General features: G+C 68.6%; 59 protein-coding genes, 1 tRNA gene and 2 pseudogenes (1 of these 62 cut by a window edge). 19 read left to right on the forward strand and 43 right to left on the reverse strand.

Annotation, left to right across the window (positions count from 1 at the left end):
- The 20 genes and pseudogenes from ASF65_RS09155 to ASF65_RS09245 form a co-directional block, all read right to left on the reverse strand.
- On the reverse strand, positions 1-171 hold the 5' portion of the coding sequence (locus tag ASF65_RS09155; protein ID WP_055888153.1) for a cytochrome c-type biogenesis protein. It extends 327 nt beyond the left edge of the window; 171 of the gene's 498 nt are visible here — the first part of the coding sequence; it begins with the start codon at positions 169-171; the stop codon falls past the left edge of the window.
- A 1-nt stretch (position 172) separates the two neighbouring features.
- A complete protein-coding gene (locus ASF65_RS09160; protein WP_055888155.1) occupies positions 173-2,146 on the reverse strand; it encodes a heme lyase CcmF/NrfE family subunit in 1,974 nt (657 codons plus the stop codon).
- Positions 2,143-2,622 carry a cytochrome c maturation protein CcmE gene (ccmE, locus tag ASF65_RS09165; protein WP_055888157.1) on the reverse strand — a complete coding sequence of 160 codons (480 nt, stop codon included), beginning with the start codon at positions 2,620-2,622 and terminating at the stop codon, positions 2,143-2,145. The genes ASF65_RS09160 and ccmE overlap by 4 nt, the downstream gene beginning before the upstream one ends.
- Positions 2,619-3,767, reverse strand: a complete 1,149-nt coding sequence (gene ccmI / locus ASF65_RS09170) for a c-type cytochrome biogenesis protein CcmI (RefSeq protein WP_055888159.1) — start codon at positions 3,765-3,767, stop codon at positions 2,619-2,621. Before ccmI ends, ccmE begins: the two co-directional genes overlap by 4 nt.
- 177 nt (positions 3,768-3,944) lie before the next feature.
- Positions 3,945-4,343, reverse strand: coding sequence for a hypothetical protein (locus ASF65_RS09175; protein ID WP_055888161.1), 399 nt, complete (start codon positions 4,341-4,343; stop codon positions 3,945-3,947).
- A 50-nt stretch (positions 4,344-4,393) separates the two neighbouring features.
- Positions 4,394-5,821 (reverse strand): ATP-binding protein, encoded by a 1,428-nt coding sequence (locus ASF65_RS09180; protein WP_082505348.1) that lies wholly within the window; start codon positions 5,819-5,821, stop codon positions 4,394-4,396.
- The gene (locus ASF65_RS09185; protein WP_055888163.1) at positions 5,821-6,483 is read right to left on the reverse strand and encodes a response regulator transcription factor; all 663 of its coding nucleotides are present in this window, start codon (positions 6,481-6,483) and stop codon (positions 5,821-5,823) included. Before ASF65_RS09185 ends, ASF65_RS09180 begins: the two co-directional genes overlap by 1 nt.
- A 42-nt stretch (positions 6,484-6,525) precedes the next feature.
- Positions 6,526-6,846: a hypothetical protein gene (locus ASF65_RS09190; protein ID WP_055888165.1), complete on the reverse strand. Its 321-nt coding sequence runs from the start codon at positions 6,844-6,846 to the stop codon at positions 6,526-6,528.
- Between the two features lie 91 nt (positions 6,847-6,937).
- The gene (locus ASF65_RS09195; protein WP_055888167.1) at positions 6,938-7,144 is read right to left on the reverse strand and encodes a hypothetical protein; all 207 of its coding nucleotides are present in this window, start codon (positions 7,142-7,144) and stop codon (positions 6,938-6,940) included.
- 25 nt (positions 7,145-7,169) lie between these two features.
- Positions 7,170-11,081 carry a glycoside hydrolase/phage tail family protein gene (locus tag ASF65_RS09200; protein WP_055888169.1) on the reverse strand — a complete coding sequence of 1,304 codons (3,912 nt, stop codon included), beginning with the start codon at positions 11,079-11,081 and terminating at the stop codon, positions 7,170-7,172.
- 3 nt (positions 11,082-11,084) lie between these two features.
- The gene (locus ASF65_RS09205) at positions 11,085-11,528 is read right to left on the reverse strand and encodes an NlpC/P60 family protein (protein WP_055888171.1); all 444 of its coding nucleotides are present in this window, start codon (positions 11,526-11,528) and stop codon (positions 11,085-11,087) included.
- Positions 11,525-11,734: a phage BR0599 family protein gene (locus ASF65_RS22020; protein WP_348271174.1), complete on the reverse strand. Its 210-nt coding sequence runs from the start codon at positions 11,732-11,734 to the stop codon at positions 11,525-11,527. Before ASF65_RS22020 ends, ASF65_RS09205 begins: the two co-directional genes overlap by 4 nt.
- 74 nt (positions 11,735-11,808) lie before the next feature.
- A pseudogene (locus ASF65_RS22330) lies at positions 11,809-12,054 on the reverse strand (DUF1320 domain-containing protein); the annotation flags it as partial.
- Positions 12,051-12,320, reverse strand: a complete 270-nt coding sequence (gene acpP, locus ASF65_RS09215; protein ID WP_055888176.1) for an acyl carrier protein — start codon at positions 12,318-12,320, stop codon at positions 12,051-12,053. The gene acpP and the pseudogene ASF65_RS22330, both read right to left, overlap by 4 nt.
- A gap of 78 nt (positions 12,321-12,398) precedes the next feature.
- Complete coding sequence (locus ASF65_RS09220) at positions 12,399-12,644, reverse strand: hypothetical protein (RefSeq protein ID WP_055888178.1); 246 nt, start codon at positions 12,642-12,644, stop codon at positions 12,399-12,401.
- Positions 12,641-12,820: a hypothetical protein gene (locus ASF65_RS09225; RefSeq protein ID WP_156369232.1), complete on the reverse strand. Its 180-nt coding sequence runs from the start codon at positions 12,818-12,820 to the stop codon at positions 12,641-12,643. The genes ASF65_RS09220 and ASF65_RS09225 overlap by 4 nt, the downstream gene beginning before the upstream one ends.
- A gap of 44 nt (positions 12,821-12,864) precedes the next feature.
- Complete coding sequence (locus ASF65_RS09230) at positions 12,865-13,329, reverse strand: hypothetical protein (protein ID WP_055888182.1); 465 nt, start codon at positions 13,327-13,329, stop codon at positions 12,865-12,867.
- Positions 13,329-14,192, reverse strand: a complete 864-nt coding sequence (locus ASF65_RS09235) for a ParB N-terminal domain-containing protein (protein WP_055888184.1) — start codon at positions 14,190-14,192, stop codon at positions 13,329-13,331. The genes ASF65_RS09230 and ASF65_RS09235 overlap by 1 nt, the downstream gene beginning before the upstream one ends.
- A complete protein-coding gene (locus ASF65_RS09240) occupies positions 14,183-14,431 on the reverse strand; it encodes a hypothetical protein (RefSeq protein WP_055888186.1) in 249 nt (82 codons plus the stop codon). The genes ASF65_RS09235 and ASF65_RS09240 overlap by 10 nt, the downstream gene beginning before the upstream one ends.
- A 146-nt stretch (positions 14,432-14,577) precedes the next feature.
- Positions 14,578-14,859 carry a helix-turn-helix domain-containing protein gene (locus ASF65_RS09245; protein ID WP_055888189.1) on the reverse strand — a complete coding sequence of 94 codons (282 nt, stop codon included), beginning with the start codon at positions 14,857-14,859 and terminating at the stop codon, positions 14,578-14,580.
- 522 nt (positions 14,860-15,381) lie between these two features.
- Between ASF65_RS09245 and ASF65_RS22030 the strand changes: the two genes are divergently transcribed.
- Positions 15,382-15,834, forward strand: a complete 453-nt coding sequence (locus tag ASF65_RS22030) for a S24 family peptidase (RefSeq protein ID WP_244486606.1) — start codon at positions 15,382-15,384, stop codon at positions 15,832-15,834.
- A gap of 54 nt (positions 15,835-15,888) precedes the next feature.
- The gene (locus ASF65_RS09255; protein WP_055888191.1) at positions 15,889-16,473 is read left to right on the forward strand and encodes a hypothetical protein; all 585 of its coding nucleotides are present in this window, start codon (positions 15,889-15,891) and stop codon (positions 16,471-16,473) included.
- A gap of 183 nt (positions 16,474-16,656) precedes the next feature.
- On the opposite strand, the gene ASF65_RS09260 is transcribed toward ASF65_RS09255, so the two are convergent.
- The 4 genes from ASF65_RS09260 to ASF65_RS09275 form a co-directional block, all read right to left on the reverse strand.
- The gene (locus ASF65_RS09260; protein ID WP_244486626.1) at positions 16,657-17,808 is read right to left on the reverse strand and encodes a phage portal protein; all 1,152 of its coding nucleotides are present in this window, start codon (positions 17,806-17,808) and stop codon (positions 16,657-16,659) included.
- Between the two features lie 106 nt (positions 17,809-17,914).
- Positions 17,915-19,135, reverse strand: a complete 1,221-nt coding sequence (locus tag ASF65_RS09265) for a terminase family protein (protein WP_055889061.1) — start codon at positions 19,133-19,135, stop codon at positions 17,915-17,917.
- 71 nt (positions 19,136-19,206) lie between these two features.
- The gene (locus tag ASF65_RS09270) at positions 19,207-19,587 is read right to left on the reverse strand and encodes a hypothetical protein (RefSeq protein ID WP_055888195.1); all 381 of its coding nucleotides are present in this window, start codon (positions 19,585-19,587) and stop codon (positions 19,207-19,209) included.
- 133 nt (positions 19,588-19,720) lie between these two features.
- A complete protein-coding gene (locus tag ASF65_RS09275) occupies positions 19,721-20,209 on the reverse strand; it encodes a YcgN family cysteine cluster protein (RefSeq protein WP_055888197.1) in 489 nt (162 codons plus the stop codon).
- Between the two features lie 223 nt (positions 20,210-20,432).
- Here ASF65_RS09275 and ASF65_RS09280 point away from each other — a divergent pair, with 223 nt between their 5' ends.
- Genes ASF65_RS09280 through ASF65_RS09290 form a run of 3 tightly spaced genes read left to right on the forward strand, consistent with a single transcriptional unit; the run spans position 20,433 to position 23,758 of the window.
- Positions 20,433-22,541 carry a PBP1A family penicillin-binding protein gene (locus tag ASF65_RS09280; RefSeq protein ID WP_082505354.1) on the forward strand — a complete coding sequence of 703 codons (2,109 nt, stop codon included), beginning with the start codon at positions 20,433-20,435 and terminating at the stop codon, positions 22,539-22,541.
- 46 nt (positions 22,542-22,587) lie between these two features.
- Positions 22,588-23,175, forward strand: a complete 588-nt coding sequence (locus tag ASF65_RS09285; protein ID WP_055888201.1) for a DUF1214 domain-containing protein — start codon at positions 22,588-22,590, stop codon at positions 23,173-23,175.
- A complete protein-coding gene (locus tag ASF65_RS09290) occupies positions 23,168-23,758 on the forward strand; it encodes a DUF1254 domain-containing protein (protein WP_055888203.1) in 591 nt (196 codons plus the stop codon). Before ASF65_RS09285 ends, ASF65_RS09290 begins: the two co-directional genes overlap by 8 nt.
- 60 nt (positions 23,759-23,818) lie before the next feature.
- Here ASF65_RS09290 and ASF65_RS09295 read toward each other — a convergent pair whose 3' ends face one another.
- Positions 23,819-24,019: a hypothetical protein gene (locus tag ASF65_RS09295; protein ID WP_055888205.1), complete on the reverse strand. Its 201-nt coding sequence runs from the start codon at positions 24,017-24,019 to the stop codon at positions 23,819-23,821.
- 272 nt (positions 24,020-24,291) lie between these two features.
- On the opposite strand from ASF65_RS09295, the gene ASF65_RS09300 reads away from it, so the two are divergent.
- Positions 24,292-25,335, forward strand: a complete 1,044-nt coding sequence (locus tag ASF65_RS09300; protein WP_055888207.1) for a hypothetical protein — start codon at positions 24,292-24,294, stop codon at positions 25,333-25,335.
- Between the two features lie 4 nt (positions 25,336-25,339).
- Here the strand turns inward: ASF65_RS09300 and ASF65_RS09305 are convergent, their stop codons facing one another.
- Genes ASF65_RS09305 through ASF65_RS09315 form a run of 3 tightly spaced genes read right to left on the reverse strand, consistent with a single transcriptional unit; the run spans position 25,340 to position 28,135 of the window.
- Entirely contained in the window at positions 25,340-25,675 is a 336-nt protein-coding gene (locus ASF65_RS09305) for a DUF1491 family protein (RefSeq protein ID WP_055888209.1), read from the reverse strand.
- Positions 25,676-25,683: 8 nt separating this feature from the next.
- Positions 25,684-26,493: a peptidoglycan-binding protein gene (locus ASF65_RS09310; RefSeq protein WP_055888211.1), complete on the reverse strand. Its 810-nt coding sequence runs from the start codon at positions 26,491-26,493 to the stop codon at positions 25,684-25,686.
- Positions 26,435-28,135, reverse strand: coding sequence for a HAMP domain-containing sensor histidine kinase (locus ASF65_RS09315; protein ID WP_055888213.1), 1,701 nt, complete (start codon positions 28,133-28,135; stop codon positions 26,435-26,437). The genes ASF65_RS09310 and ASF65_RS09315 overlap by 59 nt, the downstream gene beginning before the upstream one ends.
- A gap of 404 nt (positions 28,136-28,539) precedes the next feature.
- Between ASF65_RS09315 and ASF65_RS09320 the strand changes: the two genes are divergently transcribed.
- Together ASF65_RS09320 and ASF65_RS09325 are read left to right on the forward strand one after the other, a co-directional pair.
- The gene (locus tag ASF65_RS09320) at positions 28,540-28,944 is read left to right on the forward strand and encodes a DUF5330 domain-containing protein (protein ID WP_055888215.1); all 405 of its coding nucleotides are present in this window, start codon (positions 28,540-28,542) and stop codon (positions 28,942-28,944) included.
- Positions 28,945-29,019: 75 nt separating this feature from the next.
- The gene (locus ASF65_RS09325) at positions 29,020-29,442 is read left to right on the forward strand and encodes a SufE family protein (RefSeq protein ID WP_055888217.1); all 423 of its coding nucleotides are present in this window, start codon (positions 29,020-29,022) and stop codon (positions 29,440-29,442) included.
- A 61-nt stretch (positions 29,443-29,503) separates the two neighbouring features.
- On the opposite strand, the pseudogene ASF65_RS09330 reads toward ASF65_RS09325, so the two are convergent.
- A pseudogene (locus tag ASF65_RS09330) lies at positions 29,504-29,887 on the reverse strand (DUF6456 domain-containing protein); the annotation flags it as partial.
- Positions 29,888-29,906: 19 nt separating this feature from the next.
- A complete protein-coding gene (locus ASF65_RS09335; RefSeq protein ID WP_055888221.1) occupies positions 29,907-30,311 on the reverse strand; it encodes a helix-turn-helix domain-containing protein in 405 nt (134 codons plus the stop codon).
- A gap of 205 nt (positions 30,312-30,516) precedes the next feature.
- Between ASF65_RS09335 and ASF65_RS09340 the strand changes: the two genes are divergently transcribed.
- Positions 30,517-30,756, forward strand: coding sequence for a hypothetical protein (locus tag ASF65_RS09340; protein ID WP_055888223.1), 240 nt, complete (start codon positions 30,517-30,519; stop codon positions 30,754-30,756).
- A 3-nt stretch (positions 30,757-30,759) separates the two neighbouring features.
- Here the strand turns inward: ASF65_RS09340 and ASF65_RS09345 are convergent, their stop codons facing one another.
- Positions 30,760-31,395, reverse strand: a complete 636-nt coding sequence (locus ASF65_RS09345) for a TetR family transcriptional regulator (protein WP_162239475.1) — start codon at positions 31,393-31,395, stop codon at positions 30,760-30,762.
- A gap of 87 nt (positions 31,396-31,482) precedes the next feature.
- On the opposite strand from ASF65_RS09345, the gene ASF65_RS09350 reads away from it, so the two are divergent.
- Positions 31,483-32,724 (forward strand): efflux RND transporter periplasmic adaptor subunit, encoded by a 1,242-nt coding sequence (locus ASF65_RS09350; RefSeq protein WP_156369234.1) that lies wholly within the window; start codon positions 31,483-31,485, stop codon positions 32,722-32,724.
- On the forward strand, positions 32,721-35,864 hold the full coding sequence (locus ASF65_RS09355) for an efflux RND transporter permease subunit (protein WP_055888227.1): 3,144 nt from the start codon (positions 32,721-32,723) through the stop codon (positions 35,862-35,864). Before ASF65_RS09350 ends, ASF65_RS09355 begins: the two co-directional genes overlap by 4 nt.
- A gap of 45 nt (positions 35,865-35,909) precedes the next feature.
- On the opposite strand, the gene ASF65_RS09360 is transcribed toward ASF65_RS09355, so the two are convergent.
- The 5 genes from ASF65_RS09360 to ASF65_RS09380 all read right to left on the reverse strand — a co-directional run bounded on the left by ASF65_RS09360 (position 35,910) and on the right by ASF65_RS09380 (position 39,151).
- Complete coding sequence (locus ASF65_RS09360) at positions 35,910-36,116, reverse strand: molybdopterin-binding protein (protein WP_055888229.1); 207 nt, start codon at positions 36,114-36,116, stop codon at positions 35,910-35,912.
- A 25-nt stretch (positions 36,117-36,141) separates the two neighbouring features.
- Entirely contained in the window at positions 36,142-37,242 is a 1,101-nt protein-coding gene (gene modC / locus ASF65_RS09365; RefSeq protein ID WP_055888231.1) for a molybdenum ABC transporter ATP-binding protein, read from the reverse strand.
- A complete protein-coding gene (modB, locus tag ASF65_RS09370) occupies positions 37,239-37,919 on the reverse strand; it encodes a molybdate ABC transporter permease subunit (RefSeq protein ID WP_055888233.1) in 681 nt (226 codons plus the stop codon). Before modB ends, modC begins: the two co-directional genes overlap by 4 nt.
- 6 nt (positions 37,920-37,925) lie before the next feature.
- Positions 37,926-38,681: a molybdate ABC transporter substrate-binding protein gene (gene modA, locus ASF65_RS09375; protein ID WP_055888235.1), complete on the reverse strand. Its 756-nt coding sequence runs from the start codon at positions 38,679-38,681 to the stop codon at positions 37,926-37,928.
- Between the two features lie 68 nt (positions 38,682-38,749).
- Entirely contained in the window at positions 38,750-39,151 is a 402-nt protein-coding gene (locus ASF65_RS09380) for a LysR family transcriptional regulator (protein ID WP_055888237.1), read from the reverse strand.
- A gap of 104 nt (positions 39,152-39,255) precedes the next feature.
- On the opposite strand from ASF65_RS09380, the gene ASF65_RS09385 reads away from it, so the two are divergent.
- Both ASF65_RS09385 and ASF65_RS09390 read left to right on the forward strand, forming a co-directional pair.
- On the forward strand, positions 39,256-40,188 hold the full coding sequence (locus ASF65_RS09385) for a ribokinase (protein WP_348271175.1): 933 nt from the start codon (positions 39,256-39,258) through the stop codon (positions 40,186-40,188).
- Positions 40,188-41,147: a sugar kinase gene (locus ASF65_RS09390; protein ID WP_055888239.1), complete on the forward strand. Its 960-nt coding sequence runs from the start codon at positions 40,188-40,190 to the stop codon at positions 41,145-41,147. The genes ASF65_RS09385 and ASF65_RS09390 overlap by 1 nt, the downstream gene beginning before the upstream one ends.
- Before the next feature lie 56 nt (positions 41,148-41,203).
- Here the strand turns inward: ASF65_RS09390 and ASF65_RS09395 are convergent, their stop codons facing one another.
- The 5 genes from ASF65_RS09395 to ASF65_RS09415 all read right to left on the reverse strand — a co-directional run bounded on the left by ASF65_RS09395 (position 41,204) and on the right by ASF65_RS09415 (position 47,119).
- Complete coding sequence (locus ASF65_RS09395; protein ID WP_055888241.1) at positions 41,204-43,447, reverse strand: xanthine dehydrogenase family protein molybdopterin-binding subunit; 2,244 nt, start codon at positions 43,445-43,447, stop codon at positions 41,204-41,206.
- Positions 43,447-44,430, reverse strand: coding sequence for a xanthine dehydrogenase family protein subunit M (locus ASF65_RS09400; RefSeq protein ID WP_055888244.1), 984 nt, complete (start codon positions 44,428-44,430; stop codon positions 43,447-43,449). The genes ASF65_RS09395 and ASF65_RS09400 overlap by 1 nt, the downstream gene beginning before the upstream one ends.
- Complete coding sequence (locus tag ASF65_RS09405; RefSeq protein WP_082505358.1) at positions 44,427-44,930, reverse strand: 2Fe-2S iron-sulfur cluster-binding protein; 504 nt, start codon at positions 44,928-44,930, stop codon at positions 44,427-44,429. Before ASF65_RS09405 ends, ASF65_RS09400 begins: the two co-directional genes overlap by 4 nt.
- Before the next feature lie 93 nt (positions 44,931-45,023).
- Positions 45,024-46,160 carry an anhydro-N-acetylmuramic acid kinase gene (locus tag ASF65_RS09410; protein WP_055888246.1) on the reverse strand — a complete coding sequence of 379 codons (1,137 nt, stop codon included), beginning with the start codon at positions 46,158-46,160 and terminating at the stop codon, positions 45,024-45,026.
- Positions 46,161-46,267: 107 nt separating this feature from the next.
- Positions 46,268-47,119, reverse strand: a complete 852-nt coding sequence (locus ASF65_RS09415) for a DUF2793 domain-containing protein (RefSeq protein WP_082505360.1) — start codon at positions 47,117-47,119, stop codon at positions 46,268-46,270.
- A 326-nt stretch (positions 47,120-47,445) separates the two neighbouring features.
- Between ASF65_RS09415 and ASF65_RS21355 the strand changes: the two genes are divergently transcribed.
- From ASF65_RS21355 to ASF65_RS22035, 5 genes are all read left to right on the forward strand, one after another.
- Positions 47,446-47,901 carry a hypothetical protein gene (locus ASF65_RS21355; RefSeq protein WP_156369235.1) on the forward strand — a complete coding sequence of 152 codons (456 nt, stop codon included), beginning with the start codon at positions 47,446-47,448 and terminating at the stop codon, positions 47,899-47,901.
- Complete coding sequence (locus ASF65_RS09420; protein WP_082505362.1) at positions 47,892-49,004, forward strand: CsgG/HfaB family protein; 1,113 nt, start codon at positions 47,892-47,894, stop codon at positions 49,002-49,004. Before ASF65_RS21355 ends, ASF65_RS09420 begins: the two co-directional genes overlap by 10 nt.
- A 37-nt stretch (positions 49,005-49,041) precedes the next feature.
- On the forward strand, positions 49,042-50,157 hold the full coding sequence (locus tag ASF65_RS09425) for a hypothetical protein (RefSeq protein ID WP_156369236.1): 1,116 nt from the start codon (positions 49,042-49,044) through the stop codon (positions 50,155-50,157).
- A gap of 64 nt (positions 50,158-50,221) precedes the next feature.
- Complete coding sequence (locus tag ASF65_RS09430; protein ID WP_055888260.1) at positions 50,222-50,719, forward strand: hypothetical protein; 498 nt, start codon at positions 50,222-50,224, stop codon at positions 50,717-50,719.
- Positions 50,720-50,785: 66 nt separating this feature from the next.
- Entirely contained in the window at positions 50,786-52,006 is a 1,221-nt protein-coding gene (locus ASF65_RS22035; protein ID WP_055888262.1) for an outer membrane protein, read from the forward strand.
- A gap of 138 nt (positions 52,007-52,144) precedes the next feature.
- Here ASF65_RS22035 and ASF65_RS09440 read toward each other — a convergent pair whose 3' ends face one another.
- Both ASF65_RS09440 and ASF65_RS09445 read right to left on the reverse strand, forming a co-directional pair.
- Positions 52,145-53,101 carry a DMT family transporter gene (locus tag ASF65_RS09440; RefSeq protein ID WP_055888264.1) on the reverse strand — a complete coding sequence of 319 codons (957 nt, stop codon included), beginning with the start codon at positions 53,099-53,101 and terminating at the stop codon, positions 52,145-52,147.
- 83 nt (positions 53,102-53,184) lie between these two features.
- The gene (locus ASF65_RS09445; protein WP_055888265.1) at positions 53,185-53,760 is read right to left on the reverse strand and encodes a DNA-3-methyladenine glycosylase; all 576 of its coding nucleotides are present in this window, start codon (positions 53,758-53,760) and stop codon (positions 53,185-53,187) included.
- Positions 53,761-53,897: 137 nt separating this feature from the next.
- Here ASF65_RS09445 and ASF65_RS09450 point away from each other — a divergent pair.
- Positions 53,898-53,974, forward strand: a tRNA-Met gene (locus ASF65_RS09450).
- The last annotated feature ends 11 nt before the right edge of the window (positions 53,975-53,985 follow it).

The following is a 53,985-nucleotide window of genomic DNA, read 5'->3' on the forward strand; positions in this document are numbered from 1 at the left end:
GATCGACTGGTTCTGGCAGACCATGCAGCGCAGTCCCGCCGACAGGTCGCGGGCACGTTGCTCCTGCCGGGCGTCCGGCAGAACCTCATCGGGCTGGACGGCGAGTGCCGCCGTGCCCCCCAGGGTACTTGCAGCGACGACTGCCGCGAGGAGAGCTGTCCGCAGCGACATGTCAGGCCGGCCTTGCGGCGCGACGTCGCGCCGGCGCGCCCACCCGCAGCCGACGATCGCTCAAGGAGATCGCGCCGCCGATCGCCATCGCCACGGCGCCCAGCCAGATCAGCGTGACGAACGGCTTCCACCAGATACGAACGACGACGGCACCGGCGTTGGCGCCTGCATCGCCGAGCGCGATGTAGATCTGGCTGAAGACGAGCGTGTGGATGCCGGCCTCCGTCGTCGGCATCTGCCGCGCGGGGTAGAAACGCTTGGCGCTTTCGATGGCGGCCGTCTCGTTGCCCTGATCGAGCAAGGTAAAGTGACCGACGTCCTCGCGGTAGTTCGGGCCTTCGCGGAAGGTCTGCCCCTCGTAGCGCAAGTCGAACCCGCCGATAGCGACGACCTGTCCCGGCGTCATGGCTGTCACGGTTTCCGTGTCGAACGTGCTGACGCAGACCACACCGAGAAGCGTCACGCCGACGCCGAAATGGGCGAGCGCCGTGCCGAAGGCCGAGCGCGGCAGCCCGACGAGGCGCGCCGCCGCGACCCGCAGCCCGGCTTTGGGAAGTCCGGCCCGTCCGGCAAGATCGACGAGAGCGCCGACCATCACCCAGACGGCCAGCCCGATGCCGAGCGAGGCCAGGATCTTCGTGCCCTCGTTCACCGCGATCACGATCACTGCGACGACGAGCGCCGCGCCGACCGCCGCATAAAGCCGCTGCGCCGCACCGAGGAGATCGGCCCGCTTCCAGGCGAGGAGCGGCCCGAACGGCAGGGCGAACAGGAGCGGCACCATCAAGGGACCGAAGGTCAGGTCGAAAAACGGCGCCCCAACCGAAATCTTGGTGCCGGTGAAGACCTCGAGAAACAGCGGGTAGAGAGTTCCAACGAGCACCGTCGCAGTGGCGGTCGTCAGGAACAGGTTGTTGAAGACCAGCGCACCCTCGCGCGAGATCGGCGCAAACAGGCCGCCGCTCTCCAGTTCGGAGGCCCGGAAGGCGAAGAGCGCCAGCGATCCGCCGATGAAGAGGCAGAGGATCGCGAGAATGAAGACCCCGCGCTCCGGGTCGACGGCGAAGGCGTGGACCGAGGTGAGGACGCCCGAGCGGACGAGGAAGGTGCCGAGAAGGGAGAGCGAGAAGGTCAGGATCGCCAGAAGCACCGTCCAGACCTTGAGCGCCGATCGCTTCTCCATGACCGCGGCGGAATGAAGCAGCGCGGTGCCGGACAGCCACGGCATGAACGACGCGTTCTCGACCGGGTCCCAGAACCACCAGCCGCCCCAGCCGAGCTCGTAATAGGCCCAGTAGGAACCCATCGCGATGCCGCCGGTCAGAAAGAGCCACGCCAGAAGCGTCCACGGTCTCACCCAGCGCGCCCATGCGGCGTCGATCCGCCCTTCGATCAAGGCGGCGACCGCGAAGGAGAACGCGATCGAGAAGCCGACATAGCCAAGATAGAGCAGCGGCGGATGGATCGCGAGCCCGATGTCCTGAAGGATCGGGTTGAGATCGTTGCCCTCGAAGGGCGCCGGCACGACGCGGGTGAACGGGTTCGACGTCAGGAGGATGAACAGGAGGAACGCCGTCAGGATCCAGCCCTGCACCGACAGCACGGTTGCCTTGAGGCTCGGCGGCAAATCCCGGCCGAAAAGCGCGACCAGCGCGCCGAACAGCGACAGGATCAGCACCCAGAGGAGCATCGACCCCTCGTGGTTCCCCCAGACGCCGGTGATCTTGTAGATCATCGGCTTGGCGGAATGGGAGTTCTCCACGACGTTGAGAACCGAGAAGTCCGACGTGGCGTAGGCCGCGGTTAGAGCCCCGAAGGCGAGCGCCAGGAGCGCCAGCCCGGTGACCGAGGTCGCCGACCCGCTGTCCATCAGCCGGACGTCGCCGATGCGGGCTCCGACCAGCGGCAGGATCGACTGCACGAGCGCCGTGCCGAGCGCCAGCACCAGCGCGAAGTGGCCGAGTTCGACGATCAAAGCCCGGCCCCCGACGGTGCGTCGTCCTTCGCCGAGACAATCGCACCGTCCTTCCAGAGGCCCCGTGCCTTCAAGTCGTCGACGACCTCCTTCGGCATGTAGGTCTCGTCGTGCTTGGCGAGCACCGTATCGGCCACGAAGACGCGATCGCTGCCGAGCCGCCCCTCCGCCACGATCCCCTGCCCTTCGCGGAAGAGGTCCGGCAGCAGCCCGGCATAGACCACGGGCACGCTCTCGACCGTATCGGTGATGCGGAATGTCACGCGCTGCGAGGCGTCGCGATGCACGGTGCCGGTCTCCACGATCCCGCCGAGCCGCAGCCGCTGGCCGTCGTCGGGGGCGCGTGCCGCGATGTCGGTCGGCGAGTTGAAGAAGGCGACACTGTCCGACAGCGCCGTCAGGACGAGCCCCGCCGCGGTTCCGACCACGGCGAGAATGCCGAAAAGGCTGGCAAGGCGCTTCTGCTTGCGCGTCATGGCACTGTCTGATCCGGGTTCAGTCCGAGCCCCCGTGCGAAGCCCAGGATATCTATAAGCTCCGGCGAAGCGGCCGGAAATACGGCTCGCACCTCGTCGAGTGCGGCACGTGCGTCGTCCGCGCGGTCGAGCACGACATAGGACCGGATCAGCCGCTTCCAGCCTTCCGGGTCCTTCGGTTCGGCCTTCAGACGCTCCGCGAGCCCCGACACCATGCCCTGCACCATCGCCTGGCGCTCGCCGTCGCTGAGCTCCGAGGCCGCTTCGACATCGGCCGCCCCCGGCCCGGGCTGGGCCGCCGCCTGCCGCGACGCGGTCCCCGACAGCGCGTCGGCCAGAGCCGCTTCGGCGACAGGGCGCCAGGCTCCGTCCTGCGGGCCTGTCCGCAGAAGCTCGCTCCAAGCGTCGGCCGCTTCGGCCGACCGCCCCTCCTGCGACAGCGCGAGCGCGAGATAGAACCGGGCGGGAATCCAGTTGGCGTCGAGGGTCAGCGCGCGGCGGAACTCGGTCGCGGCCTCCGGCGTCACGCGTCCGTCCGCAGCCTGCACCAGCGCTTCGCCGAGCCCTGCCACGGTCTGCGCCGTCGGCGGGCGAAGGCGAAGGACGTTGCGAAACGCCGCGGCCGCCTTCTGCCCCTCTCCGAGCCGCAGATAGACCGGGGCGACGACGCTCCAGCCCTCCGCATCGTCCGGCCGAGCCGCCAGCCGGCGCTCGATCTCGGCGACGGCCGCGACGAGGTTCGGCGCCTGCGGTTCGGGTTCGCGAAGCGCAAGCGGCTGATCGGGGATATCGGGCGATCCCCAGCGGTCGTAGAAGAGGAAGGCCCCGATCGGCAGAACGAGGGCGACGGCCAGTCCCGCAACGATGCCCGACCGCTCGCGCGGAGTCCGTGCGCTCCCGGCAGTTGCCGCCTCGTGGGCGCGAAGAAGCCGTCGGCCGATCTCGGCGCGCGAGGCCGCTGCCTCCTCGCGCCCGATGACGCCGCGCGTCTCGTCCTCGCGCAACTCGCCCAGCTGCGCGCGATAGACCTCCTCGTCGAACGCCTCCCGCGCCACCGAGCCCCGCGCCGGACGCATGAGAAGCGGCCAGACGATCGCAGCGGTGGTCAGAGCGGCAAAAACGAAGGCGACAAGCCAGAACAGCATCGAGGCTTCCAAGGCCCTCGCCTCACGCAAGGGTCCGATCGTTCGCAGGGGCCGGGAGCACCGCCGAAACAGTCATGCAACTGCACGCGCCCGCCAACGGAAGGGCGCCGGCCCCGGTTCGGAACCGCTCTAACAAGCCGCGTCGCAAATGCCTATTCAAAACCGCATCATCGCGGGTCAGGCGACGGGCGTCCAAAGGTCGGCGCCGGTGCGGCAGGCGCTTCCGACCTGCCGGACCTTCGAGGTCCCGCGCGTGATGACGAGCGTATAGCCGCGGCAATCCTGCGAGCCGATGCGATAGAGCTGCGTCGGCGTGATCTCGCCCTTGAAGCCATCGGACTCCCAGGGGATCGGCTGGCCGACGGTACCGAACTGGAGCGCCTGGTACTGGGCCTGCAGCGCCCGCTGCTCTGCCGTCGCGCTGAGCTTCACGGAGCCGGTCGGCGCGATGCTGCCCCGCAGCGCAGCGGCCCGATCCGACAGAGGTTCAGGCGCCGTGCGTGGCGCGCTGGTCAGGCATCCGGAAAGGATCGGCAGCGCCGCGACGACGAAACAGGTGGTCCAGAATCTCGACATGCGTCCGTTCGCCGCCCGGGCGGCCCATGCTGCCACAACAAAGTGTCATGTCAGGACATCGGCGCGTCGGATGCGCGAGGCAAGATCACCTCCGCGTGCAATCCTCCGATTTCGGAACGCGAGAGGCGAAAAGATCCGCGGTATTGCAAAACGGTATCAGCGACGATCGACAGGCCGAGACCGCTGCCGGTCGCGCGCTCGTCGAAGCGACGCCCGCGCTTGGTCGCTTCCGCCATCTCCGCCTCCGACAATCCCGGCCCGTCGTCCTCGACGGTGATGCCGAAGCTCTCCGCCCCCGCAGGGCGCAGTCGAAGCACCACGCGCCCTCGTCCGTATTTGGCGGCATTCTCCAGAAGGTTGCCGATCGTCTCCTCGAGATCCTGCTGCTCCCCCGCGAAGACGAGGGACGCGGCGTCCCCGTCGACATGATCCTCGAAGGCAATTCCCGGGTTCAGCCGCCGCATCACCTTCAACAGCCGCTCCAGCACAGCCACCACCGGCGCTCGCGCGATGGCGCCATCCGTCGCCGCGACGCGGGCCCGGTCGAGATAGTGCTGCACCTGCCGGCGCATGATCTCGCCCTGCTCGCCGACGATACGTCCCTTCTCGCCGCCGATCGCCGAGGCCTCGTTGAGGAGGACTGCGACCGGTGTCTTCAGCGAATGGGCGAGATTGCCGACCTGCGTGCGGGCGCGCTCCACGATGCGCCGGTTGCTGTCGATCAGGGCATTCATCTCGACGGCGAGCGGTCGGATTTCGGCCGGGAAACTGCCCTTCAGCCGTTCCGAGCGCCCCGTCCGCACGTCGCCGAGCGCCTGCCGCACGCTAGCGAGCGGCCGAAGACCGTAGAGGATGGCCAGCGCGTTGATGACGATGGAGCCGAGCCCGAAGAAGCCGAGATAGAGCGCCATCTTCCGGTCGAAGGCGGCGATATCCGATTGTACGACACTCGCGTTGCCCATCACGCGAAAGCGCGCCGCGTGGTTGTCCTGGTCGAGGACGACCTCGGCCTCCTCGACATAGAGCGTTTCGCCGTCGAGCCCCTCGGTCCGGTAGTCGCGCCGGTACTGCATGTCGAAGGGCGCGAGTTCGGTCGGTTGGGAGTTGATCTTGCGGGGGCCGAGCGAGAACGAGGCGAGCCGCCCTTCCGTGTTGTTGCTCGCCGGGATCACCTCCCAGTACCAGCCGGACAGGGGCTGGGAGTAGCGAAGGTCGCCGAGGTTCGGCACACCCGACAGCGTGCCGGTCTCGTCCACCGTCACCGAATTGATGAGGTTGTAGAGCTGCGCCCGCACCACCGCCTCGAAGCCGGACTGCGCGGTCCGTTCGTAGAGGCCGGAGATCAGGCCGGCGACGACGAGAAACGCCGCGATCACCCAGACGCTCGACAGCGACACGACCCGGAACGTCAGGCTTTCGGTCGTGCGCGGACGCTCGGGCGCCGCCGCCGTCCGTTCCGCCTCCGGCTCGTCCGCCATCATCCGCCGTGCTGCATGCGATAGCCGAGACCGCGCACGGTCTCGATCATGTCCACGCCGATCTTGCGGCGGAGCCGGCCGATGAAGACCTCGATCGTGTTGGAATCACGATCGAAATCCTGGTCGTACATATGCTCGATGAGTTCGGTGCGCGACACGAGCTCGCCCTGGTGGTGCATCAGGTAGGACAGGAGCCGATACTCGTGCGACGTCAGCTTCAGCGGCGTCCCGTCGAGGCTCGCCTTCGAGGACTTCGTGTCGAGCCTCAGGGGCCCGCAGTGGATCTCCGAGGACGCATGCCCGGCGGCGCGGCGGATGAGAGCCCGCACGCGCGCCAGCACCTCCTCCATATGGAAGGGTTTCGCCACATAGTCGTCGGCCCCGGCGTCGATCCCGGCCACCTTGTCGCTCCACCGGTCGCGCGCGGTCAGAAGCAGGACCGGCATCGCCCGCCCTTCCCGCCGCCAGCGCTCCAGAACGCTGATGCCGTCCATCTTCGGCAGGCCGACGTCGAGAATCACCGCGTCATAGGCTTCCGTGTCGCCGAGGAAGTGACCGTCCTCGCCGTCCGAAGCCTGGTCCACGACATAGCCCGCGCTCGTCAGCGCCTCGTTCAGCTGCCGCCGCAGGTTCGCATCGTCTTCGACGATCAGGATACGCATGAAAGGTCCCGTCCCGGAATTCGTGCTGTTAGGCCCGAGGGCTTACTGCTCGATCGTGATCGTCTGGCGGCGCGGTCGGTTGCCGTCGCTCGCCGGAATCAGCACCGTGACGACGCAGACGGTCCGGTCGCCCTGCTGAGAGGCGCGCACCGAAAGCACCTGCCCCCCGGTCTGCGCCGCGGCCTGCGCCGCGGCGGCCGAGCACCCGCCGACTTGCGCGAAAAGCTCTTCCGACCGCTCGTGCGCCGCCGGGATCGAGCCACCCTCGGTCGGACGCTCCGGCATCGCTTCGGCCGCCGTGGCGAAGGCGACGAGACCGAGCAACGAGACGGCGGTGAGACGGCGGAGGAAGGGTCGAAGCATGGCACATCCAGGGTCTGACGTCCGCTAGACTAGGGACTGCGGTCTGAATGTCGAATGAACGGGGCGCCCGTCCGCCGGGCGCCCCGTCCCGTCATCGGATGCGGCTGCGCGCGTCGAAGCGACCGAAGATCGCCACCGCCGCGCCGATCGCACTGGCCGCGGCAGTCAGCGCCGTCACCGCCTCGTCGCTCGAAAGCCCTGCGATCTCGACGCCGAACAACCCCGCCAGCGAGGCTGCGAGCGCCAGCGCCGCACCCCAGACCGTTCGCGACTCGTACCAGTTCTTGCTTTCGTCCATGTCCTTCTCCTCTCGTTGATAGTCATCACATGCCGCCAAGCACCAGCCGTGCCGGAGCGCCGGGGCCGTAGCGCTGACTGATCTGCGCGACCTCGATCTCCAGCCGCACCGGCAACCCGCCGAACCGGATCGCGAGATCGGCCGCCGGAACACGAAGCCCGGCCGTCTCGACCGTCAGTTCCCACATCGGTCCTGCGCCGTCCGACAGCGTCACGCGGTATCGCTCGCGGTCCTCGTCCAGCGGCACGTCGATCCCGTCCCAGGCCGGGTCCGGGGATCGGGTCCGCCGGATCCAGCCGAGGTCGAGACCCTCCGCCCCGAGCCGGCCTTTGAGGTGCACCGGCGACAGCGGTCGCAGGGCCCGCTGGCCGAGGGCCGCGGTCCGGCGGTCCGCCGCCCCGTCGTCCAGCCCCCGTCCCGCGGGGACGGTCAGCCAGTCCACCTCGACGCCCGCTTCTCCCTCGGCGAGATTCAAGCTTTGGGCGGCCCGGTCCAGAAGCACGAACGCGGCCCCGGCGATCGCCCCGATCGCGGCCTCCTCGCCCGTTCCGCCGACGCCGCGTTGAAGTCCCGTCAAGCGGTAGCGCGAGGGGGCGATCTCCTCCGCCCCCCGAAAGCGAACCACCTCCCAGCCATCGCCGACCGCGATCGCCGCCGTGTTCTGCCCGGCGTCGACGAGGCCAGCGCTCGCGGACGCGAGGCTACCGGTTGCCAGATCGACGAGGAGCGCGTGCGTCCGATCGAGGATCTCCTCGCGCCCCGGCGCCAGCGGTGCGGCCAGCCGCCCCGCCGTCGCGGCGCTCGCGACCGTCAGAGCCGCGCGATGTCCGCCCGCCCCCGGCGACGCCATCACGACGTAGGGCATCCATGGCCTTGCCGAGACGGCGATCATCGCGCCGCCGAGCCCGGCGTCGAGCTTCGGAAGGTCGAGGAGCGAAACCGCCGGGCGCGAGGCGAAGACCGGCCCCGCCGTCTCCGGCACCGGTGCGGGCGGCTCGCCGCTGCGCTCCGATGCGCCCCGGCGCACGAGCCGCGCCTCGACGCGCCGCGCCATCCCGTCCTCGATCCGCGTCACCTGCCAGCTTTCCGACCGTCCCTCGATCATGATCCGGTCGCCGGGCCCGACCTCGATCGCGGCCGGCGACAGCGCGAAGCGCGCGATCTCCCGGTCTCCCGCCTCGCGCTCCAGAAGCCCCTCGGCCAGCCGGCGCGCCTCGTCCTCCGTCAGCGAGATCGGCAGTTCCACCGTCGCCTGCCCCGGTTTTGAGCGTCCCGGCAACATCGCTTCCGCCGCCCCGGGGCGATACGACCGCTCGGCATCCCCGAAGCCGACCACGATCTCGCCCGGTGTCTCGCCGTCATCGAAGCGGCGCACCTCGATCGCCGCTTCGTCCGGCGGATCGACCGTCACGATCGGCTCCGGCGACACGCCCCGCCGACCGACCGAGCGGAAACGCAGGACCCCACCCCGCGCGACGGCCTCGATGCCCGTCAGCCGCATCAGCTCTTCCAGTTCGCCGCGCGCCGAACCGGGCCCCGAGACGACGAAGCCGCCGACCACCCCGTCGACCTCCGAGACATCGAACGCATCGAACGCATCGAACGCATCGAACGCATCGAACGCATCGAAGCCGTGATCGCGCAGCAGCGTCGCGATCAACCCGTCCATCGGCGCGCGGCCGAGCCGTCCGTTCAGCCAGTGACCCCGCTGCCAGTTGCCGCCGTCGCGCCAGAGCGTCGCGCGCTCGGGAAAGGCCGGATAAGGTCGGGCGTCCCAGGTCCACAGATGGATAGCGTCCGCCGCCACCATCCGCCCGCCATAGACCGGCGAGACCGGATTGCGAGCCGCGATGAACCCGTCCGCCGTCTCGTCCCAGTGCCGCTGGTGCGCCTCGATGAAGCGTCGCTGGATCAGTTCGTCCCGCGCGCCGGTCGAAAAATGCGGCAGTGCGCTCTCGGCCGACTTCGGATCGACGAAGACGTTCGGCTGCCCCGCGCCCTTGTCGATCGCCGGGCAGCCGAGTTCGGTGAACCAGATCGGCTTCGACATCGGCACCCAGGCCGTCGGCGCCGTGGCTTCCACGCCGGCGCGACGCTCGAAATGCGGCAGGCGCCACCAGGACAGGAGATCCTTCGCCCGGAAGACCCAGGGCTTGTCCAGCCTGTCGGTGATCGCCACCCGGTCTCCCCGGCGGCGCGCGTCGTCGTCCGGGTAGTACCAGTCGGCATACTCGCCGCCCGCGATCCCGGCGACGAGCCCGTCGAGGTCGTAGGGCGACGCCGTCCCGTCGCGCGAGCCCGACTCGCCCCGGTCCCCCTCGTCCGACAGCGGCAGGTAGTTGCCGATGCCGACCGCGCCGATCGCGGGCTCGGCCCAGAGCGGGTCGAGATTGTAGAAGACGTCGCCGCCACCCGGCTGATAGCCGAAATACTCGCTCCAGTCCGCCGCGTAGGTCACGAGCGCCTCCGGCAGGATCGCCTTCACGTCGCGCCCCAGTTCGATCAGCGCCTCCACGAAGGGGAAGCGCCCGGCCTCGTCGCGCAAGCGCGTCAGCCCCCGCATTTCCGAACCGATGACGAACGCATCGACCCCGCCCGCCGAACGGGCGAGCCAGGCCTGATGAAGGATCATCCGCCGGTACGACCATTCCGCGGGCCCCACATAGCGGATGCCGTCGCCGTCCAGCGTGAAATCCGACTCGCGCGCGCGACCGACGAAGCGCGCGATCTCCGCCCGTGCCGCCGCCGTTCCGTCGCTCGAACCGCTCAGCGTTTCCGCGATGTCCAGCGTCATCCGCCCCCGCCACGGAAAAGCCGCCTGCTCGGGCCCACCGTAGGGATCGGGCAACCCGTTGCCGGGTGGAACATCCATCAGCAGAAAGGGATAGAACGTGACCTTCAACCCTTTCCTGCGAAGCGCCGCGATCGCTCGTCGCACGCCCGCGTCCGACGGCGTGCCCCCATAGGCCGGGCCGCCGTCGACGCGGCTGACGACGCGCGCGCCCTCGCGCCCGACCCCGCCCGCGCTCCAGCGCTCCGTCTCGTCGCGCTCCGCCGTCTCGACGCCCGGTCGGCACCTCGCCGACCCCGCGCGCAGGTCGTCGGCGAACCAGGCGACGACCAATGCCGCGCGCTCCAGCGCGGGGCACAGCGCGGTCAGCTCGTCGAGCGACGCCACGAAGTCGCTCCCGCCGTGCAGGACGTTGCGGTTCACCAGCCGGTCCTGTCCCTCGCCGATACGCTCGCGCACGACCACCGGGTCGAGCCCGTGCTCCGTCGCTCCGGGGATGATGGTGATCGCCCGGATACGCTCTTCGAGCGCGCCGACCGGCCGCAACACCTCGCAGGAGATCTGCGGAATGCGGTTGCCCCATCGCTCCAGCGGCAGCCGCTCCAAGACGAGGTAGGCCGTGCCGCGATAGGCAGGCGCCCGCCCCGCGCCCTGCCGTGCCTCGATCAGCGGGTCGGGCGCCTGCGTCTCGGTCCCGTGGTGGAGCCGCCAGGTCACCTCCGCGAGATCGAGTTCCTCCCCGTCCGCCCAGACGCGCCGCACGCAGGCGATCGGCCCCTCGCACAGCGCCACCGCCACGTTGCCGAAATAGCTGTAGACGGTCGTCTCGGTGGCTCCCCGGCTGCCGCCACCCTTCCCGCCCTGCCGGTCGGTGCGGGTCGCCTCCTCGAACCGCGTCGTCCAGATCACCTGCCCCGCGACCCGCGCCGTGCCGTAGACCCGCGCGACGCCGCCGCCCTCGTCGGCCTCCATCACGCGGCTCGCGCGCAGCCGTCCGCTCTCGCGCCGCGCCCCGCGCCCCATCAGCCGGTTGTCGAGCGCGTAGCCGCCGAGCGCCCCGATCGCCCGGCCCGCGACCGCCCCGAACGGGCCGCCGACAAGGCCGCCGAGCGCGCCGCCCGCCGCCTGCAGAAGAATGGTCGCCATGGTTCAGACCTCGTCGGGAAAACGGAAGGTGGCGGCGATGCGCCCCGCCCAGCCGGGCGTCAGCGGCGAGGACAGGACGCTCGCCCCCTGGTAGGCATGGATGAGACGCGCGCCGCTCTCGTCCGGCTCGTCTAGGAGCCCGCAATGCCGGGCCGGCCCTGCATCGCGCCAGCGAAACAGCACCAGATCGCCCGGCAGCCCGTCGCCGGCCGCGACGCTCACGAAATGCCGCCGCGCCGCCTCCAGCAGCGGATCGCCGCGTCCGGTCTCGGCCCAGTCCGGCGAATACGGGCCCGGCGCCTCCGACTCCCGCCCGTAAAGCTCGCGCCAGACACCGCGCACGAGACCGAGGCAATCGCACCCGACCCCGCGCCGGTGCCCCTGGTGCCGGTAGGGCGTCCCGATAAAGGTCCGCGCCACGGCCAGTGCCCGCTCCCGCGCGCTCACGGCACCACCGCCGATCCATCGTGCCGCGCATCGCTCTTCGCTACCGCCAAAGCGGCGTCGGCACCGGGGATGTGCGGGAAGCCCCGGAAGTTCAGCCCGTTGCCGAACCGCTCCCGGCAGGTCGTGAAGCTCCAGTCGCATCCGGCCACGAGTTCCGCCTCGTCGCCCGGGCGCCACCGGGGCGGCACGCTCTCCACAAGTTCCACGACGACGAGGCCATCATCGCCAAACCGCAAAGCCCGAACGCTCCGCGCCGGCAGACCGCGCCGTCCTTCTCCGGCTTCGAATGGAGGTAGAAGCGCGCGATGTCGGCGGCGGTCTTCACCAGGGCCGGCGGGACCGCCGCGAGCGGCAGGGCGTGGACCTTGCCCACGTAGCCGTCGATCAGCGCGTCGGCGTCGGCCAGCGCGCGCCCGACCACAGTCTGGTCGATCACGCTCGCCGGCCGGTTCGTGCGGTCGGTGAGCTGGATCAGCTCCCGGTCGCCGAAGCGGTCGATCAGGTCCTGGAGGGAGGCGTAGCTCACCGGCCGAAATCCCGCGCGCCGATGCGCAGCTCGACGGCGCGCGCGAACTGGCCCACCGTCCGGCTGGTCTCGACCAGCTCGTCGGGGATCTCGACCTCGAACGCTTCCTCCAGGTCCATCGCCAGCTCGACGCGATCGAGGCTGTCGGCGCCGACGTCGTCGAAGAGATCCGTGTCGGCCGAGATCTTGGCGCGGTCGACCCCGTGGCGATCGGCCACGAGAGCGGCGACGCGGTCGAGGATGGGCGTGGTCGTGGCGTCGTTCACGGCAGGCTCCCGGTTGAAAGGGTGCCCGTTCCGAAAGGAGAACGGAGCCGAAGCCCTCGCCGGACCGCGCCGGGACGCCTAGGCGTTCGAGCGGATCGGTTCGATATCGAGATGCGCGAAGAGCCTGTTGATCTCCTTCGCCACGAAATCCGAGCCGTTGTCGGTCTTGATCGCGGTCGGCACGCCGAAGGCGAGGATGCGCGAGCGGAACTCGTCCGCGTTCCAGCCCTCGCGCTCCGCAAGGTCGTTCACGCCTCTCTTGGTCGCCGGCATCTGCGGCAGATTGGCGTCGGCGATCTCCTGTGCAGTCAGCCACTCCTTCATGACGTAGCTCCTGCGACCCTGGCCTTGATCTTGGCCTCGTTCCGTTCGAGCCACCGCAGTGTCGCGATGCCGGCGCGTAGGCGCGCGATGTGCATCTCACCGACGCTCTCGCGCATGGTGCCGCGCTGCACCGCTCGCGTGACCTCGGTCTCGCGAAGGCGGGATGCCAGCTCCATCTCTTGGATCTGAGAAGCGATAGCGATCATCTGACGGCCTTCGCTCATCGACGCCCCCGGACCTTGGCCTGAAGGGCAGACTTGCGGGCGGCGACCTCGCGCTCGTGCTCCTCGATCTCGTGCAGCTCGATCAGATCGACGTAGCGATCGGCGACGACTGCGCACCCGAACATCGCGGGCATGAAGCCGAGGAGGCGAAGGTCGCGGGTGACGTGGACGAGCGCGATGAAGCAGTCGAGATCGATACGGCGGTCGTCCGCCGCCTCGCTGGCCCACTTGTCGATCGTCGCCTTCGCGATCGGCCGATCAAGGTATTCGCCCATCGCCCGCGCGATGTCGTTCCGGTCCATGCCGGCATCCTTGGCGTCGGCCAGGGCCCGCGCCAGAAAGCGCGCGATGCGGCTGGAGAGGTCACCGCGTCCCGTCACTTCCTCGTCGAAGCCGACGCGGACGGTCTGCGCCTCCCAGGCGAGCAGGTCCTTCGTGTGGGGGTCGCGGTGACGGGTCATCAGCCGACCGCCTTCAAAGCCGGGGCGATACGGGTGGAGGCGCGCCTCATGGCGAGCCATTCCTCGAACTCCGCCGCGTTCAACTCGAAGAAGGCGTGTCGCTCAGCCGGCTTCCAGGCGACGAACCGCTCCTGGAAGCGCTCGTAGTTGGCCTTCTCGACGACACCGGCGCCACCGGAGAGCAGCATGATAGCCGTGGAGACGCTGTCGGCGCGCGCAGGCTCTGCAGTGAGCATCTCGACCACGGCGACCTGTCGGGGCTGCGCGAGGTCGGCCAGCATCAGCAGCTCGGATTGCTTTCGGGCGATGGGATGGAGGGCAATGCAACGCGCCGTCTCATCCGGGATCGTCGCGACCTTCAGCGCGAGAAACAGACTGCGTCGGCTGATCTGGAGCGCCTCTTGGGCGGCGTCCGAGAAATTGAGTGCAAACTTTGCACTCAATTCGTCGGCCTCCTGCGGCGTGCGCGGCTTGGGCTTCCGGCCGGGCTTCGCCGGGGCGTGAACGGTCTCGTACACGGCCCGCCATGCGGCGATGTAGCGGGCTCGATCCAGCACGGTCGGCTCGCCGCGCATCATGTCGGCCTTGATCTCGGCAAGACGCGCCGACGCCTCGTCCGGCAGGGCGCCAGCCGGCTTGACCTTGGCCTCGATCTCGTCCCAGGCCAGCAAGGCGGCTGCGGCAAGGCGGCGCGCGCCCGACACGAGCTGGAAGCGATCGCCGCGCTCGACAACGCGGATCGGCTCCTCCTGACCACCGACCGCCATGTCGTCGGCGAGGGTGCGCACCCATGCAGGGTCGAGGACACGCAGGCGGTTGCCGGCGTCGATCATCGCGATCGGGATTTGACGCATCACGGACATGCAGTCGCGCTTTCCATTGCAGTGAAGAGGTCGGGGGTGGTGGCCCACGTCGGCTTGAGCGACAGCCGGGCGGTGGTGACCATGCGGGCGCGGGCGCGCTCACGGGTTCGGCGAAGGTGATGGGCGGGAGCCCTTGGATCGACGGCAAGCTCCGGCTCCGGCATCGCCAGGACCGCCGCCGGATGAAGGCGGGCGAACTGCGTGCAGCGGGACAGGAACTCGTCGACCGTCGGGCTCACTCACCGCATCTCCGGCCGGCAGATCGCAATCAGCCCAATGCCCACCGCGAGCCCGATCAGGGCCGCCGGAGCACCGGAAACGATCATGGTTAAGATTTCCCAGGCGCTCATGCCGAGGCCCGCGTTTCGTCAGTGAGGGTGTCGCGCTATGAGCGGGACTCCGGGACGGGCTTTGCGATAGGTTTCCGCAGGCTTGAACGGCTCTGGATGAAACCGGTCGGGAACAGCTCTTCGAAGGGGATGCCAAGCGCGGCCGCAATCGCGTCGGCACCCCGGCGGCTTAGCCCCAGAAAGGCACGCCGAACGGCGTGCGGGGGAAGGCCCGCCTGACGAGCGATCTTGGCCTGCGTGAGGTTCTGACGGCGGATCTCCGCCTTGATCCCCTCCGCGTCCCATTCGGTGGGTGGCTTGGGTGCCGCCTTGGTCATTCAGCTCTCCGGAGGCTGGCCCGCACGCCAGCTTTTTTCGGGGGTTGTGGTTCGTTTGGTGGTCCGTCCGATGGTTCGGCCGGTGTTCTGTTTGGTGGTACGAAGTTCGGACAGATGTTGCCGGGTATCAAGACAAATCCGTCTTCCCAGATCCTAAATTCGTCCGCGCAGCGGGTTCGTTAGATTATGCCAACGAAATCAATGGGATATGACGGAGACGGTGGCGGCGTGCCATCTGGGAACGAGGTTCCCGCTTCGAAGGCAGGCCTTGCCGACCGGGTTTCCCAGATCGCGCGCGAGCTGGGATCGGACAAATCCGTCCAGGCGACGGGCAAAAGCTGGAAATCGCTGCTTCGATACATGGAAGGGTACGATCCGCCCGTGAGCGTCCTGGTCGGACTGGCGAAGGCGGCCTCTGTCCACATCAATTGGCTGGCAACCGGAGAAGGCCCCCGTGACTCTTCGGAGCCGGTGCGCCAGATACGGGAGAGAACACAACCGGAACAAACGGGAGTGCCTGCCGTGATCCACACCGACCCGATCGACCTCGAGGACGACGCTATGGTGTTAATTCCGCTGCTCGATGTGCAGCCGTCAGCAGGTGCGGGGACGATTGTCGAGGCGGAGCCCGTCGTCGGGCGCGTCGCGTTCGACGCAGCTTGGCTGCGGGCGCGCAGCATCACGCCGCACGCTGCGAAGGTGCTCACCGCACGCGGCGACTCGATGGAGCCGACGATCCGGAGCGGCGACACGCTGATCATCGACACGGCGATCGATCAGGCCGTCGATAACGGCATCTACGTGTTGGTCTACGGGGATGCGCTGCTGGTGAAGCGCCTGCGAATTAAGCTCGATCGCACGGTCGTCATCACCAGCGACAACAAGGATGCCGGCTTCGAGGAGACGGTCACCCCCGACCAGCTGGACATCCTGCGCATCGCCGGCCGCGTCATGTGGTACGGCCGAATGATCTAGGTTCGCAAGGAAACAGCGACTCTAGGTAACGGCTGAAGGTGGAGGTGAGCGTCGATGCGGTCTGAAGAAGAGCAGGCGGTCTTAGAGCAGCAAGCCCACGCGCACATGATGCGTATGCAGGAGGCCGCAGACCGCAGCTTCAGCTATGATGACCGTGGCATGGTTATCTCTTACTGCGCCTACATTGAGGAAACGCTTGAAGAAGTGATCCTGCGCAGGCTCGTCGACTGCAAACAGGCGAGAGACTTGCTTCAAAAGCCTGGGGGCGCAATCAGCGAGTTCTACGCTCGCGCTCGGATGGCTCGCGCTTTAGGGTGCATTGACGACCAGGATCTCGCAGATCTGAAAATCATGGCGAGCATCCGCAACAAGGCTGCGCATTCGTGGCAGCCATTCGACTTTGAAGAGCGACCGATATCCGACATGGCGCGCAATATGAGCCAAGCCCGATATCTCGTGCCCGAAAATAACACCCGTCGCCTACAGTTTGCCAAGCGAGCCACAGAGTTGCTGCTCACAATTGGATTACTCTCCTTCTGGACGGATCGTCCCCTTGGCAACGGGACATTCATGCTCCAACGAATTGACCAGATCGCGTTCGAGGTTCGTTTGGTGCCCAGAGCATCTACTGAAACCTGAATTGGGGCCTTGGCGCTTGGCAATTCTGGCCATCTGATCTTGCGCAGCCCGCTCGGACGGAACGGTGTTTTGCCATTCGATCTTGCGCCTAACGGAACCGGAATCAACGCGAGTTTGATGGCGTAAAGCCCGCAATTGTTGGGTCTGGACCGCTTGTTTCCGGTCAGTCCCGCCAAATCCCGGTTAGTGCCACTCGTTCTTGCGCGTTACAGGTCCGTAGCCCACCGCCTCGCGTTTCTCGTCCTCGTCGAGGAAAGCCGCCGCGCCGACCCGCGCCCACAGCGCCTCGCGCTCGACCGAAAGTCCCTCGATCCGGTCGGCGTCGAAGCCGAGCCGCAGATCCCGCCCGCCCTCGAAGAAGGGGCCGAGCCAGTTGCCGAGCGCGCCGGACAGCCGCGAGACCAGCGGCAGCACGGTCAGCCGCAGGAGCGCCCGGTTGGCCTCGGCATAGTTGGCATAGGTCGCGTCGCCCGGAATGCCGAGCAGCATGGGCGGCACGCCGAAGGCGATCGCCACGTCCCGCGCCGCGCCGTTGCGCGCTTCCATGAAGTCCATGTCGCGGGGGCTGAGCGCCATCGCCTTCCAGTCGAGCCCGCCTTCCAGAAGCATCGGCCGCCCGGCGCGCGCCGCGCCGGAATAGCCGCTTTCCAGCTCCGTCTTCAGCCGCTCGAACTGGTCGCCCGTCAGGTTGCCGCCATCGCCGGGCTGGTAGACCAGCGCGCCGGACGGCCGGGCCGAATTGTCGAGCAGCGCCTTGTTCCAGCGCGTCGCCGCGTTGTGGAGATCGAGCGCTGTCTGCGCCGCGCCGACGGGCGCGAACCCGTCCGCCTCGCTCAACGGGTGGAACAGCCGGATCGCCAGCACCCGCGCCGGTCGCTCGCCGTCGCCCTCCAGCGGGATGCGCCGGACGCGCCCGCCGACCCGCTGCTCCACTGCCTCCGGCCAGCCGTCCGCCGACGATACCGTTCGGATCTGGTCCGGCCGCAGCGCATGAAGCTGCCGGGGCCGCTCGTCGAGAACGCTCGCCTCGACATGCGCCGCGCCCGACAGGAGAAGATGCCCGACCAGCGTCTCGATCAGCGCCGGCCCATCCTGCAATCCGTTCGGCTGGCGCAGGAGATCGAGCAGCGGATGCGCCTCCACCTCGCGCCGCCCCTCGTAGAGAACGAAGGTCACAGCCGCCGTGGTCTCGGCGATCAGCCGCACGCAGCGATAGACCAGCGGATTGCGCATGAACCCGGCGCGCGCCAGCGACCCGTAGGATCGCTCCGTCCAGTCCGCCTCGTCCGCCGCGCCCGCAAACACCAGCGCCCCGCCACCGGCACCCGAGCGCACCTCCGGCGCCCCCGCCGAGACAGGCGCCAGCCCCGCCAAAGCCCTCAGCCTCGTCGTCAAACCCATCTCATGTCTCCGTTGAACGGAATGCGTTAAGCGGCTGACGTCACAGCCGTCGAATGCGCGGCTCGCTGCGCGGTTGGCTGAGCGCCGTCACCGCCCAGACCATCGCGTCCAGCCGGTCCGGCGAGCGGCCGTTCGACAGGCCGTCCGTGCCGAAATCGCAGAGCTCGTCCTCGAGTTCGGCAAAGCTACCCGCATGGCGCACGCGCCCCTGCTCGTAGAGCGCGGCCACGGGCTCGGCCCGCACCCACTTGCCCCGCGTGGCCCGCACGCTCGACACGGGCACGTCGGGCGCCACCGCCCGCAGCACCGCCTCCACCATCTCGCCGCCCTGGTTCACCTCGGCGACGATCCGGTCGGCCTCGAGTTCGCGAAAGAGACCGACCGCCGCGCCCGCCCACTCCGGCGGCTTCAACCCGCGCCGGCTCCGGTCGGCCAGGACATAAATCGTCCCGTCCCCGGCCAGCCCCGCCGCCACGATGCCGCAGGCATCAGACGCCCGGCCCGACGAAGCGGGCGGGTCGATGGCCACCACGATCCGGTTCAGCGCGGGCGCCGCCCGCACCCGCAGCCGGTCGATGGCCACACGGTCGAACAGCGCGTCCTCGCGCGCCTCGATCATCTCGCCGTCGAGTTCCTGGCGCGCCAGCCGCGAGCCGCCGTAGCGGGCGTCCATCGCCGCGACGAAACCGTCGGCGAGATTGCCGGCGTTCTCGGCGGTCCGCATGCGCGTCACCGCCGTTCCCGCCTCCCCCATCAGCCGCTTCAGGATCGGCACCGCGCGCGGCGTCGTGGTCAGCACCATGCGCGGGTTCGCGCCCAGCCGCAGCGCCAGTTGCAGGTTGTCGAAACAGTCCTCGCCATAGGTCCATTTCGCCAGCTCGTCGCCCCAGGCGGCGTCGAACTGGTAGCCGCGCAGCGCGTCGGGATCTTCGGATGAAAACACCTGCGCCACCGCCCCGTTCGCGAAGACAAGCCGCCGGCGCGAGGCCTCGAAGACGGGGCGCGTCTCGTAGTCGAGCGCGCGAAGCCCGCTTTCGCCCTCTACCATCACCTCGCGCGCATCGCCCAGCGTCTCGGCCACCAGCGCGATGCGCCCGTGGACGCACGCGCCGATCGGCGCCTCGCCGAGCGCCATCGCTCGCACCCACTCGGCCCCCGCCCGCGTCTTGCCCGACCCGCGCCCGCCGACCAGCAGCCATTGCCGCCAGTCGCCCGGCGGCGGCAGCTGCGCCGGCCGTGCGCAGGCGGCCCAGGGCGGCATCGCCCCGCGCAGGACATGCGCCGGCTGCCCCGCCAGTTCGCGCTCGACATCGCGCCAGAATGCCGTCGCCATCAGGCCGTGCCCCTTTCATCCGGCACCGACGCCTCGAACAGGCCGGGCGCGCCGCCTCGCCGCGCGTCGATCGCCTTCAGCCGCTTCAGCATCTCGGCGCGCAACGCATCGGCCTGCGCCGTGTCCTCGCGCCGCCCCGTCTCGCGGGACAGAGCTTCCAGCTGGCGAAGCTCCAGAAGCTTCTCCAGGGTGCGCGTCAGCTGCGAGATCGCCTCGACGCGCGCCTTGGCTTCGCCTGCGCGCTCCGACGCGGTCTTCTTCGGCATCGGCTCGCCCGGCGTCTCCGACACCCGCCGCGGCCGTTTCTCCAGCGCCGAGACCTCGGCGGTCAGCGCCGCGAACAGTCGCTCCGACAGAAGCGTCTCGTCCGGCTTCCCCATGCCACCCCGCTTTCCGGAAACGCAGAAGGCGGCCGTCCCCTGCCGGGAAGCGACCGCCTTCGAAACGCACCAATTCGACTATGCCTGAACCCTACACCGGCACCGTCACGTGGTCAATGATAATTTTCCTATTTCAGACGGTTTTCCTATTTCCGGGCTGTTCGCCCTCGCCGGGATCGTCGCCCGGCCACGCGGCGAGGTGGTCCTCGTAGTCCTCCGGCTCCATCCCCTCCTCGCTCACCGTGCGCCCCCGCACCGAGACGCCCGCCTGGTGCACCGTGTCCGGGTCGCCCGACACGAGGTGGTGCCACCAGTAGAGCGGCCGCCCTTCCGCGATCAGCCGGTAGCCGCAGGACGGCGGCAGCCAGGCGATCGAGCGGACGAGATCGGGATCGAGCGTCACGCAGTCCGGCACGCTCGCATGCCGGTTCGCGTAGTCGGCGCAACGGCAGCTCGCACCGTCCAGCATGTGGCAGGCGACGTTGGTCCAGATGATCTCGCCGGTGTCCCAGTCCTCCAGCTTGTTGAGGCAGCACCGGCCGCAGCCGTCGCACAGCTGCTCCCACTCCTCCGCCGTCATTTCGTCGAGCGATTTGCGCGCCCAGAAGGGTGTTTCGTTCATCTTGCTCTGCGATCCGTGGAACCCGTGGGCCGCGCCTCGGAACCGCCCATATACGTCTGCATTGGATGGCCTTTCCGGGCCGACGATGCCGACGGCTGATTGTCTCGCCGACAGGTTCTTGTAAGATGGTTCGACGCGTCGAAGCGGCGCGCCGGGGGATGGGCTGACCGTGCCGAAACTGTTTTCGTCCAAGCCGAAGGGGCGGCGCGCTCCATCCCGACTGATGGAAGTCGATGCTTGGCTGGATACCACGCTCTGGCGGCTTTTCCATGGCTTTTCCGGCGCTTGGGAAAGCGTCACCATCGCCTCGCGCCGCTTTCGCGTGCGCGGCTTCAACCGCGTCGTCGTGGAGCTCTGCTGCGAGACGCTGACGATCGGCCTCGCCGGCTTCATCGTCCTCCTCGTCCTCGCCCAGCCCGCCATGAAGAAGACCGTCGCCGGCCTTCCCCAGCAGGCCGACTATTCCGTCCTCTTCCTTGACCGGCACGGCAACGAGATCGGCCGCCGCGGCATCCTCAAGGCCGACGCGGTTCCCATCGACGAGCTGCCCGACCACTTCGTCAAGGCGGTGCTCGCCACCGAGGACCGGCGCTTCTTCGAGCACTGGGGCATCGACTTCATCGGCCTCGGCCGCGCGCTCGGCCAGAACGCGCGGGCCGGCGGCGTCGTCCAAGGCGGCTCGACGCTCACCCAGCAGCTCGCCAAGAACGTCTTCCTCTCCAACGAGCGCTCGCTGGAGCGCAAGATCAACGAGGCCTTCCTCGCACTTTGGCTCGAAGCCAATCTCACCAAGCGCGAAATCGTCGGCATGTATCTCGACCGTGCCTACATGGGCGGCGGCGCCAACGGCGCGGCGGCGGCGGCCGAGTTCTATTTCGGCAAGAACATCCGCGACGTGAACCTCGCCGAGGCCGCCATGCTCGCCGGTCTCTTCAAGGCGCCGACGCAGTACGCGCCCCACAACAACCTGCCGGCCGCCCGCGCCCGCGCCAACGTCGTCCTCAGCGCGATGGTCGATTCCGGCTTCATGACCGAGGGCCAGGTCGTCGCCGCGCGTCGCCATCCGGCGACCGCGGTCGACCGCTCCGTCATCAAGTCGCCGGACTACTTCCTCGACTTCGCCTTCGACGAGATCCAGCGCATCGCCGCCGACCTGCCGCAGCGCACCTTCGTCGCCCGCACCACGATCGACATGGGCCTCCAGCAGTTGGCCGACGAATCCGTCGATTTCCACCTGCGCCAGTACGGCAAGACCTTCGGCGTCGAGGAAGGCGCGATGGCAGTGATCGCCGACGACGGGGGCGTCGTCGCCATGGTCGGCGGCCGGGACTACGGCCTGTCGCAGTTCAACCGAGCCACCCGAGCGCTCCGCCAGCCGGGCTCCTCGTTCAAGGCCTATGTCTACGCGCTCGCCATGGAGAACGGCCACAAGCCGACCGACATGATCGTCGACGGTCCGGTCAGCGTCGGAAACTGGTCCCCGCAGAACTACGGCCTGAAATACGCCGGCCGTCTGCAGATTCAGGACGCGATGGCCCGCTCGCTCAACACGGTCGCGGTCAAGCTCAGCCAGGAGAAGGGCGCCGGCCCCGGCAAGGTGGCCGAGCTCGCCCGCAACATGGGCGTCGAAACCCCGCTGCGCGGCGACAAGACCATCGCGCTCGGCACCAACGAGGTGACGATCCTCGATCAGGCCACCGGCTATTCCGTCTTTCCCGCCGGCGGCCTGACGTCGAACCGTCACGCTGTCCAGCAGATCACCGATGCCGAGGGCCACGTCCTCTGGGATGCCGAGCGCGACATGCCGCCGCGCCGCCGCGTCCTCTCGGAGCAGGCGACGAAAAGCATGAACCAGATGTTCGTGCGCATTCCGGAGGTCGGCACGGCCCGCCGCGCCCGCCTGTCGATGACGCGCGCCGGCGGCAAGACCGGCACCACGCAGAGCTATCGCGACGCCTGGTTCGTCGGCTTCACCGGCAATTTCACCGCCGCCGTCTGGTTCGGCAACGATAGCTACAAGCCGACCAACAAGCTGACCGGCGGCGGCCTTCCCGCCATGACCTGGCAGCGCTTCATGGAGGCGGCGCATCAGGGCATCGAGCTGCGCCCCATCCCCTATATCGACGACCCGATCCCCGCCCCCGGCTCGATCGACGTGCCCAAGCCCGAGGGCGAGGACGCGCCGCAGATCGCCCGCCCGGCGCTGATCAACAACAACACCCGGCGCGTCCTCTCCGACCTCGAGCTCCTGCTCTCGACGCTTCAGCCGACGACGCCCGAGAAGTTCGCGTCGTCGCGCGCCGACGGTCTCGAACCCAGCGTCAGCCGCTGACGGAACGCCTCTGGCGCGCCGGCCGGATCGGGGTCATACACCGCCCATGCGATTTCTCGTCCTCACCCTCCTCGCCATCGGCGTCGCGCTGGGCCTCGGCACATGGTCGGCCGCGCGCATGCTCGAAAGCTACGAGGGCGCGGACATCCAGGTCGTCGGCCCGTGGCACGCCAACCGCACCGCCGGCTCACCGACCGCGGATCCCTATTCCAAGGCCCGCCTTGCCCGCTCCGGCGACCTGACGCTCGGCCTCGGCGAAGGGGTGGCGTTCCAGGCCCGCGTCGACACGCAGGGGCGCGAGCTTCGCCGCGAGTGCGACTACCGGCTGGAGGGCGCCTACCCGCCCGCCCGCATCGCGACGCTCTCGGCCTTCGACTTCGCGGGCCAGCCGATCCCGGTCACCGAGGGCCGTCCGTCGCATCTCGTGTCGCTGAACTGGATGCGCTCCGACGACAACCGCGCGCTGGTCTCGGTCGGTCCGCGCGCCGAGCCGGGCAACTGGCTGGCGGTCGAGGGCAACGGCGGATACGTCCTCGCCCTCACCTTCTACGACACCCCGATCTCGACGGACATCGGAGCCGCGCCCATCGCCATGCCCTTCATCGTGCGCACGGGCTGCCTCGTCGATGGGTAAGCTCCTTCTCGCCATCCTCGTCGGGCTCGTCGGCGCGGCGATCATCCACATCGCCATCATCTTCTCGATCCCGATGCAGGCGGAGAACGACGCCTGGGCGCGCCTCGCGCGTTTCGGCGACCTGTTCTCCGTGGTGCGGGTCGGCGAGCCGCCGGCCGCCGTGGCCAACCAGCCGGCCGCCGCAGCCTTCGCCTTCATCGATCCGGCCTTCATCGACGTCGCCTGCCGCTTCACGCTGGAGAACGGACCCGTGCGCGTAACGGCCGAGGAGCGGACCGGCTTCTGGACTGCGTCGGTCTACGCCCGCAACGGCGACAATCTCTTCAGCATCAGCGAGCGCGTGGCGCTCGAAGGCGCGCTCGATCTCTTGATCGGCACGCGCGAGCAGCTCGATCTCGCCCGCGTCGAGGGTTCGGAACTGCCGGACCAGACGGTCTCCGTCGAGTTGCCGAACGAGGAAGGCTACATGACCGTCCGCTCGCTGGTCGATTCGGAGAGCGAGCGTCCGTTCGTCGATCGCTTCGCCCGGTCCATCGTCTGCCGGCCGGCCACGCCCGAGGAAGCCGGTCGCCCCGCCGAATAGCCGGCGGCTTCGAGCGTCCCGCTCGATCGGACCCGCTTTCCGCGCGCCCGTCCCTTCGGCTTAGGCCGTCAGGTCCTGCCAGAGCTGGTCGTGGTTCGTCGACGCTGCGACACGCCTCGCTGACGGCGCATCTCGCAGCTCGATCCGCTCGTAGCGGATACAGGGCAGGATCAGCACTTCGCCTGTCCGGGTCAGTGCTTCGCTCGGCGTCCTGCGGGTGTCGTCCCGCTTGGGGACGACGAGCCGGTGCACGTTGTTCATTCCTCGCCTCCTTCCCGAATCCGCGTTTCGGTCGCGGGAAGGCATCGACGAGGCGGCCGGTTCCTTCTCAAACGCCACACGAGGGGCGCCCGTCGTCTTCCCGCCAGAACTGTCGCGCACGCGCCTTGTCCGGCGCTGACCGCCGGTTGTGCGCCCGTGCCTTGCGGGTGCGTCAGGCGGGCGCAGGGTTCGCAGGGTTAACAGGTTGCTAAGGGATTGCGTCTAATCCTGTCGAACGGCCGGACACCACCCGCACATTCGCCTGGAGCCCCATGAAGGACGCCGCACCGCGGATCTTCCGATCCCTCGAACGCCATCCGGCCCAGCAGCAGTTCGACACGGTCGTCACCGCCGCCATCACGGCCTACGGCGCCCTGCGCCATCCGACGCAGCGCCAGGCCGACGACATGGCGCGCCTCGTGGTGCCGCTCTGGGGGCGCATCGGGTCCGAGACGCGGCGCAACGCTGCCGCCGCCCTGTCGCACTCGGCACGCGTGCCACGCTCGCTGGTCGATCTTCTCGTTGCCGAACCGATCGAAGTCTCCGCGCCCTTCCTGATCTCCAGCCCCGTGCTTGAAGAGAGCGACATCGCGCATCTTCGCATGATCGAGGACGACCGCGTCACCCGCCTTCTCGACAACCGCACCCGGCGCGCCGAAGGTCCCGCTCCGGTGCCGGCCGAGCCCGCCCCCGTCTCGCCCGAGGTCGTCTCGATCGAACCCGCCGTGGCCGAGGCGACCTCGCCCCAGCCCGACAGCCCGGCGCTCGCGCCCGAATTTCTCGCCGAGACGCCGCTCCTCGAGCCGACTGCCGCCCAGCGGCGCCAGGGCCCGTCCGTCGACGGTGTGCGCGAGGCGCTGCGTCGCTTGGCGCTGACCGGCCGCACCGCGCCGCAGTCGCAGCCCGTCGACACGGAATCGCTGCTGCTTCTCGCGATGGAGCGGCAGGAAGCCGCGTTCTACGACAGGCTCTCGCAGGCGTTGCCGATCGACGGCCGCACCGTCCTTGAGATCGCTGCCGACCCGACCGGCGAGCGCCTCGCCGTCGCTCTGAAAGCGCTGAAGACCCCGTCGGCCGACGCGATGAGCATCATGATGATGCTGAAGCCCGCGGTCGGGCTCGAGGTCCTGGCCTTCGACCGGCTGGCCCTCTTCTACCGCACCTTGAAGGTCGAGGACTGCCGTTCGATGGTGAACGCGGCGCGTCTCCAGCCGGCCGCGCGCGCCGCCGGCGAAGGCATCCGCTCCTTCGAACCGGGGCGCCGCGAGTTCGGCCGACGCACCGAGCGTCCCGCCCCGCGCGAGGCGCAGGGCTGACGCCTCAGTCCGCGGCCACGATCGTCATGTAGCGATCGGGCCGATCGGTCTCGATCTCCACCACCCAGAAATCCGGGTCGAAGCGGGCTTCGCGCGCAAAGCGCGCGTCGAGCGCCGCCTCGTCGGTCACGGCCTCCGCCACGAAGCGGCGATCGCCCTTTTCGTCGGCCATGGATTGCGGCGCCGGACCGAACAGGCGGATCGCGCCGTCGCGATCGCGCAGCACCACGAACACCGCGCCCGCCGCATCCGCGCCCCGCCGCATGACGGCGGCAAATCCGCCGTCGGCAAAGACGCGGCGCACGAGATACGCCGCGAACATCTCGCTGGTCAGTCGCATGGTGCGTGTCAGTTCGCAGCCGACAGGGAGCGCAGACGGTCCAGAACCTCCTGCGACGGCTCGCCGGTCACGTCGAGGCTCTCGAGGGCCTGGAACGTGCGGATGGCCGCCTTGGTCCGTTCGCCGAGGATGCCGTCCGGCTTCAGGTCCGCCACCTTCGCATCGGCAAGGCCCGCCTGGATCTGGCGCACGAGGTCGCTGCCCCCGCCCGCCGAGGCGTCCGACGCGATCCCGGCGGATTCTAGGCTCGCGACCTGCGTCGGGTCGATTTCTTCGACATGCGCGGCCGCGCGGATCTGCGTCAGGAGCAGCGGCGTCGCCATGCCGTCGACGCGCAGGCCCCGCTCCGCCTGGAAGGCGCGGATCGCCGTGTCGGTCGCCTGTCCGGCCCGCCCGTCGACTTCCGCCTTGTAGTAGCCTTGCTCGGCCAGAAGCGTCTGCACCTCGCGCACCAGCGGGAAGGCGACGATCCTGGGATCGTTGCCGAGCGGCGCGGGTGTCGCCCTGCCGGCCGTCCGGACTGCCGGCTGAGCCGCCGTCGCGGGCGCGGTGTCGCGCGTCACCAGCATCGGGTGGCGGTGCGGGCCGGCCTGCCGATTGAGGGCGTTGTCCGCCACGAGCCCGGCCGAAATCGAGAACACGGCGATGCCGCCGAACAGCGCCGGGCGCGCCGCCACGATGCGCGCGCCCGTCGCCAGTCCGCGCAGCGACGCGCGCAGCGCACCGAGCGCGAGCGTTCCGGCGAGACCGCCGGACGGCTTACGCCGAGCGGCGGGCTTGCGCGTCTTGACGGAAGGAACTGGTTTTCTTGCGGGCATCGGTCAACGCTACGATATTTTCGGAATGGGTTCGGTCGGCCTGGATCCGGTCGGCGCAGTCGGTCGGAATCTTGACGGTCACGGTGGTGCCGCGATCGGGCTGGCTGCGGATGTGCAGGCTGCCATGGTGGAGTTCGGCCAGCCCCTTGACGAGGGACAGGCCGAGCCCGGTTCCCTGATAGCGCCGCGCGGGCCCTTGCGACAACTGCACGAAAGGCTGGGCGAGGCGGGCGATGTCGGCCTCGGCGATGCCGATGCCGGTGTCGCTGACCGTGAAGGTCAGGAAGTCCGGGTCCTGCGCCGCCGTCAGGCACACGGTCCCGCGATCGGTGAACTTCACCGCGTTGCAAAGGAGATTGACGAGGATCTGGCGGCAGGCATGCCCGTCGGCGGTGACGCTCTCTCCGCTGGCCGGCGCGCGCACCACGAGCCGAAGCCCCTTGCGGTCGGCGTCGCCCCGGACCATCTCGGCCGCCGCCTCGACGACGTCGGATGGGTGGAAGTCCTGAAGCTGCAGCTCGTATCGCCCGGCCTCGATCTTCGACACGTCGAGAAGCCCGTTCACGACACCGACGAGGTGCTCGCTCGAGCGGCGGATCAGGCCGACATATTCCTTCTGCCGCGGATCGGAGAAGCGACCGCAGAGCTCCTGGTCGAGCATGTCGGCAAACCCGACGATGGCGTTGAGTGGCGTCCGAAGCTCATGCGATATGGTCGCGATGAAGGCGGCCTGTCGTCCGTCCACGGACGGGGCGGCCGGCAGGGCGCGCGAGGCACCCGGCTCGCGGATCCGCACGGCCACGAGATCGCCCGCCCCCTCGCGCACCGGCTCCAGCCGAAGCATCGCGGTGCGGAAGGTCTCCCTGGAGACACGCAGGCGCACGCTCAGCACACGGGCGTCGCTGCCGGCCCGCAGGTCGTCGAGCGCGCGCAGATAGGCGATGCGGTCGAGAAGGTGCAACTGGGACACGAAGCTGTCGGCTGCCGCGTCTACCTCGACCACGGCGAGGAGATCGGCATCGCCCTCCTCCGCCGACGCGGCCCGCCGGCCGAACACGAGGCGGCAGAGCACGAAGGTCGCGTAAGAGGCGCAGAGCGGCAGGGCGACGGTGTAGCCGGCGAACCCCTGTCCGGCCGGTCCCATCCCGTGCATCGACAGGAAGCCGGTGAGCCCGAAGGCCGCAAGCATGGCGGGCATCATCAGCCGGGCCCGCAGGCGGGCACCGGCGGCCCAGGCCTCGACCGGGCCGACCGCGATCAGCGCCAGCGGCCAGAGGCTGTCGAGCGCGATCGCCGCGAGGCCAACGAGGACCGAGCCCGCGAAATGGAGACCGGCGAGCACGAGATCGAGGTCGCGGCGCGCGACGAGCGCGGCCGCGAGCGCCAGGAGAACCACCGCGACGCCGAGAAGAACCGGCAGGACCAGCGTCCCGCTCGTCGCGACGAGGACCAGCGGAGACAGGACGGCGATCCCGAGCCCGGAGGCGATCATGCCCGCCGCCAGGCGCCGTACGTCGCGCGGAAGCGGCGACGCGCCGCCGGTTGCGCCGACCATCTCCGCCATCCGGTCCAGGCCTGCGGCCAGACCGCTTCCGACGTCGGCCGATCGTCCGGTGTCCCGGCTGTTTCGCGACTGCGTCATCACTCATCCACAAGCGGCGGTCCGATCAACGGGCCCGTCATGGGCCCTGCGAACCGTCATTCATCATGGACCGAGCTTGGCCCTTAACCTTTTAAGGAAGCCATAAGCCGAGCGCGGGCGACCCGTGGCAGGCCCGCCGCACCCGCCGATAAACCGGGCACCCGAGCTCCGATTGCGAATCATGCTGAACGAAAGGTGATCGATCGATCCATCAATCCAGTCAATGGGTTATCTCACTCCGCTTCCGTTCCGACACAGCATCGGGATGCCGGCCGGGGCGCATTCGTCTCGAATTTGAGCTAAGGGAAGAACGCTTGCGTGATGGTTTCGCGCAGCGCCGACCGCACCCGCCGCCGTCGACCGTCCCCGGCCGACCACCTCGCAGGACCATCGCAGGGCCCGACATGCGCCTCCTCATCAAGCTCGCGTTCCTGATCGGTCTCGCCCTGTTCTTCCTCGCCCCGGCGCGGGACGATGCGGACGGCGTTCCGGCCGGTCTGTCGGCGGGGGCGCTCGTCTATGCGGTGCAGCAGGCGGCGACCGATCTCGGCGGCTTTTGCGAGCGGGCGCCGAGTGCCTGCGAAAGCGGGCGCGACGCTCTTCAATTTGCCGGTGCGCGGATCGTCGAAGGGCTGACCTTCGTCTACGGGCTGGCAACCGGGGCCACCGCCGCACCCTCCGTCGCACCCGGCCCGGCGCCGGTCGAGCCGGCCTCCGCCCGCATCGAGCCCGCCGAGCACCCGGCCGCGCATGCGCCCCGCGTGCCGGCCGCGCCGCCGCCGCGGCCCTACGTCGCCCCCGCCGGCTGACCTCGCCTGACAAGCCGCACGGCATTGCCTATATCAGGCGGCGGATCGCAGCGACGGTCCGCCAACGAGGACATCATGCGCGACATCGACGAGATCGTCTCCGACTTCGAGCTTCTCGACGACTGGGAAGACCGCTACCGCTTCCTCATCGAGCTCGGCCGCGAGCTGCCGCCGATGGACGAGGCCGACATGAACGAGCGCACCAAGGTGCCGGGCTGCGTCAGCCAGGTCTGGCTGACCAGCCGGGCCGACGAAGGCTCGCCGCCCCGCATCCGCTTCGCGGGGCAGTCGGACGCCCACATCGTGAAGGGGCTCGTCGCCGTCGCCCTGTCGCTCTATTCGGGCCGCACCGCGCCCGAGATCCTGACGCTCGACGCGGAAGCCCTGTTTGCCCGGATCGGCCTGCAGGATCACCTGACCCCGCAGCGCTCCAACGGGTTGCGCTCGATGGTCCGCCGTATCCAGGCCGATGCGAAGGCGGCGATGGAAGCCGCCTGAGTTAAGCTCCACGCCAGGAGCGGATTGCGCGCCGGCCGCTCGCCCCCTCGTGCACGTAGCCGTAATGGCGCGCGAGGGCCGCGAGTCCCGTCTTGAGCATGAGCTTTGCCGAACGGGCCGGCCATTGCCGCTCCGCCTCGACGCGCTCCGTGCCTTTCAGGAAGCAGCAGACGTCGAGGAGGACGCCGGACAGTTCCGGCCCGACGGCGGCGACCGCCCTCTCGACGCGCCGTCGGCAATCGAGCGCGGCGTCGGACAAATCGGCGGGTCCTGCACCGCCGCCGCTCGACCGGGGCGTCGCGTCCCAGCGCTGTGTGACGCTCGGCATCAGGCCGCCGCGAGTGAAATCGGCTCTCAGCCGCTCCCCCGCCGCCACCTCGTGCGCGGCGAGGAACGGCTGACCGTCGGCGCCCTTGCGGCTCGCCAGACGGGCGAGCGGCGACTCGTCCTGGACGCCCATCGGATCAGAAGTCCCCCTCGCCCGCCCCCGGCACCGCGAGCCGGCGGCAGGACTGGGCCAGCGCTTCCATGCGGCTGAGCATGGCATCGAAGCCGCGGTCGTCGCGCTCGTCCTCGATCCGCGCGACGGCGTAGGAGACGCTCGTCCGGTCTCGCCCGAAGCCGGCCGCGACCGCGTTCAGCGAGAGCTGGAACGCGACATGCGACAGGTACATCGCGACGTGGCGCGCCCGCGCGACCGGCGCCTGCGCGCGACGCTCCGACAGGATGTCGGCGGCCGGCACCCCGAGGAAGGTCGAGACGATGTCGACGGCGACGCGGCACTGCAGCCGCCCGCGCCCGCCGGGATCGGCACCGGTGACGGCGGACGGGAAGGCCGCAGCGGACGACGGGTTGAAACATTGGGACATGAAGACGCTCCGTTGCTCGGGAAGCCAAGGCTAACAAGCGCGGAACGCATGTAGGAATATTTTCTTTCCATCGGACGTCGAACATTTGCAAGTGGACGGGCTGTGGCAGCGGGCTATCCCCACAATCCACAGACGCGAACAGGAATTCTGTCCTTAGTTCAGGCGGTCACGGCAGGCTGGATGCCTTCACAGCGAAAGCCCATCCATGCTCAGATCCGATCCCGCCGTCACGCAATTCGAGGACCGCCTTCGCGAGGCGCTCGATCGATTCGCGGAAGGCTTCGAGCGGCTTGTGGCGCCGACGCTGCCCGGCGGCGAGAACCCGACTGACGAACGGATCGACAGCCCTGCGCAACGCAACCAGAACGAGACCCGCGACACTCACGCCCGATCGATTGCGGTGCGCCGCCTGATCGCGCTCGTGCAGGCCGGCCGGTATTCCTGACGCTCAGGCCGCCCTGGCGCCCCGCTCCACCGCCCGAAAACCGGCGAACAAGGCCCCGAGCGTCATATCGGCGGCTTCCACGAGGTCGAAGCTCTCGTTCCGCCGGAGCCATTCCGTCAGGATGCCCGTCATCGCGCCGACGCAGACGTTCGACGCCGTGCGGGGATCGATGTCGGCATGCAGTTCCCCGATGGCTCGCGCTTTCGTGAACACCGCGTGGATCACGTCCTGCATGTGGTCCTCCCCCTCGCGGTGCGCGCACATCACGCTTTCCATCTCCCCCACGTACTCGCACCGCAGGACGAGGATCGAATAGACGCGCTTGGCCCGCTCGTCCTTGGCGAACCGGCGCATGCTCTCGCGCATGGTGCGCTCCAGCGCCTGCAGCGGCCGCTCGTCGTCCAGAAGCTTCTGGCTTTCCAGGAACATGCGCTGTGGCAGGTAGGCGCGCTCGTGCATAGCCATGAACAGGTCGCCCTTGCCGGAAAAGTGCCAGTAGATGGCGCCTCTCGTCAGTCCGGCATGGGACGCTATCTGAGTGAGGCTGGTCTGACTGACACCCCGCTCGAAGAACACCTGCTCCGCCGCATCGAGAATGACGCTGCGCGTTTCGAGAGCCTCTGCCTTTGTTCGACGCACGCCTGCCTCCTTGAATACATGCATATATGAATGTATGTAAGCGGCCATTCAAGCTGGATTATGCGGTCCGGCCCCCCGGAGTTCCCGATGTTCCGTACCTCCCTCCTCCTTTCGGCGGTTGCGATCCTGACCCTTGCCGCGCCTGCATGGGCGCAGGCCCCCGGCGGCGGCGCGGCCCCCCCGCCGCCCGCCGTGACGGTGACGATGATCAAGCCGGAGGACGTTCCCGTGACGTTCGAGTACCCCGCGCGTGTCAGCGCTTCGCGGGAGGTCGAGGTGCGGGCGCAGGTCGGCGGGATCCTGCTGCGGCGCGCCTTCAACGAGGGCTCGCGCGTCAAGGAAGGCGACCTCCTGTTCGAGATCGACCGCCGCCCGTTCGAGGCGCAGGTCGCGCTCGCGGAAGCCCAGCTTCAGCAGGCGCAGGCGACGCAGGCCAATGCTCAGCGCACGCAGGAACGCACGCAATCGCTCGTGCGCTCGGGCGCCACCTCCACGGCGACGCTCGACGACGCGACCGCGCAGCGCCTTCTCGCCGACGCGCAGGTCGCCGCCGCCGAAGCCCAGCTCCAGACCGCGACGCTCAACCTCGACTACGCATCGGTCGAGGCGCCCGCCAGCGGCATCACCAGCCTCGAGCAGGTGCCGGAGGGTTCGCTCCTCACCTCGGGCGCCCTCCTCACCCGCATCACCCAGCTCGACCCCGCCTACGTCAACTTCTCGGCCGCCGACTCGGAAGCCTTCTCGATCCGCAACATGATCGAGACCGGCAAGGCTGAGGGCTCGCTCGACACGCTGCGCGTCACCGTGCGCTTCGGCAACGGCACGAACTATCCCCTGAAGGGCACGATCGACTTCACCTCGTCGAGCATCGACGAATCGACCGGCACCATCCTGTCGCGCGCGGTTCTTCCCAACCCGGAAAGCCAGCTCCTGCCGGGGCAGTTCGTGCGCGTCGAGATCGAGGGCATCGTCGTCCCCAATGCCGTGACGATCCCGACCGAGGCCTTGATGCAGGGCCCGCAGGGCACCTTCGTCTACACGCTCGACGACAAGAACGTCGCGGCGGTCCGGCCCGTCACCGTGGGGCGTGAGCTCGAAGGCCGGCTCCTCATCGCCGACGGCCTGAAGGACGGCGACAAGGTCGTCACGGTCGGCGTCATCAAGGTTCGGCCGGGTTCGCCGGTGAACCCGACCGGCGCCCAGCCGGACGCCTCGGGCGCGCAGCCCGCCGCCGGTGCGAACGCGGCCCCTGCTGCCGCAGCCGCCCCGCAGCAGGCCGCCGCCAACGGCGGCGCGCAGGGCACGGCCCAGGCCGGAGCCGCCCAGTGAACCGCTTCTTCGTCGACCGTCCGGTCTTTGCGGCCGTCATCTCGATCATCATCGTGCTGGCGGGCCTTGCCGGCATGCGCGCGCTGCCGATCGAGCAGTATCCCGAACTCGTGCCGCCGCAGGTCCAGATCTCGGCGACCTATCCCGGCGCCTCCGCCGAGACCGTCGCACAGACCGTCGCCGCCCCGATCGAGCAGGTCGTGAACGGCGTCGAGGACATGATCTACATGAACTCGTCGAATTCCTCGGCGGGCACCTCGACGATCAACGTCACCTTCCAGTCGGGCACCGATCCGGACCAGGCGACGATCAACGTCAACAACCGCGTGCAGCAGGCGATTTCCTCGCTCCCGTCCGAAGTGCAGCGCCTCGGCGTGACGGTGACGAAGCAGTCCTCGTCGATCCTCGCGGTCGCGACCATGTCCTCGTCCGACCCGCGCTACGACGCGACCTACGTGTCGAACTACGCGCTGCTCTACGTCCTCGACGAGCTGAAGCGCGTGCCGGGCGTCGGCAACGCCCAGCTCTTCGGCCAGCGCAACTACTCCATGCGCATCTGGCTGCGGCCGGACCAGCTCGCGCAGTATCAGCTGACGCCGGGCGACGTCGCCAACGCCATCCGCGAGCAGAACGCCCAGTTCGCCGCTGGCCAGTTCGGCGCGCAGCCCTCGAACACGCCGCTCGCCTTCACCTATTCGGTGACGACCGCGGGCCGTCTTCCGGACGCGCAGGCCTTCGAGAACATCATCATCCGCTCCGACGCCAACGGCGCCTCGCTGCTCCTGAAGGACATCGCGCGCGTCGAGCTCGGCGCGCAGGACTACGCTTTCAACGCGACCTACAACGGCTCCGAGACGATCCCGATCGGCCTCTACCTCCAGCCCGGCGCCAACGCGCTGAACGTGCTGGCGGCCGTCAACGCGCGCATGGAGGAGTTGTCGAAGTCCTTCCCGGACGGCGTCACCTACGCCATCCCGTACGATACGACGAAGTTCATCAACGCCTCGATCGAATCGGTGATCCACACTTTCATCGAAGCGATGGTGCTCGTGCTGGTGGTGGTCTACCTCTTCCTCCAGAGCTTCCGCGCGACGCTGATCCCGATGATCGCGGTGCCGGTGTCGATCATTGGCACGTTCGGCGTGCTTTTGGCGCTCGGCTTCTCGATCAACCTCCTGACGCTGTTCGGACTCGTGCTCGCGATCGGCATCGTGGTCGACGACGCGATCGTGGTGCTCGAAAACGTCGAGCGCATCATGCGCGACGAGCACCTGCCGCCGAAGGAAGCCACCGCCAAGGCGATGGGCGAAGTGACCTCGCCGGTCATCGCGATCGTGCTCGTGCTGTGCGCCGTGTTCATTCCCGTCGCCTTCCTCGGCGGCCTCACCGGCACGATGTACCGCCAGTTCGCGGTGACCATCGCGACCTCGGTCACGATCTCCGGCATCGTCGCCCTCACGCTGACGCCCGCGCTCTGCGGCCTGATCCTGCGCGAGGAACACAAGGAGCCGATGGCGCCGTTCCGCTGGTTCAACCGGATGTTCGACAAGCTGACGAACGCCTACGGCCACGGCGTCGCCTTCGTCATGCGCCGCGCCGTCCTGTCGCTCGTCCTGTTCTGCGCGCTGATCGGCGGTACGGTCTACTTCTTCCAGACCATCCCCTCCTCGCTGGTGCCGGACGAGGACCAGGGTACGAACCTCGCCGTCGCCATGCTGCCGCCGGCCGCGTCCCTGTCGCGCTCCACCGACGTGATGAACCAGGTCTCGGCCAATATCCGCCAGCACCCGGCGGTGCAGGATGTCGTCGCCTTCGCCGGCTTCGACCTTCTGTCCGGCTCGCAGAAGTCGAGCGCGGGTGCGGCCTTCGTCACGCTGAAGGACTGGTCGGAGCGCACCGATCCGTCGATGGACGCGCGCAACCTGCCGGGCACCTTCATCGGCATGAACGCGGGCATCCAGGACGGCATGGTGCTCGCCTTCTCGCCGCCGCCGATCCAGGGCCTGTCGACGACGGGCGGCTTCGACCTCTTCGTGCAGGATCGCACCGGCAAGGGCAGTCAGGCGCTGATCGAGGCGACGCAGGCGCTCGTCGCCGCCGCCTCGAAGCGGCCGGAACTTGCGGGCGTTCGCACCACGTTCGAGGCCAACGTGCCCCAGTACCAGATCGACGTCGATCGCGAGAAGGCGAAGGCCTTGGGCGTGCCCATCTCCTCGATCTTCGAGACGATGCAGTCGACCTTCGGTTCGCTCTACGTCAACGACTTCACCCTCCTCGGGCGCAACTACCGCGTTTCGCTCCAGTCGGAGTCGGACTTCCGCGAAAAGCCGGAGGACCTGCGCTTCGTCTACGTGCAGGCGTCGAACGGTTCGATGGTGCCGCTGGATTCGCTGCTCATCACCAAGCGCATCGTCGGCCCCGACCTGATCGAGCGCTTCAACGCCTTCAACGCGGCCAAGGTCTCGGGCGGCCCGGCTCCCGGCTTCTCCTCCGGCCAGTCGCTGCAGGCGATGCAGGAGGCTGCGGCCGAGGTCCTGCCCGAGGGCTACGAGATCGCCTGGACGGGCTCGGCCTATCAGGAGATCCAGGCCGGTGGCACGGGCGCCATCGCGATCGGCTTCGGCATGGTCATGGTGTTCCTGATCCTGTCGGCGCAGTACGAGCGCTGGTCGCTGCCGATCGCGGTGATCCTCGCCGTGCCCTTCGCCATGTTCGGCGCGCTGCTGGCGATCTGGCTGCGCGGGCTGGAGATCGACACCTACTTCCAGATCGGCCTCGTCACACTTGTGGGCTTGGCCGCGAAAAACGCGATCCTGATCGTGGAATTCGCGGTCCTGAAACGCGAGGAAGGTCTCTCGGCGTTCGATGCGGCCCTCGAAGGCGCCAAACTTCGCTTCCGCCCGATCGTGATGACGTCGCTCGCCTTCATCCTCGGCGTCGTGCCGCTGGCGATCGCGACCGGCGCGAGCTCCGCGAGCCGCCATTCGATCGGCACCGGCGTCATCGGGGGCATGCTGATGGCCACCTTCGTCGCGATCTTCTTCGTGCCGCTGTTCTACAAGCTGCTGGCACGCGACAAGAAGCCGAAGAAAAAGGACGCTGCGGCGCTGCCGCCGCCGGATGCCAAGCCGGCCCATTGATGGAGAAAACGAAAGGGGCGCCGCGAGGCGCCCCTTTTTAGTTTGTCAGTCGACGCCGATCATGACGTCCGAAGCCTTTACGACGGCGTAGGCCTCCCGCCCTTCCTCCAGCCCCATTTCCTCGACCGCGGCGTTGGTTATCGCCGAGGTGACGATCGCGCCGCCGACATCGATGCGGACATGGGCGGTGGTCGCGCCCTTCTCGATCGAGACGATGCAGCCCTTGAGGCTGTTGCGGGCGGAAATGCGCATGGGTTTTGGTTCTCCTCGGGTTCCGTCAGGGTTCCACCGCGCCGGGCGACGCGGAGAGCGAGGCACCCTTCACCTGGGCGAAGAGGTCCATGCCGGGCGCAAGTTCGAGCGCGGCCAGGGAGCGGCGGGTGATGCGCGCGAACAAGCGCTGCCCCTCCCCCGCCCCGAGCGCCAGCGTGACCACGGCTTCCGCCTCTCCCGCCTCCGTGATCGTTTGGATGCGCGCGCGCAGGACATTGAGGATCGTCGAGCGCGAGGGCGGGTCGAGCGCGAGGCTGACGTCGGACGCGGCGATGCGAAGCCGCACAAGCGATCCCTGCTCGACCGGCGCGGCGGCGACGAGCACCGTCTGCCCGTCGAGATCCAGCCGCACGAGGCCGTCGCCCGCCTCGCGCCCAGCGACCCGCGCGGAGAGGACCGCCGCCGTTCCCCGGGTGCGCGCGAACGGCAGGGCCGGATCGGTCAGGAGATCGTTCAGCGGCCCCTCGGCCTCCACGCGGCCCGCCCGCATCAGCACCAGCCGATCGGCGAGCCGCTCGACCTCCGTGATGTCGTGCGTGACGAGGAGGATCGGCAGGTTCAGCCGCGCGTGCAGGCGCTCGAAGTAGGGCAGGATTTCCGCCTTCGCCATCGCGTCGAGCGCCGACAGCGGCTCGTCCATCAGGAGAAGGCGCGGCTGCGACAGGAGCGCCCGGCCGAGCGAGACGCGCTGCCGCTCGCCGCCCGACAGGTGGCGCGGCGCGCGGTCGATCAACCGATCCAGCCCGAGAAGGTCGCAGACCTCCTCGAAGCCGATGGCGGGGGTCTCGGAGCGACCCCGCATCGCCCGATCGTAGCCATAGAGAAGGTTGCCGCGCACCGAACGGTGGGCAAAGAGGCTCGCCTCCTGGAAGACGTAGCCGATCGGCCGCCGATGCGGCGCGAGAAACTGCCGCTCGTCCTGCCAGACGGCCTCGCCGACCGAAAGGCGGCCGTCGAGTGTCTGGAGCCCGGCGATGCAGCGAAGCACCGTGGTCTTGCCGCAGCCGGACGGCCCGAACAGCGCCGTCACCCCGCGCATCGGCGCCCGGAACGCGGCATCGAGCGCGAAGCCGCCGAGCGTCCCGCGAAACTGCGCCTCGATCATCGGCGCGCCTCGACCCGCCGCCGCTCCAGCAGCGAGACGGAGAAGATGACGAGGAAGGAGAAGACCAGCATCCCCAGCGCCAGCACGTGCGCCTTCTGCCACTGCAGCGTCTCGACATAGTCGTAGATCGCCACCGACAGGACCTTGGTCGTGCCGGGAATGTTGCCGCCGATCATCAGGATCACGCCGAACTCGCCGACCGTGTGCGAGAAGCCGAGCACCGCCCCGGTCAGGAAGCCCGGCCGCGCCAGCGGCACGGCGACGCTCCAGAACCGGTCCCATGGCGAGGCGCGCAGGGTGGCTGCGACCTCCCACGGCCGCTCGCCCGCCGCCTCGAAGGCGTTGCGGATCGGCTGCACCACAAAGGGCATGGAGTAGACGACCGAGCCGAGCACCAGTCCCGAAAACGAGAAGGCGAAGGTGCGCAGGCCGAAGAACGGCCCGAACCACCCGCCGAGCCCGCTCGGCCCCAGCGCGATCAGAAGATAGAAGCCGAGAACGGTCGGCGGCAGCACCAGCGGCAGCGCGACCACGGCCGCCACCGCCTCCTTCCACCAGGCGCGCGAGCGCGACAGCCACCACGCGATCGGCGTGCCGATCACGAGGAGAAGCATCGTCGTCAGGGTCGCCAGTTCCAGCGTCAGCCGGATCGGCGACCAGAGCTCGCTCCAGTCCATCGCCCGCTATTCGCCGGTCCGGTAGCCGTATTTGCGGATGATCTCGATCGCCTCCGGCGAGCGCAGGAACTCGACGAACCCCTTGGCCGCCTCATTCGCCTCGCCGGTTCTCAGCAGCACGACGTCCTGACGGATCGGCGTGTAGAGCGATTGCGGCACATCCCAGCGCGAGCCGCCCTTGGCGTTGACGACCTGCCCCAGCGCTACGAAGCCGAGTTCGGCATTGCCGGTCTCGACGAACTGGTAGGCCTGCGCGATCGACGTGCCCTGCACGATCTTCGGCTGGAGCGCGTCGTAGACGCCGAGCTCCTTCATTGCCTCGATCGCGGCGGCACCGTAGGGAGCGGCCTCCGGGTTGGCGATCGCGATCTTGGTGAAGGCGCCGGACTTCAGCGTCTCCTCGCCCGTCACCTTGCCGGCCTCGGCGGAATAGAGAACGAGCTGGCCGATCGCGTAGGTGAAGACGCTGCCGGGCACGCCGTAGCCCTCGTCTACCGCCTTCTTCGGACGCACCGCGTCGGCCGCGAGGAACACCTCGAAGGGCGCACCTTGCGTGATCTGCGTGTAGAACTGCCCGGTCGAGCCGAAGGACAGCACCGCCTCGTCGCCGGTCTTCGCCTTGAAGGCGTCGGCGATCTCTTTGGCGGCGTCGGTGAAATTGGCCGCGACCGCGACCTGCGTCGAGGCGGCATGGGCGCCGGCCGGCAGAAGCGCGATCCCGACCGCGGTCAGCGACAGGACATGGACGAGGCTGCGAATCATCGACGACACCGATATGGCCGGAGAGACATATCGGAAGGCTAGACGTGCGACGGCCTTGGCGGCAAGCGTTATTTCCGCTCGGCCATATCGGCCTCGTCCGTGACCGGCCCGAGCCGGCGTGCCAGCGCTTCGAGGTGCTGCGCGATGGCGGCGTCGCTCAGCGCCTGCATCCGGCGATAGCGCTCCAGCACTTCCGCGCCGAGTTCGGTCAGCGCCGCGCCGCCGTGGCCGCTGCCGCCCCGGCTCATGGCGACCAGCGGCGCGTCGAAGGTGGCGTTCAGCTCCTCCACCAGCGTCCAGGCGCGCTTGTAGCTCATGCCCATGCGCCGGCCTGCCCCCGCGATCGAGCCGGTCGCGGCGATCCCTTCGAGGAGGTCGGCCCGCCCCGGCCCGACGATCCGCCGCTCCCCGAACACCAGCCGCAGGCGCGGCACGCGGTCGAGGTCGGACGGGTGGCTGAATGCGCTCATGCCCCGTTGTCGGCAACCCCGGCCCGCTTGTCCAGCGCGCGGCCGGATCGGCGCTTGTTCGCCTCCCTCTCCTTCGCTACGGAGCGTTTCGAGGAAACGGGAGGATGGCCGCCATGATCGTCGTGTTCGGGTCGGTGAATGTCGATCTGGTCTGCAAGGTCGCGGCGATCGCGAAGCCCGGCGAGACCGTGCTGGCGCCGGACTATCAGCAGCTGTCCGGCGGCAAGGGCGCCAACCAGGCGGTCGCCGCCGCGCGCGCGGGCGGCCGGGTGCGTTTCGTCGGCGCCGTCGGGCGCGATGCGTTCGGCGACGGCGAGGCGGACATCCTCGCGCGGGAGGGGATCGACGTCTCGGCACTCGCGCGCCTCGACGAGCCGACCGGCTGCGCCTTCATCTCCGTCGCCAGCGACGGCGAAAACGCGATCACAGTCGCCAGCGGCGCGAACCGGGCGGTGACGGCCGGACAGCTCGCGGGGTCCTGGGAAGCCGGTTCCGGGGTGCTGGTTCTTCAGATGGAACTGCCGTTCGACGAGACCGTCGCCGCCGCCAAGGCCGGGCGCGAGGCCGGCGCACGTGTCATGCTCAACCTGGCACCCGTGCCGCAGGGCGTCGGGGCCGAGCGGCTGAAGGCGCTGCTGCGGTCCACCGACCTCCTGATCGTCAACGAGCACGAGCTCGACGAAGCCGCCAGCATTCTCGGCCTCGTGCCGGGCGAACCGGAGGCGACCGCCCGCGCCGTCGCTGCGGCCACGGAGCTTTCGGTGCTGGCGACGCTCGGCGGCGCCGGTGCGCTCCTCGTCTCGCGCGAGGGCGCGGTCGAGACGTTCGCGGCACCCCGGATCGAGCCGGTGGATACGACCGGCGCCGGCGACACGCTGTGCGGCGTGTTGGCGACCGGCCTCGACGGCGGGCTTGACATGCCCCACGCGATCCGCCGCGCCGTTGCCGCAGCCTCGCTCGCCTGCCTGTCGTTCGGCGCCCGCAGCGCGATGCCCTCGGCCGCGCGCATCGACCAGTTCCTGGCCGAGGTCCGCTGATGGCCGCCCCGCTCCGCGTCGCCTTCCTCGGCGAGTGCATGATCGAGCTCTACGAGAAGCCCGGCGAAGCCCCCGGCACCATGCACCGCACGGTCGGCGGCGACACGCTGAACGCCGCCGTCTACTGCCGTCGTGCGCTCGGCAGCGATCCGGCGGTCGACGTCCACTACGTCACGCGCCTCGGCGACGACCCATTCGGCCGCGAGATCCCCGCCTTCATCGAAGCCGAAGGGGTGCGGACGAACCACGTCCATTCCGCGACCGGCGAGACCACGGGCCTCTACGCGATCAGCCGCGATGCGCACGGCGAGCGGTCCTTCGCCTATTGGCGCTCCACCGCCGCGGCGCGCCGCCTCTTCACCGACGGGCGCCAAGACGCACTGGCCGACGAACTCGCTTCGTTCGACGCGCTCTACTTCACCGGCATTTCGCTGGCGATCCTGCCGCCGGAAGGCCGCGAGCGCCTGCTGGCGCTCGGCGAGCGGATGAAGCAGGCCGGCCGCATCGTCGGCTTCGACGGCAACTACCGGCCGCGTCTCTGGGAAAGCGTCGATGCCGCGCGCGAGACGATCGCGGCGGCGCACGGCGTGTCGACGCTGACGATGCCCGGTCTCGACGACGAGCAGGCGCTCTACGGCGACCGCGACGCCCACGCGGCGGCGGAACGGCTTCTCGGCTTCGGCGCCTCGGCGGCGATCGTGAAGTCCGGCGGCGAACCGGCCGTCGTCGCCGAGCCGGGCAATGTGCGCGAGATCACCGGTCGCAAAGCCGAGCGCATCGTCGACACCACGTCGGCCGGCGACAGTTTCAACGGCGCGGCGATGGCCGTGGTGCTGAAGGGCGGCTCGCTCGACCGGGCGGCCGAAGCCGGCCACCGCATGGCGTCGGCCGTGATCGGCGAATACGGCGCGATCGTCGGCCGCGAGGCGACGGTCTGGCCGGACGGCCCCCTACCCTGAACGAAAAGGGCGCGGAGGCCGAAGCCACCGCGCCCGCGCATCTCAAAGGCGAGGCGTCACTCCGCCGCCTGCGCCACGCTCTGGCGCGGCATGCCACGCAGCACCTTGTCGAGCGTCATCGGATAATCGCGAACCCGCACGCCGCAGGCGTTGTAGATCGCGTTGGTGACCGCCGCGCCGACGCCGCAGATCGCGAGCTCGCCGATGCCCTTGCCGGCCAGCGGGCTGGCCGCGTGGTCGCGCTCTTCCATGAGCACCACCTCGAGCTGCGGCACGTCGGCATTCACCGGCACGTGGTATTCGGCAAGGTCGTGGTTGACCATCAAGCCGGTGCGCTTGTCGACGACCAGCTCCTCGGTCAGCGCCGTGCCGATGCCGAAGATCTGCCCGCCGTAGCACTGCGAGCGCGCGGTCTTCTCGTTGAGGATCCGGCCAGCCGCCGCGACGGTCAGAAGCCGCCGCACGCGCGTCTCGCCGGTATAGGCATTGACCGCAACCTCGCAGAAATGCGCGCCGTAGCTCGCCTGATGGGTGTTCTCCGAGGTCTTGCCCGGCTTGAACGTGCCCGTCACAACGATCGGCTCGCCGGCCAAAATGTCGGCAAAGCTCGTCTGGCGGTTTCCGGCAATTGCCGTGCCGTCCTTGAGCGTCACCTCGTCCGGCTTCACCTTCAGCTTCTTGGCGATCGCCTCGACGATGCCCTCGCAGGCGACGAAGACCGACGAGCCCGACGAGTTGGCGCCCCAGGACCCGCCCGATCCCGGCGCGTCCGGGTCGTTGGAATGCCCAAGCCGAACCGACACCTTCTCCAGCGGCAGTCCCAGCACCTCGGCTGCGATCTGCTGGAGGATCGTGTAGGTGCCGGTGCCGATGTCGGTCATGTTGGTCTCGACCAGCGCCTCGCCTTGCGGCGAGAGCGTGACGCGCGCCGACGACTGCTGGATCATGTTCTTGCGCGAGGCCGAGGACATGCCGATGCCGATCAACCATTCGCCTTCGCGGCGCGTGCCCGGCTGCTTGTTGCGCTTGTCCCAGCCGAACCGCCGGGCGCCCTCCTCCATGCACTCGACCAGCTTGCGCGAGGAGAACGGCAGTCCGTCCTGCGGATCGACCTCCGGCTCGTTTCGCTCGCGGAACTCGATCGGGTCGAGGCCGAGCTTCTCGGCCATCTCGTCCATCGCGTTCTCGAGCGCGAGCATGCCGACCGCTTCGCCGGGCGCCCGCATCGACGAGGACAGGAGGATGTTCACGTCGGTCTTCTTGTGGGCGATCAGCCGGTTCTCGCCGCCGTAGAGGAAGACGGTCGAGATACCCGCCGGCTCGAAGAACTCGTCGCCCGGCGTGTTGCTGGTGATCGTCTCGTGGCCGATCGCGGTGATCACGCCGTCCTTGGTCGTGCCGAGACGCACGCGCTGGATCGTGTCGGAGCGGCGCGACGTCGCCTGGAACACCTGCTGACGGGTCAGCGCGATCTTGACTGGACGACCGATCTCCTGCGCCGCCATCGCGGCGAACACCGACTCCGGCCCGATGCCGAGCTTGCCGCCGAAGCCGCCGCCGATATAGGGCGCAACGATCTCGACCTTGGACTTGGAGATGCCGAGCGCCTTGGCGAGCTGGCCGACATTGGTGGAGACGAGCTGGTAGCAGCCGTAGAGCTTCAGCTTGTCGCCGTCCCAGTGCGCCACCGCCGCGTGCGGCTCCATCGCCGAATGGCTCTGGCTCGGCGTCGTGTAGGTCGCGTCGAGGGTAACGTCGGCCTGGCTGAACGCCTTCTGGAAGTCGCCCTTCTCCGTCACCGACGGCATCGCGCCCGGCGGGGGCACATGGCTCTCGCCCTGCAGGGCGACCGGATCGAAACGGCCCTCGTCCTTCTCGTACTCGACATCGACCAGCTTGGCCGCGTCGCGCGCGACCTCGAAGCTCTCGGCCACGACGAGGCAGAGCGGCTGGCCGTAATGCGTCACCTCGCCGGCGGCGGGCTTGGGCGCGGGATCGTTCGGATCGGCCGCCGCCCGCGGGCTCCGCTTGTCGACGATCACCGTGAGCACGCCCGCCGTCGAGCGCGCCCGCATCGTGTCGATCGACTTCACCTTGCCCGCCCCGATGGTGGACAGCACGATGTAGCCGAAGGCCACTTTCTCGCCGGGCAGATTCTCGTAGGCGTAGGGCGCGCGGCCCGACACCTTGAGCGGCCCCTCGAACCGGTCGACGCCCTTGCCGAGAACGTTCTGAACGGCGTGATCGAGACGCGTCTCGCCGATCGGCTCGTCCATCTTGTAGCTGTGGGTCGTGTCCATCAGGCGTCTCCGCGCGTGGCGTCGGCGAGGACGGCAGGAAGCGTCCGGCGCACCAGGTCGATCTTGAAGTCGTTGTCGCCGTAGCCCTTGGCATCCTTCAGGAGGAGGTCGGCCGCCCGCGCGAAGACCACCTCGCCGGGCGCCTCGCCGATCAGCACCTCTTCCACGCCCTTGGAGCGCCACGGCACCGTGCCGATCCCGCCGAAGGCGAGCCGGACGTCGGCCATCCGCCCCTCTTCCATCCGCACCACGGCGGCGACCGAGAACAGGGCGAAGGCGTAGGACGCCCGGTCGCGCACCTTGCGGTAGAGATGGCGTCCCGCCAGCGGCTTCGGCAGCCGGATGCCGGTGATGAGCTCGCCGGGCTCGAGCGAGGTCTCGATCTCCGGCGTCTTGCCGGGCAGGCGGTGCAGTTCGGCGATCGGGATCGTGCGATCCGAACCATCCGCCTTGATCGTCAGCACCTCGGCATCGAGGAGGCGCATCGCCACCGCCATGTCGGAGGGGTGCGTCGCGATGCAATGATCGGAGGTGCCGAGGATCGCGAGGATGCGGTTGAAGCCGTCGCGGCCGTCGCAGCCGGAGCCCGGCTCGCGCTTGTTGCAGCGGGCGCTGGTCTCGTAGAAATAGCCGCAGCGCGTGCGCTGCAGGAGATTGCCGCCCGTGGTCGCCTTGTTGCGCAGCTGGCCGGAGGCGCCCGACAGGAGCGAGCGCGACAGGACCTCGTAGTCGCGGCGAATGCGCTCGTCGGCGGCGAGTTCGCTGTTCGAGACGAGGGCGCCGATGCGGACGCCTTCACCGTCCGCATCGATGCTTTTGAGCGGCAGTCGCGTGATGTCGACGAGCCGGCTCGGGGTCTCGACCTGCAATTTCATCAGGTCGAGAAGGTTGGTGCCGCCGGCGATGAACTTCGTCGCGGCATCGGCCGCGATGGCGGCAGCTTCCTGCGTGCTCGACGCACGCTGGTAATCGAACGTCTTCATGCCGCGCCCTTTCCGTGAGCGTCGCGGATCGCGTCGACGATGTTGGGATAGGCCGAGCAGCGGCAGAGATTGCCGCTCATGCGCTCCGAGATCTCGGCGTCGGTCAGGTCCACCTTGCCGTCCAGCGTCTCGGACGCATGGCTCGGCCAGTTGTCCTTCGCCTCGCCCAGCATCCCCACCGCTGAGACGATCTGGCCCGGCGTGCAGTAGCCGCACTGGTAGCCGTCGTGGTGGAGAAAGCTCTCCTGCATCGGATGCAGGTGGCCCGGCGCGCCGAGGCCCTCGATCGTGGTGATCTCGTCGCCTTCGTGCATGATCGCGAGCGACAGGCACGAGTTCACCCGGCGCCCGTTGATCAGCACCGTGCAGGCGCCGCACTGCCCGTGGTCGCAGCCCTTCTTGGAGCCCGTCAGCGCGAGGTGATCGCGCAGCGCATCGAGCAGCGACGTGCGAATGTCCACGTCGAGATCGTGCTCCGATCCGTTGACCTTCAATCGCATGGGGGTACCGCTCTCTGTAACGTTTCCAAGTTGGGAACGCAGTTGGAGCGGCTTGGATGCGCGGAAAGGAAGGAGACCGTGCTTTTTCGCGCGTCAGGCCGTCGCGGATGGGCCAATCGGTCGCGCGATGCGGCCGCCGGTCAGCGGTTCGGGCGCACCCGTGGTCGAGGGGAAGCTGATCGGAAGGCCGCGCAGGACGCGGACCGCGAGGAAGGCGAAGCACTCCGCCTCGATCGCGTCGCCCCGCAAACCCAGCGCATCGGCGTCGACGGTCTCGGCGCCGGTGCGCTGCGCGATCTCGCGCATCAGGACGGGGTTGCGCCGCCCGCCCCCGCCGACCACGAGGCGCGTCGGGCGCTTGGGCAGAAGGTCGAGCGCCTTGCCGATTGCTCCGGCCGTGAAGGCCGTCAGGAGGGCCGCGCCGTCCTCCAGCGACAGGCCGTCGGCCATGCGCGCGGTGAAGTCGTTGCGATCGAGGGATTTCGGATAGGGCTCCGACAGGTACGGATGATCGAGGAGCCTTTCGAGACGATCCTCGTCGACATGACCCGCGGCGGCGATCAGCCCGTCGCGGTCCATGTCCCGCCGGGTTCGAGCCTGGACCCAGTCATTCAAGGGCGCGTTGGCCGGCCCCGTGTCGAAGGCGTGCATCTCGCCGTCGGCCGATACCCAGGTGATGTTGGCGACACCGCCGAGATTGAGGAAGGCCGTCTCCTCGCCCGCGTCGATGCGAGCCAGGAGGGCCTTGTGGTAGATCGGCGCCAGCGGCGCGCCCTGCCCGCCGAAGGCCACGTCCCGGCTGCGGAAGTCGAACACGACGGGAATGCCGAGACGGCGTGCCATCTCGTCGCCGTCGCCAAGCTGCCGTGTGTCGCCGGGGCGCTCGGGCGTCGCCGCGCGATGCAGCACCGTCTGTCCGTGGAACCCGACGACGCCGCAATCGACGGACGGAAGCCCCTCGTCCTCGAGGAAGGCGGCCACGGCATCCGACTGCGCCGCCGTCAGCGCCTCTTCCGCCGTGTCGAAGATCGCCGGCTCCGGACCCTCGAAGTTCCACCGCGCGGCCGCCGCCAGCGTTTCCTTCAGCAGAGGGCGGATGTCCTTGGGGTAAGGGGCGAGCAGCGTCGGTCCGAACTCGTGGATCGTCTCGCCATCCGTGCAGAGCATGGCGATATCGACATTGCCGTCGAGCACCGTCCCGGTCATCAACCCGATCGCCCACATCGACATCGCATTCGTCTCCAAAGTCCGGCCGTCGGCGACTCGATCGCCGCCGTGCACGGCTGTGGCATGCCTTGCCCGGCGCCAAGCTGACGGGCCATCCCCGATCGCGCCGGTCAGGTCACGATGGCGCGATCCGTCACCCGCCGCCACGCGGCCCCGTCGCTGAAGGCGAGCACCGCGCCGCCCGCCTCGTCGGATACGAGGACGATCTGCCCGCTGCCTGCCTGCGCATCGGGAAGCGCCGCCTTCAGATAGGTTGCGACGCGCACCGCGCCACCCACGTCGAGCGCGCAGACCGGCTCGGAATCGTGCGCCACCGACAGGAAACCGTCGGCCGGGCGCGCCGTCAGCACCGGACGGAAGCTCGCGCCATCCGTCGACACGCGCACGGCGAAGCGCTCGTCACCGAGAAGACCGATCTCGGCGCGCCCTGAAAAGCCGGTCTGGAACAGGACGGCAGCGACCCGGTTCGTGTCTTGCCGGTTGATGACCTTCCGGGCATCGCCCGTCCCGGGCGTGCGCGCGTCGAAGGTGAGAAGCTCGGCGTCCGCCGCGACGGTGAGGCGGTTGGCCTCGGTCGGCGCCGCGTTGATGCTGAGCCGTTCCGTTTCGGACGCGGCGAACGGCCCAGCGCTCCAGGTCTCCCCGTCGAAGAGCACGAGGGCGCGGCGTGCGGCGACATAGGCGATCTGGCCCGGCACCGGTTGCATCTCGACGAACCCGCCGTTCTCGACGAGGGCGAGCGCACCGGGTCGCATCGTGCCCCAGCGCGGCCCGGTGGCCGAGGGCGGCAGAATGAAGAGATCGCCTTCCCGAGCGTCCGTTGGTTCGACGGCAAGCGTGTCGCTGACCACCGCGGTCTGAACGAGCACGTCGAGAAGCCGGAAGGCATCGTTCAGGGTCAGGTGCCGCTGCGCCTGCTGGGGCATCAGCAACGGAAGGGAAAGTCGGGGAGAGGTGGACATGGCCGCGGGTTCCTTCGAGCGAGAAGGTACAACCTTGTGTGAGGTGCGGCCCAGGCGGATTAAGCGCGAATAGTACGTCGCCCCTATCAAGTTGCAAGAATCCGCCCAGCCTCACGCAAGGATTGTGCCTGGAGCGCAACAGCGGTTGCGTTCTAAAAGTGGAGATACACTTTTAAGTTGCACGCGACGGACCATCCGTGGATACCTCGATCGGTGGGAAGCGATCGAGTTCCGGTCGCGGTCCAATCAAGTTCATGTCTTCGATCGCCAAGCATCCGTTTATTGGAACGATCGAGTGAATCTGATTGGTTCGGGGGTAATTTTTCATGCTGCGTTGGTTTGGAATGGCAGGCATCGCGTCTGTTCTCATCACATCACCGACAACCGCATTTTCTCAAAGCTCCGTTAGCCCTGCCGCTGATTGGAACGGGAACTACGGGTTCAGCAGCGCGTCGGACCGCAATCTTCGTCTTCTGCAGGCCGACATGATCAAGAAGGGTGAAACGGACTATTACGACGGACTTGGAAAAACGAACTACAACGTTATCACGAACAACTCCGTCTCGACCACGAACAACGTTGACAACAGGAGCACCTCGAACATAGGGCAACAGACGACCGCCATTGGTAGCGTCAACAGCTCTACAACGAACATCGATGTTCGCGACAGCACGAACATCGCGGTCGACACGTCCAGCACTTCGCAATCCGACGGGTGTCAGGACGCCAGCGTCCATCTCGAGAACGACGGACCGAGCCCCGGAGGCTTCACATGTCGTTGAAACCTGCGGGCAAGTTGTGTGCCGCCTTGCTGGTGGTATCGACGCTGGCCGGTTGTGCGGGTGCACCTGGTATGGCTTCGTCGACCAGCAACGCCGTGCTGGTCGAAGGACCTCCGATCTCCGATATCGTGACGCCGTTCGATGAGGCCCTCGCCTGCCTGAACGGTCGGATTCAGCGTCGACTGGTCTTTTCCGTCGGCGCGGTCGTGGATCAGACCGGCAAGGAAAGCTTTACGGACGGCGGCGTCGGCAAGTTCATCACCCAGGGTGCGGGTGATATGATTCAGTCCGCGCTGTTCAAGGCTGGCACCACGGTTGTGAACCGTCGCGATCCACGTGTCATGACGGTGGAGGCTGAGTGGCGGATCCGCGATACGTCGCGACAGGTCCCGTCCAACTTCTACATCACCGGCTCGATCAACTCCTTGGATTTCATCCCAGGGTCAGGTGCCGAGGTTGAAGTTGCTGGCATCGGACCTCGATACCGACAGAACCGGCTTCTGATCGGAATGGATCTGGCAATGACGGACGCCAACACCGGCGTCATCGTCGCCAACGTCCCCTTGCAGAAGCAGATCTTCGCGAGCGAAGCGGGAATCGGTCTCGGGCGCTTCTTCTCCGAGACGCTTGTCTCGGGCGACATCGGCGGGCGAGAGCGAGAAGCGATCCACTTCGCCCTCCGCCAGATGGTCAACCTCGCAACGTTCGAACTGCTGACGCAGGTGATGGGCGTCGGTGAGTATGCCGAGTGCCGTAGTCATATCGACCGCGCACACGGCTACGTCGACAACACGAAGACAGCGAAAGCGATCGCCGACGCGAAGCTGCCGCCGCGTCGGGCAGTCTCACCGGCCAACGCAGGCGGCAGGCTTCCAGCCACATCGCCCGCCGCGCAGCGAGCGGCGGCAGCTCCTCCAGGCATGCCAGCCAGCCAGGCGGGTATGGCGCGCTCGTCAGGCACGACGCCAGCGAGCACGACACCTGCGAGCGCACAAGGCGACGACGATTTCAAATCGGCTTCAGGAAATTTTCCCGGCGCGAACGGCACGGGAACGGACACCAGCGCCCAGGCGAAGGCGCAGGCAATCCTACAGGCCAACTGATTGCTTTCGGCGGGACGCTGCAACGTCCCGCCGAACGATGACAGGGCTCTCGACACAACCTGTCCAACATAGGCCGCCAACAGGGAGCGGGCGGCTCCATCAAAATGGAGTATATGGCATGAATAAGGTTATTCTCGGTGGCGTTTCGGCGCTGGCCCTTCTCGCATTCGCCGCGACCGCTCAGGCCCAGCAGATTCCGGCTCCGCAGACCGGTGCAACGTCGAGCGGTGAATCGATCTCGCAGCGCATCGGCGGCGCCCTGATCGGGGTCAACGACGGCAGCGCGTTCACGACTGCGAACTACCTGCAGGAGTCGTACAACATCGGCACTGTCGACGCGAGCGTCCGCTCGATCTCGCGCGGCGTGGTCGGTGCAATCGACGTCAACCTGCCGAAGGGCACGCTGAACCTCGAAGTCGCCGCTGGCGGCGGCGCGTCGGCGGGTCTCGACTCCATCCTCGGTCTTTTGGAAGGCGTGACGGTTGCTGACCTTCTGGCCGTTGATGGTCTGATCGGCCCGGGCGGCACGATCAACCTGGACGTGCTCGGTGACTTCCTGGTGAGCCGCGGCCTTGATGCCGATCTCGATCTCGACGCCGTCCTCGCGGGCGCCGTGGGTGCCGAGGGCACGCTTTCGATCGACCTCGGTCGCATTCAGGGCAACGTCAACACCGCCGGCAACTTCAACGTCAACGGCGTTCTGAAGACCAGCGCGATCGGCTCGGTGCAGACCGGCTCGCTCGCGATCGCTCCGACCATCCTGGACCTGTCGACGGACAACAGCACGTCAAGCGTCACTGGTGCGGTGACCGACGTCGAGGCGCGCACCGCCTCGGCCGCGGCCAACACGTCGAACACGGCTTCGGCCGCGACGGCGGGCCTGTTCCGCGACAACAGCGTCGGCCAGTCGAGCTCGAACGTCAACGACGTCCGGGATCGCGTGGAGTCGGGTCTGGACGGCGTCTATGCTGCCCAGCGTTCGTACAATGCCGGCAACGTCTACGCCAACGTGGCTCTGGCGGTCGGCTCGGTCAACGGCATCGCGACGGACACCTCGGCAATCGGTTCGGTCCAGACCGGCAACCTGTCCGCCGGCTTCGATGGCAGCGCCCTGGTTCAGCAGATCCAGGACACCACGTCGAACCTCAAGTAAGGCGAAGCATCGCGGGGGCTCCGGCCCCCGCGATGCCCTACCCGCCCCTCCCAGGACGTCAGGCATGCCGAACCATCACGGATGGCTTCCGCTTTTCGTGGCAGGACTTCTGCTGTCCGGACGTACCGAGGCGGGCGAGTGGACTTACGAGCGGGTTCAGCGAACCGACGGCGACATGTCGATCGTCGTGACCTCTCAAGAGCATCATGGCTTCGGCCTGAAATGCACGTCGGGAGGACTGATCGCTCAATATCTGACGGACGATCCGATGAACGACCGTCAGTTGCATCAGGCCAACGCCGACTATGTGACGCTCGCGATTGAAACCGACCAGGCGAATTTCCGCCTCGCCGGCGAACTGCAGCGTACCGCTGAGGGGCCCATGTTCGTCGCCTGGGCTGGGCTCGATGTCCTCGAGGCTCTGCAGCGAGCCAAGGGGCAGATCACCCTCTCCTTGGAGGTGGCCGGACGGCGATCACACGCGCGAAGTTTCCCGCTTCAGGGCGCTTCCCCGGTCCTTGCATCTCTGGCCCGCCATTGCCGGAGCGGGCCGACACTTTGATACCGAACCGCCGGCGCCCGGAAAGCATCGGCCAACACAACCCGCATGCGGACTGGAGACGTCGACATGCTGAAGCGTCATCTCATCACCCTCACCATGTCGTCGATGGCCGTTCCCGCCTTCGCCGCCGACATCGTGGACTACCCGCCCGAGCCGCCCCCGATCGCGGTGCTCGCTCCCGCTTTCTCGTGGACCGGCCTTTATATCGGCGGTCAGGCGGGCGGATCGTTCAACAGCGGCTCGTCAAACATTCCGTCAAGCTTCGTCTTCGTCCCCGGTATCGCCGCAACGCCGGGACGGCCGGCCATTCCCGCGACGCCCTTCATTCCCGGCAATCCGGGCAGTCCCGCCGCGCCAGGCAATCCGGGTACTCCCGGATCGCCTGGCACTCCAGGCACTCCCGCCGTCTTCGGCACGCTCGAGTATTCCTGCGCGGCCGCCACGGTCGGCGGCGCTGCGTCCGGCTCTTGCGCCGTGCAATATCCTGACGGCACGTCGGGGCGCTTGAGCGCTGCTGAATTGTCCGCTGCCTACGCTGCGGCCGGTGGCTCGGGCGCACTTGCCGCAGCTGGTGAGTTCCAGGTTGTCGTGACGCCCGGCACGCCGGGAACGCCCGCCACCCCCGGCACACCGGGAACGCCGGGAACGCCGGCCGTTCCCGCGACGCCCGACACGCCGGCCACCCCCGGCTCGCCCGCCGTGGCCGGAACGCCCGGCGTGCCGGAGCGCACCTATGCCTACGACTTCGGGGCGAACCATCGCTCCTACTCGGAGGAGGACGACAGCTTCGCGGGCGGCGGCCACGTCGGTTACAACGTGGCGCTCGGCGGCGGCAGCTTCGTGCTCGGCGTGGTCGGCGACCTCTCCTATGTCGACATCACCAAGAGCGCCGGCATCACCAACGGCTTCGACACGATCGGCGTCTCGCGCGAACTCGACTACCTCGCCACGGTGCGCCTCAAGGCGGGCGTCGGCCTCGACCGCTTCCTCGTCTACGGCACCGGCGGCGTCGCCTTCGGCAATGTCGAGACGACGATCGTCAACACGCCGTTCGGCCTCACCGCCAGCGAGGACGACACGCGCGTCGGCTATGCGGTGGGCGCGGGCACCGACTATGCGGTGACCGACAACCTGATCCTCGGCCTCGAGTATCTCTACACCAACCTCGGCTCCACGGACGCCGAACTCGTCGTGCCGCTCGGCAACGGGTCGACGCTGACCACCGCGTCGGACGACGACTTCGACTTCCACACCGTCTGGGCGAAGGCTTCGTTCCGCTTCAACTGATTGAGGCGTTCGGCTTCCGGCATTCAAGTCCTGCCGCCGGAGGCCGGATGGGAAGACGGGGTCGACTGCCCGGCCCCGTCTCCGCCCCACCACCGCCGGTCCGCGCGATGCGGGCCGGCGGTTTTTCGTTGCCGGGCGTCAACTCTTGGCGGGTGGGATCTGGATGTCGTCCGGCGCGCCGACCATGCCGGCGGCGCCCTGCGCGGTCATGTCCGCCTTCAAACGCTGCTCGCGCAGGAAGATGAAGACGCCGGACGCGGTGATCACGGCCGCGCCGACCAGCATCGAGATGCGCGGTGTCTCGTCGAAGACTACGACGCCGAAGAGCAGCGCCCAGACGATCAGCGTGTACTGGTAGGGCACCACCGTCGAAGCGGGCGCGAGCGTCAGCGAGCGGTTCACGGCCGAGTGGGCCGCCATCGCGACGATGCCGAGAAGGAACAGGAAGCCGAGATCGAAGGCGGACGGCGTGACCCAGTGCATCGGCGCGAGCACCGCCCCGAACACCAGCGCCATCACGGTCTGCCAGGTGATCAGCGTGGTCTCGCCGGCCCCGGCGAGAATGCGGGTCGAGATCATCAGGAGCGCGTAGCAGAAGCTGCCCGCCACCGCGATGAGCGCGGGCCAGCCGGCGCTCGCAAGGTCCGGCCCCAGCGCGATCAACACGCCCCCGAAGCCGACCAGCACCGCGCTCCAGCGCACCCAGCCGACCCGCTCCTTGAGGATCAGCGCCGAGAGCGCCGTCACGTAGATCGGTCCGGCGAGATAGAAGGTCATGACGTTGGCGAGCGGCAGGTAGCTGAGCGCCCAGTAGAAGAATCCGGTCTCCATGGCCGAGCCCGCGGCCCGCAGGACGTGCAGACCCGGCCGCGCCGGACGCACGACGATGCGGATGTCGACGCGCCGGAGGAACGGGAGAAGGAGCACGAGTGCCGACACGCTGCGCAGAAGCAGCACCTGCCCCACCGAGTACGTCCCGACCAGCCACTTGCCCATCGCGTCGTTGACCGAGAACATGAAGCAGCCGAGCAGCATGAAACCGACCCCCCAAAGGGCCGCCTTGCGGGGATGGGAGGCGCTGGCGGGCGTCGGCATGAAGACTCGCAGGGATCGATGGCGACAGGTTGGACAAGGCTGGGTTACAGCCCCTCTCCCGCAGCGTCCATGGGTCGCTTTCGTCAGCCGGACACGTTTCGTAGCGGGCGACTGAGAAAGCGCGAGCCGGCCAGGCCGAAGCGCCAGGGTTCGTCCACCGCCCTGGTGATTCCGATCCGCGGGCCCGCACTTACCGGACCAGGCGCTTCGGCGCGGCGGAACCGGAACGGCGGTTCCCCGATCGCCATACCGTCGTGGCTGGCGTCGATGCCGAGGGCCTGCGTCAGCCGGCCCGGCCCGGCGCAGAGGAGACGGGGATCGTCGAGCTTGCGCCGTTGCGCCATCGCCTCGAGCCCGCCGAGCGGCTCCAGCGCCCGCAGGAGAACGGCGCTGCCCGTCGCCGCGCCATCGCAGACGATGTTGAGGCACCAATGCAGGCCGTAGGAGCGGTAGACGTAGGCCCGCCCCACCGGCCCGAACATCGCCCGGTTGCGCGTGGTCGGCCCGCGGAAGGAATGCGAGGCGGCGTCGTCGGCCCGGTAGGCCTCGGTCTCGACGATCCGGCCGCCCACCCCGTCGCAATACAGCTCGCACCCGATCAGCGCGGCGGCCAGCGAGACGGCGTCCTGCGCGAAGAAGTCGTCGGATCGGGGCGGCATCGTCTTCCTCCGGGCGAAACGCCGGACGCCGTTCCTTCCGTCTTGACAGGGGCGCTCGGGCGTCCGTATATCGCCCTCAACTCGCCGCACGACAACGGCGAGCGCTTCGGATGTGGCCAAGCCCTTTCATCCGTCATGGCAGTGTAGCTCAGTTGGTGAGAGCGCCGGATTCATAACCCGGAGGTCGGCAGTTCAAATCTGCCCACTGCTACCAATCTCCTTTCA

This window comes from Aureimonas sp. Leaf324, assembly GCF_001423245.1.
Taxonomy (GTDB): Bacteria; Pseudomonadota; Alphaproteobacteria; order Rhizobiales; family Rhizobiaceae; genus Aureimonas.

Coding starts and splice junctions, on each gene's coding strand:
- ccmE (WP_055888157.1), bottom strand. CDS start 2,622: ATGACGCGCAAGCAGAAGCGCCTTGCCAGCCTTTTCGGCATTCTCGCC.
- ccmI (WP_055888159.1), bottom strand. CDS start 3,767: ATGCTGTTCTGGCTTGTCGCCTTCGTTTTTGCCGCTCTGACCACCGCT.
- ASF65_RS09175 (WP_055888161.1), bottom strand. CDS start 4,343: ATGTCGAGATTCTGGACCACCTGTTTCGTCGTCGCGGCGCTGCCGATC.
- ASF65_RS09180 (WP_082505348.1), bottom strand. CDS start 5,821: ATGGCGGACGAGCCGGAGGCGGAACGGACGGCGGCGGCGCCCGAGCGT.
- ASF65_RS09185 (WP_055888163.1), bottom strand. CDS start 6,483: ATGCGTATCCTGATCGTCGAAGACGATGCGAACCTGCGGCGGCAGCTG.
- ASF65_RS09190 (WP_055888165.1), bottom strand. CDS start 6,846: ATGCTTCGACCCTTCCTCCGCCGTCTCACCGCCGTCTCGTTGCTCGGT.
- ASF65_RS09195 (WP_055888167.1), bottom strand. CDS start 7,144: ATGGACGAAAGCAAGAACTGGTACGAGTCGCGAACGGTCTGGGGTGCG.
- ASF65_RS09200 (WP_055888169.1), bottom strand. CDS start 11,081: ATGGCGACCATTCTTCTGCAGGCGGCGGGCGGCGCGCTCGGCGGCCTT.
- ASF65_RS09220 (WP_055888178.1), bottom strand. CDS start 12,644: ATGAAGGAGTGGCTGACTGCACAGGAGATCGCCGACGCCAATCTGCCG.
- ASF65_RS09225 (WP_156369232.1), bottom strand. CDS start 12,820: ATGGAGCTGGCATCCCGCCTTCGCGAGACCGAGGTCACGCGAGCGGTG.
- ASF65_RS09230 (WP_055888182.1), bottom strand. CDS start 13,329: ATGACCCGTCACCGCGACCCCCACACGAAGGACCTGCTCGCCTGGGAG.
- ASF65_RS09235 (WP_055888184.1), bottom strand. CDS start 14,192: ATGTCCGTGATGCGTCAAATCCCGATCGCGATGATCGACGCCGGCAAC.
- ASF65_RS09245 (WP_055888189.1), bottom strand. CDS start 14,859: ATGACCAAGGCGGCACCCAAGCCACCCACCGAATGGGACGCGGAGGGG.
- ASF65_RS09255 (WP_055888191.1), top strand. CDS start 15,889: ATGCGGTCTGAAGAAGAGCAGGCGGTCTTAGAGCAGCAAGCCCACGCG.
- ASF65_RS09265 (WP_055889061.1), bottom strand. CDS start 19,135: ATGCCGCCCTGGGCCGCCTGCGCACGGCCGGCGCAGCTGCCGCCGCCG.
- ASF65_RS09270 (WP_055888195.1), bottom strand. CDS start 19,587: ATGGGGAAGCCGGACGAGACGCTTCTGTCGGAGCGACTGTTCGCGGCG.
- ASF65_RS09275 (WP_055888197.1), bottom strand. CDS start 20,209: ATGAACGAAACACCCTTCTGGGCGCGCAAATCGCTCGACGAAATGACG.
- ASF65_RS09280 (WP_082505354.1), top strand. CDS start 20,433: ATGGAAGTCGATGCTTGGCTGGATACCACGCTCTGGCGGCTTTTCCAT.
- ASF65_RS09285 (WP_055888201.1), top strand. CDS start 22,588: ATGCGATTTCTCGTCCTCACCCTCCTCGCCATCGGCGTCGCGCTGGGC.
- ASF65_RS09290 (WP_055888203.1), top strand. CDS start 23,168: ATGGGTAAGCTCCTTCTCGCCATCCTCGTCGGGCTCGTCGGCGCGGCG.
- ASF65_RS09295 (WP_055888205.1), bottom strand. CDS start 24,019: ATGAACAACGTGCACCGGCTCGTCGTCCCCAAGCGGGACGACACCCGC.
- ASF65_RS09300 (WP_055888207.1), top strand. CDS start 24,292: ATGAAGGACGCCGCACCGCGGATCTTCCGATCCCTCGAACGCCATCCG.
- ASF65_RS09305 (WP_055888209.1), bottom strand. CDS start 25,675: ATGCGACTGACCAGCGAGATGTTCGCGGCGTATCTCGTGCGCCGCGTC.
- ASF65_RS09310 (WP_055888211.1), bottom strand. CDS start 26,493: ATGCCCGCAAGAAAACCAGTTCCTTCCGTCAAGACGCGCAAGCCCGCC.
- ASF65_RS09315 (WP_055888213.1), bottom strand. CDS start 28,135: ATGACGCAGTCGCGAAACAGCCGGGACACCGGACGATCGGCCGACGTC.
- ASF65_RS09320 (WP_055888215.1), top strand. CDS start 28,540: ATGCGCCTCCTCATCAAGCTCGCGTTCCTGATCGGTCTCGCCCTGTTC.
- ASF65_RS09325 (WP_055888217.1), top strand. CDS start 29,020: ATGCGCGACATCGACGAGATCGTCTCCGACTTCGAGCTTCTCGACGAC.
- ASF65_RS09335 (WP_055888221.1), bottom strand. CDS start 30,311: ATGTCCCAATGTTTCAACCCGTCGTCCGCTGCGGCCTTCCCGTCCGCC.
- ASF65_RS09340 (WP_055888223.1), top strand. CDS start 30,517: ATGCTCAGATCCGATCCCGCCGTCACGCAATTCGAGGACCGCCTTCGC.
- ASF65_RS09350 (WP_156369234.1), top strand. CDS start 31,483: ATGTTCCGTACCTCCCTCCTCCTTTCGGCGGTTGCGATCCTGACCCTT.
- ASF65_RS09360 (WP_055888229.1), bottom strand. CDS start 36,116: ATGCGCATTTCCGCCCGCAACAGCCTCAAGGGCTGCATCGTCTCGATC.
- modC (WP_055888231.1), bottom strand. CDS start 37,242: ATGATCGAGGCGCAGTTTCGCGGGACGCTCGGCGGCTTCGCGCTCGAT.
- modB (WP_055888233.1), bottom strand. CDS start 37,919: ATGGACTGGAGCGAGCTCTGGTCGCCGATCCGGCTGACGCTGGAACTG.
- modA (WP_055888235.1), bottom strand. CDS start 38,681: ATGATTCGCAGCCTCGTCCATGTCCTGTCGCTGACCGCGGTCGGGATC.
- ASF65_RS09380 (WP_055888237.1), bottom strand. CDS start 39,151: ATGAGCGCATTCAGCCACCCGTCCGACCTCGACCGCGTGCCGCGCCTG.
- ASF65_RS09385 (WP_348271175.1), top strand. CDS start 39,256: ATGGCCGCCATGATCGTCGTGTTCGGGTCGGTGAATGTCGATCTGGTC.
- ASF65_RS09390 (WP_055888239.1), top strand. CDS start 40,188: ATGGCCGCCCCGCTCCGCGTCGCCTTCCTCGGCGAGTGCATGATCGAG.
- ASF65_RS09395 (WP_055888241.1), bottom strand. CDS start 43,447: ATGGACACGACCCACAGCTACAAGATGGACGAGCCGATCGGCGAGACG.
- ASF65_RS09400 (WP_055888244.1), bottom strand. CDS start 44,430: ATGAAGACGTTCGATTACCAGCGTGCGTCGAGCACGCAGGAAGCTGCC.
- ASF65_RS09405 (WP_082505358.1), bottom strand. CDS start 44,930: ATGCGATTGAAGGTCAACGGATCGGAGCACGATCTCGACGTGGACATT.
- ASF65_RS09410 (WP_055888246.1), bottom strand. CDS start 46,160: ATGTCGATGTGGGCGATCGGGTTGATGACCGGGACGGTGCTCGACGGC.
- ASF65_RS09415 (WP_082505360.1), bottom strand. CDS start 47,119: ATGTCCACCTCTCCCCGACTTTCCCTTCCGTTGCTGATGCCCCAGCAG.
- ASF65_RS21355 (WP_156369235.1), top strand. CDS start 47,446: ATGCTGCGTTGGTTTGGAATGGCAGGCATCGCGTCTGTTCTCATCACA.
- ASF65_RS09420 (WP_082505362.1), top strand. CDS start 47,892: ATGTCGTTGAAACCTGCGGGCAAGTTGTGTGCCGCCTTGCTGGTGGTA.
- ASF65_RS09425 (WP_156369236.1), top strand. CDS start 49,042: ATGACAGGGCTCTCGACACAACCTGTCCAACATAGGCCGCCAACAGGG.
- ASF65_RS09430 (WP_055888260.1), top strand. CDS start 50,222: ATGCCGAACCATCACGGATGGCTTCCGCTTTTCGTGGCAGGACTTCTG.
- ASF65_RS22035 (WP_055888262.1), top strand. CDS start 50,786: ATGCTGAAGCGTCATCTCATCACCCTCACCATGTCGTCGATGGCCGTT.
- ASF65_RS09440 (WP_055888264.1), bottom strand. CDS start 53,101: ATGCCGACGCCCGCCAGCGCCTCCCATCCCCGCAAGGCGGCCCTTTGG.
- ASF65_RS09445 (WP_055888265.1), bottom strand. CDS start 53,760: ATGCCGCCCCGATCCGACGACTTCTTCGCGCAGGACGCCGTCTCGCTG.